The sequence below is a fragment of the Pseudomonas salicis genome, from assembly GCF_057128705.1.
This window is the reverse complement of sequence record NZ_JBSKHU010000003.1, coordinates 445660-503330: the sequence shown is the minus strand read 5'-3', so window position 1 is coordinate 503330 and position 57671 is coordinate 445660. Positions and strand designations below refer to the sequence as shown.

At 61.4% G+C, this 57671-nt stretch carries 44 protein-coding genes, 4 tRNA genes and 1 pseudogene (1 of these 49 running past the window's edge); 18 read left to right on the top strand and 31 right to left on the bottom strand.

Annotation, left to right across the window (positions count from 1 at the left end):
* Positions 1–22: 22 nt before the first annotated feature.
* From dgoD to ACWKWE_RS12970, 3 genes are all read right to left on the bottom strand, one after another.
* The gene (gene dgoD, locus ACWKWE_RS12980; RefSeq protein ID WP_074753428.1) at positions 23–1171 is read right to left on the bottom strand and encodes a galactonate dehydratase; all 1149 of its coding nucleotides are present in this window, start codon (positions 1169–1171) and stop codon (positions 23–25) included.
* A 112-nt stretch (positions 1172–1283) separates the two neighbouring features.
* Positions 1284–1919 (bottom strand): 2-dehydro-3-deoxy-6-phosphogalactonate aldolase, encoded by a 636-nt coding sequence (locus ACWKWE_RS12975; RefSeq protein WP_166598520.1) that lies wholly within the window; start codon positions 1917–1919, stop codon positions 1284–1286.
* A gap of 1 nt (position 1920) precedes the next feature.
* Positions 1921–2937 carry a 2-dehydro-3-deoxygalactonokinase gene (locus ACWKWE_RS12970; RefSeq protein ID WP_483850738.1) on the bottom strand — a complete coding sequence of 339 codons (1017 nt, stop codon included), beginning with the start codon at positions 2935–2937 and terminating at the stop codon, positions 1921–1923.
* 363 nt (positions 2938–3300) lie between these two features.
* On the opposite strand from ACWKWE_RS12970, the gene ACWKWE_RS12965 reads away from it, so the two are divergent.
* On the top strand, positions 3301–4464 hold the full coding sequence (locus tag ACWKWE_RS12965) for an acyltransferase family protein (RefSeq protein WP_483850737.1): 1164 nt from the start codon (positions 3301–3303) through the stop codon (positions 4462–4464).
* 250 nt (positions 4465–4714) lie between these two features.
* Here ACWKWE_RS12965 and asd read toward each other — a convergent pair whose 3' ends face one another.
* The 4 genes from asd to leuC all read right to left on the bottom strand — a co-directional run bounded on the left by asd (position 4715) and on the right by leuC (position 9209).
* Positions 4715–5827 carry an aspartate-semialdehyde dehydrogenase gene (gene asd / locus ACWKWE_RS12960; RefSeq protein ID WP_341958796.1) on the bottom strand — a complete coding sequence of 371 codons (1113 nt, stop codon included), beginning with the start codon at positions 5825–5827 and terminating at the stop codon, positions 4715–4717.
* An 84-nt stretch (positions 5828–5911) separates the two neighbouring features.
* On the bottom strand, positions 5912–6994 hold the full coding sequence (gene leuB, locus ACWKWE_RS12955) for a 3-isopropylmalate dehydrogenase (protein ID WP_483850736.1): 1083 nt from the start codon (positions 6992–6994) through the stop codon (positions 5912–5914).
* A gap of 141 nt (positions 6995–7135) precedes the next feature.
* On the bottom strand, positions 7136–7774 hold the full coding sequence (gene leuD / locus ACWKWE_RS12950; protein ID WP_483850735.1) for a 3-isopropylmalate dehydratase small subunit: 639 nt from the start codon (positions 7772–7774) through the stop codon (positions 7136–7138).
* A 10-nt stretch (positions 7775–7784) separates the two neighbouring features.
* The gene (leuC, locus tag ACWKWE_RS12945) at positions 7785–9209 is read right to left on the bottom strand and encodes a 3-isopropylmalate dehydratase large subunit (RefSeq protein ID WP_166598514.1); all 1425 of its coding nucleotides are present in this window, start codon (positions 9207–9209) and stop codon (positions 7785–7787) included.
* 157 nt (positions 9210–9366) lie between these two features.
* On the opposite strand from leuC, the gene ACWKWE_RS12940 reads away from it, so the two are divergent.
* Together ACWKWE_RS12940 and ACWKWE_RS12935 are read left to right on the top strand one after the other, a co-directional pair.
* Positions 9367–10251, top strand: coding sequence for a LysR family transcriptional regulator (locus tag ACWKWE_RS12940; protein WP_166598513.1), 885 nt, complete (start codon positions 9367–9369; stop codon positions 10249–10251).
* 97 nt (positions 10252–10348) lie between these two features.
* Positions 10349–12457, top strand: a pseudogene (locus tag ACWKWE_RS12935) (putative bifunctional diguanylate cyclase/phosphodiesterase); the annotation flags it as partial.
* A gap of 71 nt (positions 12458–12528) precedes the next feature.
* Here the strand turns inward: ACWKWE_RS12935 and ACWKWE_RS12930 are convergent.
* The 9 genes from ACWKWE_RS12930 to gltX all read right to left on the bottom strand — a co-directional run bounded on the left by ACWKWE_RS12930 (position 12529) and on the right by gltX (position 17655).
* Positions 12529–12972 carry an Hsp20 family protein gene (locus tag ACWKWE_RS12930; RefSeq protein WP_166598511.1) on the bottom strand — a complete coding sequence of 148 codons (444 nt, stop codon included), beginning with the start codon at positions 12970–12972 and terminating at the stop codon, positions 12529–12531.
* Between the two features lie 114 nt (positions 12973–13086).
* Positions 13087–14046, bottom strand: a complete 960-nt coding sequence (locus tag ACWKWE_RS12925) for a tRNA dihydrouridine synthase (RefSeq protein ID WP_166598510.1) — start codon at positions 14044–14046, stop codon at positions 13087–13089.
* 66 nt (positions 14047–14112) lie between these two features.
* Positions 14113–14553: an acyl-CoA thioesterase gene (locus tag ACWKWE_RS12920; RefSeq protein ID WP_341958801.1), complete on the bottom strand. Its 441-nt coding sequence runs from the start codon at positions 14551–14553 to the stop codon at positions 14113–14115.
* A gap of 83 nt (positions 14554–14636) precedes the next feature.
* Positions 14637–15176: a TetR/AcrR family transcriptional regulator gene (locus ACWKWE_RS12915; protein ID WP_483850734.1), complete on the bottom strand. Its 540-nt coding sequence runs from the start codon at positions 15174–15176 to the stop codon at positions 14637–14639.
* A gap of 282 nt (positions 15177–15458) precedes the next feature.
* Positions 15459–15534 (bottom strand) — tRNA-Glu (locus ACWKWE_RS12910).
* A gap of 52 nt (positions 15535–15586) precedes the next feature.
* Positions 15587–15662, bottom strand: a tRNA-Ala gene (locus ACWKWE_RS12905).
* A gap of 52 nt (positions 15663–15714) precedes the next feature.
* Positions 15715–15790: transfer RNA gene (locus ACWKWE_RS12900), tRNA-Glu, on the bottom strand.
* A gap of 86 nt (positions 15791–15876) precedes the next feature.
* A tRNA-Ala gene (locus tag ACWKWE_RS12895) sits at positions 15877–15952 on the bottom strand.
* A gap of 221 nt (positions 15953–16173) precedes the next feature.
* Entirely contained in the window at positions 16174–17655 is a 1482-nt protein-coding gene (gltX, locus tag ACWKWE_RS12890; RefSeq protein WP_166598337.1) for a glutamate--tRNA ligase, read from the bottom strand.
* Positions 17656–17894: 239 nt separating this feature from the next.
* Between gltX and ACWKWE_RS12885 the strand changes: the two genes are divergently transcribed.
* From ACWKWE_RS12885 to ACWKWE_RS12840, 10 genes are all read left to right on the top strand, one after another.
* Entirely contained in the window at positions 17895–18950 is a 1056-nt protein-coding gene (locus tag ACWKWE_RS12885) for an HlyD family secretion protein (RefSeq protein ID WP_483850733.1), read from the top strand.
* Positions 18940–20490: an MDR family MFS transporter gene (locus ACWKWE_RS12880; protein ID WP_483850732.1), complete on the top strand. Its 1551-nt coding sequence runs from the start codon at positions 18940–18942 to the stop codon at positions 20488–20490. The genes ACWKWE_RS12885 and ACWKWE_RS12880 overlap by 11 nt, the downstream gene beginning before the upstream one ends.
* Positions 20491–20795: 305 nt before the next feature.
* Positions 20796–23279 carry a sensor domain-containing protein gene (locus tag ACWKWE_RS12875; RefSeq protein WP_483850731.1) on the top strand — a complete coding sequence of 828 codons (2484 nt, stop codon included), beginning with the start codon at positions 20796–20798 and terminating at the stop codon, positions 23277–23279.
* Between the two features lie 347 nt (positions 23280–23626).
* On the top strand, positions 23627–24517 hold the full coding sequence (locus ACWKWE_RS12870) for an NAD(P)-dependent oxidoreductase (RefSeq protein ID WP_483850730.1): 891 nt from the start codon (positions 23627–23629) through the stop codon (positions 24515–24517).
* 17 nt (positions 24518–24534) lie between these two features.
* On the top strand, positions 24535–25938 hold the full coding sequence (locus tag ACWKWE_RS12865; protein ID WP_483850729.1) for an MFS transporter: 1404 nt from the start codon (positions 24535–24537) through the stop codon (positions 25936–25938).
* Positions 25939–26065: 127 nt separating this feature from the next.
* Positions 26066–26950: a LysR family transcriptional regulator gene (locus ACWKWE_RS12860; RefSeq protein ID WP_166598331.1), complete on the top strand. Its 885-nt coding sequence runs from the start codon at positions 26066–26068 to the stop codon at positions 26948–26950.
* 163 nt (positions 26951–27113) lie between these two features.
* Positions 27114–27986, top strand: coding sequence for a phosphonopyruvate hydrolase (locus ACWKWE_RS12855; RefSeq protein ID WP_483850728.1), 873 nt, complete (start codon positions 27114–27116; stop codon positions 27984–27986).
* A gap of 234 nt (positions 27987–28220) precedes the next feature.
* Positions 28221–28895 (top strand): DUF1028 domain-containing protein, encoded by a 675-nt coding sequence (locus tag ACWKWE_RS12850; RefSeq protein ID WP_483850727.1) that lies wholly within the window; start codon positions 28221–28223, stop codon positions 28893–28895.
* Between the two features lie 27 nt (positions 28896–28922).
* Positions 28923–30071: an acetylornithine deacetylase gene (gene argE / locus ACWKWE_RS12845; RefSeq protein ID WP_483850726.1), complete on the top strand. Its 1149-nt coding sequence runs from the start codon at positions 28923–28925 to the stop codon at positions 30069–30071.
* 70 nt (positions 30072–30141) lie between these two features.
* Positions 30142–31014 carry an NAD(P)-dependent oxidoreductase gene (locus ACWKWE_RS12840; RefSeq protein WP_483850725.1) on the top strand — a complete coding sequence of 291 codons (873 nt, stop codon included), beginning with the start codon at positions 30142–30144 and terminating at the stop codon, positions 31012–31014.
* A gap of 52 nt (positions 31015–31066) precedes the next feature.
* On the opposite strand, the gene ACWKWE_RS12835 is transcribed toward ACWKWE_RS12840, so the two are convergent.
* The 6 genes from ACWKWE_RS12835 to yghX form a co-directional block, all read right to left on the bottom strand.
* Positions 31067–31912 carry an alpha-amylase family protein gene (locus ACWKWE_RS12835; RefSeq protein WP_483850724.1) on the bottom strand — a complete coding sequence of 282 codons (846 nt, stop codon included), beginning with the start codon at positions 31910–31912 and terminating at the stop codon, positions 31067–31069.
* 19 nt (positions 31913–31931) lie between these two features.
* The gene (locus tag ACWKWE_RS12830) at positions 31932–33899 is read right to left on the bottom strand and encodes an NfrA family protein (RefSeq protein ID WP_166598325.1); all 1968 of its coding nucleotides are present in this window, start codon (positions 33897–33899) and stop codon (positions 31932–31934) included.
* Positions 33896–36016 carry a glycosyl transferase family protein gene (locus ACWKWE_RS12825; RefSeq protein WP_483850723.1) on the bottom strand — a complete coding sequence of 707 codons (2121 nt, stop codon included), beginning with the start codon at positions 36014–36016 and terminating at the stop codon, positions 33896–33898. Before ACWKWE_RS12825 ends, ACWKWE_RS12830 begins: the two co-directional genes overlap by 4 nt.
* A 12-nt stretch (positions 36017–36028) precedes the next feature.
* The gene (locus ACWKWE_RS12820; RefSeq protein ID WP_483850722.1) at positions 36029–38236 is read right to left on the bottom strand and encodes a cellulose biosynthesis cyclic di-GMP-binding regulatory protein BcsB; all 2208 of its coding nucleotides are present in this window, start codon (positions 38234–38236) and stop codon (positions 36029–36031) included.
* A gap of 179 nt (positions 38237–38415) precedes the next feature.
* A complete protein-coding gene (wecB, locus tag ACWKWE_RS12815; protein ID WP_483850721.1) occupies positions 38416–39648 on the bottom strand; it encodes a non-hydrolyzing UDP-N-acetylglucosamine 2-epimerase in 1233 nt (410 codons plus the stop codon).
* Between the two features lie 1319 nt (positions 39649–40967).
* Complete coding sequence (yghX, locus tag ACWKWE_RS12810; protein ID WP_483850720.1) at positions 40968–41855, bottom strand: YghX family hydrolase; 888 nt, start codon at positions 41853–41855, stop codon at positions 40968–40970.
* A gap of 378 nt (positions 41856–42233) precedes the next feature.
* Here yghX and ACWKWE_RS12805 point away from each other — a divergent pair, with 378 nt between their 5' ends.
* On the top strand, positions 42234–42545 hold the full coding sequence (locus ACWKWE_RS12805) for a hypothetical protein (protein WP_166598320.1): 312 nt from the start codon (positions 42234–42236) through the stop codon (positions 42543–42545).
* A 93-nt stretch (positions 42546–42638) separates the two neighbouring features.
* Here the strand turns inward: ACWKWE_RS12805 and ACWKWE_RS12800 are convergent, their stop codons facing one another.
* Positions 42639–43523 (bottom strand): LysR family transcriptional regulator, encoded by an 885-nt coding sequence (locus tag ACWKWE_RS12800; RefSeq protein ID WP_483850719.1) that lies wholly within the window; start codon positions 43521–43523, stop codon positions 42639–42641.
* Positions 43524–43636: 113 nt separating this feature from the next.
* Here ACWKWE_RS12800 and argC point away from each other — a divergent pair, with 113 nt between their 5' ends.
* On the top strand, positions 43637–44560 hold the full coding sequence (gene argC, locus ACWKWE_RS12795; protein WP_483850718.1) for an N-acetyl-gamma-glutamyl-phosphate reductase: 924 nt from the start codon (positions 43637–43639) through the stop codon (positions 44558–44560).
* Between the two features lie 6 nt (positions 44561–44566).
* Here the strand turns inward: argC and ACWKWE_RS12790 are convergent, their stop codons facing one another.
* Positions 44567–45469, bottom strand: coding sequence for a LysR substrate-binding domain-containing protein (locus tag ACWKWE_RS12790; protein ID WP_483850717.1), 903 nt, complete (start codon positions 45467–45469; stop codon positions 44567–44569).
* A 385-nt stretch (positions 45470–45854) separates the two neighbouring features.
* On the opposite strand from ACWKWE_RS12790, the gene ACWKWE_RS12785 reads away from it, so the two are divergent.
* On the top strand, positions 45855–46826 hold the full coding sequence (locus ACWKWE_RS12785; RefSeq protein WP_483850716.1) for a DMT family transporter: 972 nt from the start codon (positions 45855–45857) through the stop codon (positions 46824–46826).
* Positions 46827–46859: 33 nt separating this feature from the next.
* Complete coding sequence (locus ACWKWE_RS12780; protein WP_483850715.1) at positions 46860–48014, top strand: gamma-butyrobetaine dioxygenase; 1155 nt, start codon at positions 46860–46862, stop codon at positions 48012–48014.
* 301 nt (positions 48015–48315) lie between these two features.
* On the opposite strand, the gene eutC is transcribed toward ACWKWE_RS12780, so the two are convergent.
* The 3 genes from eutC to eat are packed head-to-tail and all read right to left on the bottom strand — an operon-like array spanning position 48316 to position 51924.
* Entirely contained in the window at positions 48316–49137 is an 822-nt protein-coding gene (eutC, locus tag ACWKWE_RS12775; protein WP_483850714.1) for an ethanolamine ammonia-lyase subunit EutC, read from the bottom strand.
* A 12-nt stretch (positions 49138–49149) separates the two neighbouring features.
* Entirely contained in the window at positions 49150–50541 is a 1392-nt protein-coding gene (eutB, locus tag ACWKWE_RS12770; protein WP_483850713.1) for an ethanolamine ammonia-lyase subunit EutB, read from the bottom strand.
* Positions 50542–50571: 30 nt separating this feature from the next.
* Positions 50572–51924 (bottom strand): ethanolamine permease, encoded by a 1353-nt coding sequence (gene eat / locus ACWKWE_RS12765; RefSeq protein ID WP_483850712.1) that lies wholly within the window; start codon positions 51922–51924, stop codon positions 50572–50574.
* A 472-nt stretch (positions 51925–52396) separates the two neighbouring features.
* Between eat and qhpR the strand changes: the two genes are divergently transcribed.
* Positions 52397–53455 carry an AraC-like transcriptional regulator QhpR gene (gene qhpR, locus ACWKWE_RS12760; RefSeq protein WP_483850711.1) on the top strand — a complete coding sequence of 353 codons (1059 nt, stop codon included), beginning with the start codon at positions 52397–52399 and terminating at the stop codon, positions 53453–53455.
* Positions 53456–53542: 87 nt separating this feature from the next.
* Here the strand turns inward: qhpR and ACWKWE_RS12755 are convergent, their stop codons facing one another.
* The 4 genes from ACWKWE_RS12755 to ACWKWE_RS12740 all read right to left on the bottom strand — a co-directional run.
* Entirely contained in the window at positions 53543–54811 is a 1269-nt protein-coding gene (locus ACWKWE_RS12755) for an MFS transporter (RefSeq protein WP_483850966.1), read from the bottom strand.
* Between the two features lie 183 nt (positions 54812–54994).
* Positions 54995–56155 carry an L-talarate/galactarate dehydratase gene (locus tag ACWKWE_RS12750; RefSeq protein ID WP_483850710.1) on the bottom strand — a complete coding sequence of 387 codons (1161 nt, stop codon included), beginning with the start codon at positions 56153–56155 and terminating at the stop codon, positions 54995–54997.
* Positions 56156–56334: 179 nt separating this feature from the next.
* On the bottom strand, positions 56335–57387 hold the full coding sequence (locus ACWKWE_RS12745) for a LacI family DNA-binding transcriptional regulator (protein WP_483850709.1): 1053 nt from the start codon (positions 57385–57387) through the stop codon (positions 56335–56337).
* Positions 57388–57634: 247 nt separating this feature from the next.
* Positions 57635–57671, bottom strand: partial view of a Gfo/Idh/MocA family protein gene (locus ACWKWE_RS12740; RefSeq protein WP_483850708.1) — the 3' portion only. It continues 887 nt past the right edge of the window; only the last 37 of its 924 coding nucleotides appear in the window; the start codon falls outside the window, past its right edge; its stop codon occupies positions 57635–57637.

Sequence of the window (57671 nt, the reverse complement as noted above, 5' to 3'; positions counted from 1 at the left end):
ACGATCAGCGATCAGGCCCGAATCACCACTCGGCAAAACTGCCATCGGCGTGGCGCCAGATCGGGTTGCGCCAGCGGTGGCCGATGGCGGCGCGTTCCTTGACGTATTCCTCGTTGATCTCGATTCCCAGGCCCGGACCGTTCGGGATTTTCACCATGCCCTTGTCGTAATCGAAGACCTCAGGGTTCTTGATGTAGTCGAGCAGGTCATTGCTCTCGTTGTAGTGAATGCCCAGGCTCTGCTCCTGAATGAACGCGTTGTAGCAGGCCGCGTCCAGTTGCAGGCACGCCGCCAGCGCAATCGGCCCCAGCGGGCAATGCAGGGCCAGCGCCACGTCGTAGGCTTCCGCCATGTTGGCGATCTTGCGGGTTTCGGTGATGCCACCGGCGTGGGAAGCGTCCGGCTGGATGATGTCGACGTAGCCTTCGCTCAACACGCGCTTGAAGTCCCAGCGGGAGAACAGCCGCTCCCCCAGCGCAATCGGCGTGCTGGTCAGCGGCGCCAGCTCCTTCAGGGCTTCGTAGTTCTCGCTGAGCACCGGCTCTTCGATAAACATCAGCTTGTACGGGTCCAGTTCCTTCATCAGCACCTTCGCCATGGGCTTGTGCACCCGGCCATGGAAATCCACGCCAATGCCGACGTTCGGGCCGACGGCATCACGCACGGCGGCGACGTTGGCCAGGGCCAGATCAACCTTCTCGAAGGTGTCGAGGAATTGCAGCTCTTCAGTGCCGTTCATTTTCACGGCGGTGAAGCCACGGGAAACGGCTTCTTTTGCCGCGCGTGCGGTGTCAGCAGGCCGGTCGCCGCCGATCCACGAATAGACGCGGATCTTGTCTCGCACCTGACCGCCCAGCAGGTCGCTGACCGAGACGCCCAGCGCCTTGCCCTTGATGTCCCACAGTGCCTGGTCGATACCGGCCAATGCGCTCATGTGAATGGCGCCGCCGCGATAGAAGCCGCCGCGATACAGCACGGTCCAGATGTCCTCAATGTTGCGCGGGTCTTTTCCGATCAGGTAGTCGGACAATTCCTCAACCGCTGCGGCCACCGTGTGAGCACGGCCTTCGACCACGGGCTCGCCCCAACCGGTGACGCCCTGATCGGTTTCCACTTTCAGGAAGCACCAGCGCGGCGGAACGATGAAGGTCGTGAGTTTGGTGATTTTCATCTCGGTTCTCTCTTATTCGAAGATGCTTATTCGAAGATGCTTATTCGAAGACGCGTGGTCGAAGGCGTCTTGTTCTAAAGGCACGTCCGGGACGGCCGCATAAATCTCAGGGTTATTGATCTGTCGACGGACACGCCTGATTCCAGGCCGCCACATACGCCTTGGCTCGCTCCGCGACGTCGTCGGCGCTCATGCCCGGTTTGAACAGGCCCGAACCCAGGCCAAAGCCTCGCACACCGGCGTCCAGAAACACCTTCATGTTGTCCGGCGTGATGCCGCCCACCGGCAGCAGAATCGTTCCCGCAGGCAGCACCGCCAGCCAGGCCTTTACCACGGCGGGGCCCATTTGTTCAGCAGGAAACAGCTTCAGCACGTCAGCGCCATTGGCCAGCGCGGCGAACGCCTCGGTCGGCGTCGCCACACCCGGCGACAACAGCAGGCCTTCGGCCTTGGCGGCGCGCAGCACGTCAGGATCACTGTGAGGCATGACGATGACCTGGCCGCCCGCCTCTTTCACCTGACGCACGTGCTCGGCGGTCAATACCGTGCCCGCGCCGATCAGGCAGTCGGCAGGAAGACGCTGACGCAGCAGACGGATGCTGTCGTACGGCTGTGGGGAATTGAGCGGCACTTCAATGACGCGGAATCCGGCGGCATACAGGACGTCGCCGATGGCCGGAGCTTCTTCAGGGCGCAGGCCGCGAAGGATCGCCACCAGGCCGTTTTGTGCGAGGGCTTGCTTGAGCATGTCAGTTCTCGACGTGGAGGGGCCGGGGAGCGGCCGTAGAAAGAGAAGTCGTCAGACCGGCTTGCACCGCAACCTGCCACAGACCACGTTCGGTGGCCTGTTCAGCGAAGGTCACGTGGGGGAAGCCGTTGGCGTCCAGCGCACGTTGATAGCGTTCGAGCAACGCGCCGCTGCCGATCAGAATCACCGAGGGCAACGGGGTTTCGGTGTGTTTCAGCAGGTGCGTCAAGGCAACAATTTCGTGGCCGATGAGCAGGCCGGAGAGGTAATCGGGTTGTGAAGCGCCACCGAGTGCACCGGTCAGACCCAGGGTCCGCGTGCTGAAGATGGTGGACAGTGGCCCCGCAGCGCCTTCGGGCGAGAGCGATACGGCCACCCCGCGATCAAAGGCAGCGACATCGAACGCCTCGCTGCGCTGCATCGTGCGACCCAGGATGGTGTGAGCAGACAGCGCGGCATAGACCTCGCCGGTCATGAACGTGTCGAAATGCACAATGCAGCCGTCCACCGCCCTCACCCACTTCGAGTGGCTGCCAGGCAGGCCGATCAACAACGATTGGCGGGCGTCGGCGGCAGGGAGGGAGTCGAGAATGCCAAGGACCTGGGTTTCTTCGCCACGCATGACGTTGGGCAGGGCCGAGCGCTGCAAAACCCCCGGCACGATGTGGACGTCGACCCCGCGCGCACTGCGAACGGTCACCAACGCATCGCTCAAGGCCCCGACGCTGGCGGGCGTTTCCTGATACACCGCCTCGCGCCAACCCTGAGCGCTGCCGACCATGCCGCACGCGATCACGGGCAAATGGGGTTCAGCGTCGAGCCAGTCGCCACAGGCTTCGTCGAAGGCCAGTTCGAAGCCGTCACTGCTCAGTTGCCCTGCGATCGGCCGAGGCTCGGACGGCAATTGCATGATGCCCGCGCTGAGCGAGCGATGTTCCAGGACCCGGCCGTGTTCGCCGAGTCGATACGCACGAAGGGACGTCGTTCCCCAATCGAGCGCGATCAATTGCGCCTGCATGGCTTCACCTGATTGTTATTAATGAGTGAATGCGAAGCGAACTATAAACCTCAAAACGGGATTATCTCAATATGTAAATTACAGTCCCATATTGTGGGATTAAAAAACCTCAGTACGTTTGGCGACGAATGTTGATCCTGCCGAGCCGAGCGGTCTGGTGCGGTCCCCAACGACTGGGGCATACTGCCGACTTCGCGGGATTGACTCCCGTATTCGTCGCCCCGCTCATCGGCCGTTCGCGCCGAGGTGGTAACTTCCCCGTTTGTTTTTTGCCTCCCCCGTTTCCGGGGTCCGGACGCGCTACGCCTGCGCTGCCCGCATTGCCGTCTACCTTCTACACTCATCTACAAAAGGACCCGTCAGATGAAGCGTTTCCTCGTGCTCGACAGCTTTCGCGGCCTCTGCGCATTGGCTTTTATCGTCCATCACTCGCACATCGAACGCAGCATCACCGAGCTGACGTTCTTCCGAAATGTCAGCCAGTTCGTGGGATTTTTCTTCGCTCTCAGCGGGTTTCTGATCTACCGGCGCTACAGCGACCACCTGCACACGCCCCGCCATGTAGGCGAATTCATGGTGACCCGCGCCTGTCGGGTGGTGCCGATGCATGTCGCGGTGCTGTTGTTTTTCATCGGCTTCGAATGCTTGAAATGGGTGCTTGAACGACGCGGGTTGTCGTTGAACTACCCGGCCTTCAGCGGTGACCGTGCGCCAGGGGAAATCCTGCCAAACCTGCTGTTGATTCAGGCATGGTGGCCGGGGTTTAACGCACTGTCGTTCAACTACCCGTCGTGGTTCATCAGCGTCGAGTTCTACGTCTGGATGATCTTCGCGCTGATTCTGTTCGCACTCCCCCGCCTCGCACGCAAGCTGATCACGTTGCTGTGCGTGTTGGCGTTTATCGCGCTGTACAAGGACTTCGGTCCGATTCCGCACAATGTGTTGTGGGGCATTTCCTGTTTCTTTGCCGGGGCGATCACGTACCGCATTTACGCACGGGTGCGGGATTGGATGCCGGGCCCGGTGATTGCGACGCTGCTGGAAGTGGCGGTATTAGGCGCTATTTACTGGGTGATGACCGAGGGCGAGCTGCCGCTGACCATTGAACTGGGGCTGCTGTTCTGCCTGGCGATCCTGATCTTCGCGTTTGAAGCGGGCCTCATCTCACGAGCACTCTCGTTCAGGCCATTTCCGGCGCTGGGGAAATTGTGGCTGTCGATTTACCTGACCCACGCGGCAGTGATTTTCGTGCTGGCGACTGTGCTGACCGTCGTGGCGAAATTCAGCGGGTATGGGTTACTGGTGGACAAGCCAAGTGAAGCGACAGGGACGATAGTGCGGTATTTGAGTACCGGCAGTGCGCTGAACGATAACTTGCTGATGCTCTTTGTGGTGGTGGCGGTGGTCGTGGTCTCGATGCTCACACACTGCTACATCGAAGCGCCGGGAATCCGGTTTGGCAAGCATTGGAAGCACCGGACGCTGATGCGTCGGCGCAAGGATGATCCGCCGGTTGAGGGAGTTTGAAGGCGCATACACCGGAGACACCCTGTGGGAGCGAATTCATTCGCGAACGATAGTCCAGGCGATAGGGATGCATCGTCTGCCCCATCGATTCGCGAATGAATTCGCTCCCACAGGGGGTATTCAATCGGCCATGACTCTTATGCACGATTCGTCCCATAACGGGTATGCCCCTCACATTCGAACCTCTGCAAGAACCCATAAAAAAACCGCCCCAATAGGCGGTTTTTTCATGTCTGGCAAAAACGCCGGATCAACGCTCCAGCAGAATCCGGAGCATGCGACGCAGCGGCTCGGCCGCGCCCCACAGCAGTTGGTCGCCCACGGTAAACGCACCCAGGTACTGCGAACCCATGTTCAGCTTGCGCAGACGGCCCACCGGAATGTTCAGAGTTCCGGTCACCGACGTCGGGCTCAGCTCCTGAATGCTTGCCTCACGGGTGTTCGGCACCAGCTTCACCCACGGGTTGTGCTGGCTGATCATGCCTTCGATGTCGGCAATCGGCACGTCCTTGTTCAGCTTGATGGTCAGCGCCTGGCTGTGGCAACGCATCGCACCGATGCGCACGCAGATGCCATCGACCGGGATTGGACGGTTGAAGCGACCCAGAATCTTGTTGGTCTCTGCCTGCCCTTTCCACTCTTCACGGCTCTGGCCGTTCGGCAGTTCCTTGTCGATCCACGGGATCAAGCTACCCGCCAGTGGCACGCCGAAGTTCTCGGTCGGGAACGCGTCGCTGCGCATGGCCTCGGCCACTTTGCGGTCGATGTCCAGAATCGCGCTGGCAGGGTTCGCCAAATCGTCGGCGACCGCTGCGTTGATGGTGCCCATCTGCTTGATCAGCTCACGCATGTTCTGCGCGCCGGCGCCCGAGGCCGCCTGATAGGTCATCACGTTCATCCACTCGACCAGACCGGCCTCGAACAGACCGCCCAGCCCCATCAGCATCAGGCTGACGGTGCAGTTGCCACCAATGTAGTTCTTGGTGCCCGCGTCCAGCTGCTGGTCGATGACCTTGCGGTTGACCGGGTCGAGGATGATCACCGCGTCGTCCTGCATGCGCAGGGACGAAGCCGCGTCGATCCAGTAACCCTGCCAGCCCGCTTCGCGCAGCTTCGGGAACACCTCGTTGGTGTAGTCGCCGCCCTGGCAGGTCAGCACCACGTCAAGGGTCTTGAGCTCGTCGATGCTGTACGCATCCTTCAACGGCGCGATGTCCTTGCCCACCGACGGACCCTGTCCGCCGACGTTGGAGGTGGTGAAAAAAACCGGCTCAATGAGATCGAAATCCTGCTCTTCCAGCATTCGCTGCATGAGCACGGAACCCACCATGCCGCGCCAACCGACCAGACCTACACGTTTCATCGCAACTACACCTTCATTAAAAGTGGGGCCCTGCTCTGTTCGAGAGTCTCTTCGACTCGATCTTGCAGAAGCGGGCCCGAGATATTACAGATTGCGCAGCGCGGCGACTACGGCGTCACCCATTTCCTGCGTACCGACTTTGGCATTGCCTTCGGACCAGATGTCACCGGTGCGCAGGCCTTGGTCGAGGACCAGACTCACGGCCTTCTCGATAGCGTCCGCCGCCGTGTGTTCGTTGAAGCTGTAACGCAGCATCATCGACACCGAAAGGATGGTCGCCAGCGGGTTGGCAACGTCCTTGCCCGCAATATCCGGTGCCGAACCGTGGCAAGGCTCGTACATACCCTTGTTATTCGAATCCAGCGAGGCCGACGGCAGCATGCCGATAGAGCCGGTGAGCATCGACGCTTCGTCGGACAGGATGTCGCCGAACATGTTGTCGGTGACCATCACGTCGAACTGCTTCGGTGCGCGGACCAGTTGCATCGCGGCGTTGTCCACGTACATGTGGCTCAGCTCGACGTCCGGGTAATCCTTGGCCACTTGCTCGACCACTTCGCGCCACAGCTGGCTGGAGGCCAGAACGTTGGCCTTGTCCACTGAACACAGCTTCTTGCCACGCACGCGGGCCATGTCGAAACCGACACGGGCGATACGGCGGATCTCGCTCTCGCTGTACGGCAGCGTATCGTAAGACTGGCGCTCGCCGTTTTCCAGCTCGCGGGTGCCCCGTGGCGCGCCGAAGTAGATACCACCGGTCAGCTCGCGAACGATGAGAATGTCCAGGCCTGCGACGATTTCCGGCTTGAGGCTGGAAGCGTCGGCCAGTTGCGGGTAGAGGATCGCAGGACGCAGGTTGGCAAACAGACCCAGTTGCGAACGGATTTTCAGCAGGCCGCGCTCCGGGCGAATGTCACGCTCGATGGCGTCCCATTTTGGGCCGCCCACAGCGCCCAGCAGCACAGCGTCGGCCGCACGTGCACGATCCAGCGTTTCGTCGGCCAGTGGCACGCCGTGCTTGTCGATGGCAGCGCCACCGATGACGTCGTGGCTCAGTTCGAAACCCAGCTGATACTTCTCGTTGGCGAGCTCCAGCACCTTGACCGCTTCGGTCATGATTTCAGGACCAATGCCGTCACCGGGGAGAATCAGAATCTGCTTGCTCATAGAACCCTCGTTTCAAAATGGCGGTCGGCCCCTGCTGCGGGGCCGACTCAGGAGCGACAAGTTTCGAGCTGCAAGCTGCAAGAAAAAGCAGTCGCGCCACGTCCAGCTTGTCGCTTGAAGCTTACAGCTCGCAGCTGCTTCTTAACGGAACAGCCAAGGCTGCGAGGCGCGGTGCTTGCCTTCGAACGCAGCAATCGCATCGCCGTCCACCAGCGTCAGGCCGATGTCGTCCAGGCCGTTCAGCAGGCAGTGCTTGCGAAAGGCGTCGATCTCGAAGTTGTACACCTTGCCACTTTCCGCCGTAACGGTCTGCGCGGCGAGGTCCACTTTCAACTGGTAGCCCGGCTTGGCTTCCACGGCCTTGAACAGTTCATCGACTTCGCTTTCGCTCAGGATGATTGGCAACAGGCCGTTCTTGAAGCTGTTGTTGAAGAAGATGTCGGCGTAGCTCGGCGCGATGATGCTGCGAAAACCGTACTCTTCCAGGGCCCATGGCGCGTGCTCGCGGCTCGAACCGCAGCCGAAGTTCTCACGGGCCAGCAACACGCTGGCGCCTTGGTAACGGTCGTGGTTGAGGACGAAATCCTTGTTCAGCGGACGCTTGGAGTTGTCCTGGTACGGCTGACCCACGTCCAGATAACGCCACTCGTCGAACAGGTTCGGACCGAAGCCGGTGCGACGGATCGACTTCAAGAACTGCTTGGGGATGATCTGGTCAGTGTCGACGTTGGCGCGGTCCAGCGGAGCGACCAACCCGGTGTGTTGAGTAAAAGGCTTCATGCGGGGCTCCTTAGTGCTGGCTCAGGGTGCGAACGTCGACGAAACGGCCATTGACCGCTGCAGCAGCTGCCATCGCCGGGCTCACCAGGTGGGTACGACCACCCGCACCCTGACGGCCTTCGAAGTTACGGTTGGAGGTGGACGCGCAATGCTCGCCGCTCTCCAGGCGGTCCGGGTTCATCGCCAGACACATGGAGCACCCAGGCTCACGCCATTCGAAGCCGGCCTCGATGAAGACCTTGTCCAGCCCTTCCTTCTCAGCCTGGGCTTTCACCAGACCCGAGCCTGGCACCACGATCGCCTGCTTGATGGTGGACGCCACTTTGCGGCCTTTGGCGATGTCGGCTGCGGCGCGCAAATCTTCGATCCGCGAGTTGGTGCAGGAACCGATGAACACACGATCCAGCTGAATGTCGGTGATCGCCTGATTGGCCTTCAGGCCCATGTATTTCAGCGCGCGCTCGATGGAACCGCGCTTGACCAGATCGGTTTCCTGCGCCGGATCAGGCACATTCTGATCGACCGCGAGGACCATTTCCGGCGAGGTGCCCCAGCTGACTTGCGGCTTGATCTGCGCAGCGTCCAGCTCGACCACGGTGTCGAACACCGCGTCGTCGTCCGATACCAGGTCTTTCCACGCCTCGACGGCAGCATCCCATTGCTCGGCAGTCGGTGCGAACGGGCGACCTTTGACATAGGCAATGGTCTTTTCGTCTGTGGCCACCAGACCGACGCGGGCGCCTGCCTCGATGGACATGTTGCAGATGGTCATGCGGCCTTCGACGGACAGGTCGCGAATGGCGCTGCCCGCGAATTCGATGGCGTGGCCGTTACCGCCGGCGGTGCCGATCTTGCCGATGACCGCAAGGACGATGTCCTTCGCGGTGACGCCGAACGGCAGTTTGCCTTCGACCTTCACCTGCATGTTTTTCATTTTCTTGGCGACCAGGCACTGGGTGGCGAGCACGTGCTCGACCTCGGAGGTGCCGATGCCGTGAGCCAGTGCGCCGAACGCGCCGTGGGTCGAAGTGTGGGAGTCGCCACAGACCACGGTCATGCCAGGCAAGGTGGCGCCCTGCTCCGGGCCGATCACGTGAACGATGCCCTGACGCACGTCGTTCATTTTGAATTCGGTGATGCCGTATTCGTCGCAGTTGTCATCCAGGGTCTTGACCTGAAGACGCGACACCTGATCGACGATGGCGTCAACGCCGTCCTTGCGGTCCGGGGTGGTCGGCACGTTGTGGTCAACGGTCGCGACGTTGGCGTCGATGCGCCATGGTTTGCGACCCGCCAGGCGCAAGCCCTCGAATGCCTGTGGCGACGTCACTTCGTGAATGATGTGACGATCGATATACAGCAGCGCCGAACCATCGTCGCGCTGCTTGACCAAATGCGAATCCCAGAGCTTGTCGTAGAGCGTTTTGCCGGCCATCAGACGGTTTCCTCATCAGCTTGTTTCTATGCCGCGGGCCATTGCGTCACGGCGACGCATCAAAGACCCCTTGGCTTGTGGGGTAGATGCTATGGAATATGCTTAAATAACTCAAATTCATATTTTTCATGCTTTGGATAACCAACAGGAATTCGAGATGGACCTGGCAAACCTCAATGCATTTATTGCCATTGCCGAAACAGGGAGCTTCTCCGCCGCCGGGGAGCGTTTGCACCTGACGCAACCGGCGGTCAGCAAGCGCATCGCCGGTCTGGAACAGCAGCTCAATGTCCGCCTGTTCGACCGGTTGGGCCGGGAAGTCAGCCTGACGGAAGCCGGTCGCGCCCTGCTGCCTCGGGCTTATCAGATCCTGAACGTGCTGGACGACACACGTCGCGCCCTGACCAACCTGACCGGAGAAGTCAGCGGCCGGTTGAGTCTGGCGACCAGCCACCACATCGGCCTGCACCGCCTGCCTTCCTTATTAAGGACCTTCACCCGCACCTATCCCGAGGTGGCGCTGGACATCGAATTTCTCGACTCCGAGGTCGCCTACGATGAGATTCTTCACGGCCGTGCCGAACTGGCCGTCATCACCCTCGCCCCGGAACCCCATTCGCTGGTCAAGGCCGTGCAAGTCTGGAACGATCCGCTGGACTTCGTCGCCGCTCCGGAACACCCGCTGGCCAACATGCCCACTGTGACACTGGCCGACATCGCGGCGTATCCCGCAGTCTTTCCCGGCGGCAATACCTTCACCCATCACATCGTCAGCGGGTTGTGCGAGGCGGAAGGCCTCAAGCCGAACATCGCCATGAGCACCAATTATATGGAGACGATCAAGATGATGGTGTCCATCGGGCTGGCATGGAGTGTGCTCCCCCGAACCATGCTCGACGAACAAGTTGCGCGTATTCCGCTGCCGGGCATACAGCTGCACCGCCAGCTAGGCTACATTGTCCACACGGAACGCACGCTGTCGAACGCCGCCCGGGCGTTCATGGCGCTGCTGGATGCTCAGGCGGACGCTCCTGGGCAGTGATGCTCATTGATCGACATACCAGCTTTATTCCTACAAGGCTCGTGATCACATGCCCACAACCGCCGACAGCGCACCGTTTCACACGACCGGCCTGGCCCTGACGGCGAAGGAGTCGGAAACGCATTTCGCAACGCTGTTCAACCTGAGCCCCAATGTGGTGCTGTTGACGCGGTTCGAAGACGGCCTGATCTGCAACGCCAATCGCCATTTCGAGTCAGCGTTTGGCTGGCCGATGGCGGATTGCATGGGCCGCTCGACCCTCGACATCGGTCTCTGGGCCGAGCCGCAGCACCGTCAGACAGCACTCGACAAAACCTTTGCCTCCAGCGAACCGGTGACCCTGGAAACCCAATGGCACGCTCGGGACGGTCGTATCCTCGACGGCACGCTGCACACGCAAAAGATCGAGCTGACCGACGGCCGCTACCTGCTCAGCACCTTCATCGACAACACCGAGCACCGTCGTGCCCAACTGGCGCTGAAAGCCAGCGAGGAAAAGTTCGCCAAGGCGTTTCACTCCAGCCCCGACGCCATCATCATCACCGAGAAGGCCACCGGGCGGTATCTGGAGGTCAACGACGGCTTCTGCCGCCTGACCGGTTACAGCGCCAGCGAAGTACTGGGCCACACGGTGTTCGAGTTCGTCATCATGGCCGACATCAGCCAGCGCATGCGCCTGATCCAAGACGTGGAAGAACACGGCAAGGTGCACAACCGCGAGTTGCTCGGCCGCAACAAGAACGGCGACATCATCACGGTTGACGTGTCGATCGATCCGCTGACGCTCGACGGCATGCAATGCCTACTGATCACCGCCCGGGACATTGGTTTGCTCAAGAGCACTCAGGCGCAGGTTCAGCACCTGGCCTACCATGACTCGCTGACCAACCTGCCCAACCGCGCGCTGTTGATGGACCGCCTGAGCCAGCAGATTTCTTTGCTCAAGCGCCATGACCTGCGCGGCGCCCTGCTCTTTCTGGACCTGGACCATTTCAAACACATCAATGACTCCCTCGGCCATCCGGTCGGCGACAGCGTGCTGAAGATCGTCACCGCACGGCTCGAAGCCAGTGTGCGGTTGGAAGACACGGTTGCGCGCCTGGGCGGCGATGAGTTCGTGGTGCTGATCAGCGGCCTGGAAGGCTCGCAGGAGCAGGTCATCGATCAAGTGCGCGGGCTGGCGGACACCTTGCGCGAACTGCTGGCCGAGCCAATGTTTCTTGACGGCCATCGGCTGCAAGTCACGCCCAGCATCGGCGTCGCGTTGATTCCCGATCACGGCTCGACCCCGGCCGATCTGCTTAAACGCGCCGACATTGCGCTGTACCGGGCGAAGGATTCCGGGCGCAACGCCACGCAGCTTTTTCACACCACCATGCAGAAAGCCGCCAGTGATCGCTTGCGCCTGGAAAACGATCTGCGCCTGGCCCTGAGCCGAGGCGAGTTCAGCCTCAGCTATCAGCCTCAGGTGGACATTCGTGGCAACCGCATCGTCGGCGCCGAAGCCCTGTTGCGCTGGCAGCACCCGAGTTTGGGAAACCTGCCGCCGCAGCAGTTCATTCAGGTCATGGAAGAAAGCGGGATGATCCTGGAGGTGGGCAACTGGATTCTGGAAGAAGCCTGCAAGACCGGCGGCGAACTGCTGCGCAAGGGGTTGATCGACGGCACCGATTTCAGCCTGTGCGTGAACATCAGCCCCCGGCAGTTTCGTCAGGCGGACTTTGTCGACCGGGTCGAGCGCTGCCTGCGCACCTGCGGCCTGCCCCATCGCATGCTCAAGCTGGAAATCACCGAAGGCATCGTCATTCAGAACCTCGAAGACACCATCGCCAAGATGCTGGAACTCAAGGGCATGGGCATCAGTTTCGCGATGGACGATTTCGGCACCGGGTATTCGTCATTGACGTACCTGAAGCGCCTGCCGGTGGACGCGCTGAAAATCGACCAGTCCTTTGTTCGCGACGCCACTACTGACCCCAATGACGCCGAAATCGTCCGCGCCATCATCGCCATGGCCGCGAGCCTCAATCTGGCGATCATTGCCGAAGGCGTGGAAAAGCAGGAGCAACTGGACTTCCTGGCGCAGTTGAATTGCCAGTTTTACCAAGGGTTTCTGTTCAGCGAGCCGCTGGTTCTGGAGCGGTTCGAGGCGTTGTTACGTGGACGAACCAATGAAACAGCCCCGATTCCCTTGGCTGATGCATGACCTGTGGGAGACAGATGCAGGGCCACCAAAAAAGGCGTCCCGAAGGACGCCTTTTTGCTATCGACTGCGAATCAATGCGCCAGGGTTTTCTGTCCGTTGATCTGGATGCGTTTTGGCTTGGCCTCTTCAGGCACCAGACGCAGCAGGTCGATGTTCAGCAGGCCGTTGGCCAGTGCAGCGTTCTGCACTTCGATGTGATCGGCCAGACGGAACGACAGCTTGAACGCGCGCTGGGCGATGCCCTGGTGCAGGAAGGTCACGCCTTCAGCAGCCTTGTCGCGCTTGCTGCCGGTAACGGTCAGCACACCCTTCTCAACCTGCAACTCCAGGTCTTCTTCCTGAAAACCGGCCGCCGCGATGACGATGCGGTACTGGTCGTCAGCGTGCTTCTCGACGTTATAGGGAGGGTAAGTGCTGGCCGATTCGTTACGGGCCGCCGACTCGAACAGGTCGTTGAAACGGTCAAAGCCCACGGAAGAACGGAACAGTGGAGCCAGAGAAAATGCGGTAGTCATGTGAATCTCCTGAAATATCAGCAAGTGTTTGTCTCCGCGACCCGACTTCGGCATCGCGTAACCCTTAGATAAGGACAGTCACTTCTGTTTCAAGAGTCGCTATGGAAAATTTTGTCAGGCCGCGGCCGATTCGGTCACACCCAGCATTTGGCTGATCCGCTCGCAATCAGTCTCACGCCGCAGCGAATCAAACATCACCGTCGCTTCGGGGTAGCTCTTGGTCAGCAACACCACCCATTGCTTCAGACGGCCCGGCGCCTGAACACGGGTCATCTTGGCCAGCGCTTGCAGCCAGAAGTCGCGAATCAAGGGTTGCAGTTCCTGCCAGGTCATCTCGACGACTTCCCGCCCTGCCTCCGCCGCCGCGATCTGACGGCCAAGGTCCGGACGGGCCACCAGGCCGCGACCGATCATGATGTCGCGGGCGCCACAGATTTCCCGGCAACGGCGCCAGTCGTCCACGGTCCAGATTTCGCCGTTGGCAATGATTGGGATCTTTACCACGTCCTGAATCTTGCCGATCCACTCCCAATGCGCAGGCGGCTTGTAGCCGTCCACCTTGGTCCGTGCGTGAACCACGATGTGCTCGGCGCCGCCTGCCTCCAACGCCCGCGCGCAATCCAGTGCGGGCTCGGTGCTGTCGTAACCCAGGCGCATCTTCGCAGTCACCGGAATGTGCGCAGGCACGGCACGGCGCACGTGTTCGAGGATCGAGTGCAGCAATTCAGGCTCTTTCAGCAGCACCGCGCCACCTCGGGATTTGTTCACCGTCTTGGCGGGGCAACCGAAGTTCAGGTCGATGACCGGCGCGCCCAACTCGGCGGCAAACGCGGCATTCTCGGCCAGGCACACGGGATCAGAGCCGAGCAACTGCACCCGCAACGGCACGCCCGCGCGGGTCTTCGAGCCATTGAGCAACTCGGAGGCGAGTTTGTGAAAGTAATGCTCAGGCAACAGACGCTCGGTCACCCGGATGAATTCGGTCACGCACCAGTCGATACCGCCGACCTGCGTCAGCACATCGCGCAGAATGTCATCGACCAGGCCTTCCATGGGTGCCAGAGCAATTTGCATGGGTCACACTCGAAAAAAAGTCCGGCAGTTTACGCAGAGGCGTGCCGATTGTGAACGGGCCGCGCGTCAGGAAACGTCTGCCGGCAGCGCGGGCGCGTAGCCCTCGATGAACTCGCTCGGCATCCGCTTCGGTTTGCCGGTCGAGAGTTCGATGCAGACGAACGTGGTTTGCGCCCGCAGCAGCGTGATGCCATCACTTGGTCGCTTGAGTTGAAAGCGCCGGGTCATCTTCAGTTTCTGATCCCAATCGACGATCCAGGTCGCCAATTGCAGCTCGTCATCCTGATAAGCGCTGGCCAGGTAGTCGATTTCGTGCCGAACCACGGCCATCGCCCGGTCCAGACGTCGGTACTCGGTCAGGTCCAATCCCAACTGTTGCGAATGGCGCCACGCGCAACGCTCCAGCCAAGTGACGTAGACGGCGTTGTTGGCGTGCCCCAATCCATCGATGTCGTCCTCGTTCACGTGCAGATCGATGACGAACGGCGTTGCCAGATCCCAAACCATGCGCGTTCTTGCCCCTCATGAATGCATTCGTGGGGCAGTGTAACCAAAAGCATCAGAGAGGGTTCGCGTCTGTCAGGAACGCCTCACTGCATGGCCGACTTGGCAGCGCGCAAGACGCGATCAGACAGTTCATTCGGCCCCAAGGCGCGGGCCAGCGCCAGACCGCCGAGCATCAGCGCGATATCGGCCAGGGTCTTGTCGGTTTCTTCCGGACCTGAGGCCAACTGCGCGACCATCAACTCGACGTGTTCCGACAGCGCGCCCCGGAAATCGTCCGAAAGCCGCGCCATCTCACCAATTGCAGTGGGCAGCGGACAGGCGTGCTCTTCGGCGTCACGGTGTTTGCGAGACAGATAAAAAGCGGCAAGCAAGGCGCGTCGCTCGTCGCCTGGCAACTGATCGTCAATTTTCGCGACCATCTCCCGGCGCTCGGCGAGCAATTGGTTGAACGCCTCCAGCATCAAGGCTTCCTTACTGTCGAAATGCGCGTAGAACCCGCCTACCGTCAACCCGGCCGCGCCCATGATCTCATTGACGCTGGGCTCCACAGGGCCGCGAGCAATCAACGCCGAACTGGCCGCGTTGAGAATGCGTTCGCGAGTTTGTGCTTTTTTGTCGTTCATGTCCGCCTCCGGGATGATGGGAGTAATATTATCCGCATCATGGGGGATGGCAAGGGCGCCATGCGCTGAGCCCAAACCTGTAGGAGCGAATTCATTCGCGAGAGGGCTGTACATCCGATGGGAATGCATCTTCTGAAATGCTGATTCGCGGATGAATTCGCTCCCACAGGTTTAGTAGCAGTGTCCGAATCAGGAGATCGAGGAAAGGAAAATGAAACCCTAAAAAAACAAAAGGGCCATTCAATAATCGAATGACCCTTGGTCTCGCAGAGCGAGAAATCGTGGCGTCCCCTAGGGGACTCGAACCCCTGTTACCGCCGTGAAAGGGCGGTGTCCTAGGCCACTAGACGAAGGGGACGCAAAACCTTCAGTCGAATCCGTCATTAAACACTAACGAATCCTGGCAAATTTGGTGGAGCTAAGCGGGATCGAACCGCTGACCTCCTGCATGCCATGCAGGCGCTCTCCCAGCTGAGCTATAGCCCCAGATTTAGCGCCTCGCGGCGGAGATCAACCTTGCGGCATCACTCGGTAAAGCTGGCGTCCCCTAGGGGACTCGAACCCCTGTTACCGCCGTGAAAGGGCGGTGTCCTAGGCCACTAGACGAAGGGGACGTAACCCTTTGTGTACCTGATCGGTGCTGGTTCCGATTTGCGGTACAAACTCCAAGGCAGTGTAGCCGACCTTGAAGCTTCTAAATTGGTGGAGCTAAGCGGGATCGAACCGCTGACCTCCTGCATGCCATGCAGGCGCTCTCCCAGCTGAGCTATAGCCCCACATTACACCGTCACATCACACTGCGTTGCCGCCGTGTTTCTGTGTTGCCGTGTGGACGGGGCGCATATTAAGTGCGACCCGAATACCTGTCAAACTTTTTTTAAACATATTTCAAAAGAATTTTCCGGGATAACAATCACTTACCGCCCTCCCCCGGAAAACCTCGACCTTTCGCTCGCTGCATGCCGCACTCAAGCGGCACGCAACGACAGAGTGCCCCTCAGCCAATGGCGCCGAGCAGCTTTTCCCACTCTTTGTTTTCTTTCTTCGACACGCCGCCCAGCAGGTCCAGCGCCTGACGCAGACGGTAGCGAGTCAGGTCCGGGCCGAGGATTTCCATCGCATCGGTCACCGAGACCGAGTTCGCCTGACCGGTAATGGCCGCAAACATCAGCGGCATGGCATCACGCAGCTTGAGCTCCAAATGTTCGACCACCGCCTGAATGCAGCCGGTGATGGTGTCCTTTTCCCACTGACGCAGCGACTCAAGCTTCCAGAGGATCAGTTGCAGCACCTGACGCACTTGCTCAGGCGACAGCTTCTTGTGCTCGAACAGCTTCGGGTCCGGGTTCACACCACCGGCAAAGAAAAATCCTCCCAGCGGCGCAACCTGGCTGAAGGTTTCGACGCGTCCCTGCACGTGGGGCGCGATCTTCATCATGTAGTCGCTGTTGAACGCCCACTTCTGCACGCGGGCGGCAAATTCTTCGACCGGCAGCTCGCGCAGCCACTGGCCGTTGAGCCAGGACAGTTTCTCGATGTCGAAAATCGGCCCGCCGAGCGAGACGCGGTTCAGGTCGAAGTGCTCGACCATTTCCTGCAGCGAGAACTTCTCGCGCTCATCCGGCATCGACCAGCCCATGCGGCCCAGGTAGTTGAGCATCGCTTCGGGCATGAAGCCCATGCGCTCGTAGAACGTCACCGAGGTCGGGTTCTTGCGCTTGGACAGCTTGCTCTTGTCCGGGTTACGCAGGAGCGGCATGTAACACAGCGCCGGTTTTTCCCAGCCGAAGTATTCATACAGCAGGATCAGTTTTGGCGCCGATGGCAACCATTCTTCGCCGCGCAGCACGTGGGTGATGCCCATCAGGTGGTCATCGACGACGTTGGCGAGGAAGTAAGTCGGCAGCCCGTCGGTCTTCATCAGGACCTGCATGTCCATGCGGTCCCACGGAATTTCGACTTCGCCGCGCAAGATGTCCGGCACCACGCACACGCCTTCGCTCGGCACTTTCATGCGGATGACATGGGGTTCGCCTGCGGCCAGACGGCGCTCGACTTCCTCCTTGGAAAGCAGCAGCGCACGACCGTCGTAACGCGGGGTTTCGCCACGGGCCATCTGCTCGGCACGCATCTGATCCAGCTCTTCGGCGGTGCAGAAGCATGGGAAGGCATGACCGGCATCGACCAGTTGCTGGGTGTATTTCTTATAGATGTCGCCCCGCTCGCTCTGGCGATACGGGCCGTGAGGACCTCCGACGTCCGGGCCTTCGCTCCACTCGATGCCGAGCCAGCGCAGGGCGTCGAAAATCTGTTGTTCGGACTCGCGGGTCGAGCGCAGCTGATCGGTGTCTTCAATGCGCAGGATGAATTCGCCGCCATGTTGCTTGGCAAAGCAATAGTTGAAGAGTGCGATGTAAGCCGTGCCAACGTGGGGGTCGCCGGTGGGCGATGGCGCGATGCGGGTGCGAACGGTGGTCATGGAAAATTCCGGATAGGTCGAACAAGCCGCGAATCTTAACAGGCACGGCCCTCGCGGCTCCAGCGTCGGCGCGCAGGCGAGCGGATTTCGAGGGATGGGCATGCAGCATAGTCAGGCCATGGCGTTACGCCAGGGAATGAATACTCGATTATCAATTCGAGTCATTATTGCAACGATGGCTAGGTGCCAGACTCGGTTAGCTGATAAATTTCCTTACATTCTAAAAATTCAGAACGACCATGCCTGCCCAACTCAAACGCCGCCTGTTCATCTTTTTCGGGGTGGTCGTGCTGATCGCACTCGCCTTCTTCGCCCAGTGGTACTTGAAAGGACGCTTTTACGAAACCACCGACAACGCTTACGTGCAGGGTGAGATCACCCGGGTGTCCAGCCAGCTGGGCGCGCGGGTCAGCGAGGTGTTGGTGCAGGACAACCAGCACGTGGAGAAAGGTCAGTTGCTGGTGAAGCTGGAGCCGGATGATTTTCGTCTGGCCATCGACCGCGCCAAAGCCACTTTGGCCACACGTGAAGCCGAGCGGGTGCAGGCGCAGAGCAAATTGACCCAGCAATCGAGCTTGATCGCCGCCAGTGACGCGCAAGTCCAGGCCAATCAGGCGACCCTGGGCCGCACCCAGCTCGATCTCGCGCGGTTGCAGAAATTGCGCACGCCGGGATTCGTCTCCGAGGCACAGGTCACCACCATGACCGCCGACAGCAACGTGGCCCGTTCGCAGGTCACGAAAGCTCAAGCCGATGCCCAGAGTCAGCGCCAGCAGGTCAACGCCCTGACCGCTGAAATCAAACGGCTGGACGCGCAGATCGCCACCGCCCGCGCCGACCTTTCGCAAGCCGACATCAACCTGCAACGCACGGAAATTCACGCGCCGATCAGCGGCCTGATCGGTCAGCGGGCGGCGCGCAATGGCCAATACGTGCAAGCTGGGGCGTACCTGCTGTCGGTCGTGCCGGACGAAGACATCTGGGTGCAGGCCAACTTCAAGGAAACCCAGATCGAGCACATGGAGATTGGCCAGTCCGCCGAGCTGACGTTCGACAGCTTCCCCGCCACGCCGATTCAGGGCCGGGTCAACAGCCTGTTCGCCGCCTCGGGCGCGCAGTTCAGTCTGCTGCCGCCTGACAACGCCACCGGCAACTTCACCAAGGTCGTGCAGCGCATTCCGGTGAAGCTGACGTTCGTGCCCGACAACCCGTTGCACGGCAAGATTCGTCCGGGCATGTCGGTGACGGTCTCGGTCAATATCAAACCGGCAAACGACCCACACAGTGGCCGGTGACGCGCTGATTCGCCCGGTCGGCGAACCGACCCGGCGCGACTGGATCGCGGTCATGAGCGTGATGCTCGGCGCGTTCATGGCGGTGCTGGACATCCAGATCACCAATTCCTCGCTGAAAGACATCCAGGGCGCGCTGTCTGCCACGCTGGAAGAAGGCTCGTGGATTTCCACGTCCTACCTGGTGGCGGAAATCATCATGATCCCGCTGACCGCGTGGTTGGTGCAGTTGCTCTCGGCACGCAGGCTGGCGGTGTGGGTGTCGCTCGGTTTTTTGATTTCATCGCTGCTGTGCTCAATGGCCTGGAGTCTGGAAAGCATGATCGTGTTCCGCGCGCTGCAAGGCTTCACGGGCGGCGCGCTGATCCCACTGGCATTTACCCTGACCCTGATCAAACTCCCGGAACATCACCGGGCCAAAGGCATGGCGCTGTTCGCCATGACCGCGACCTTCGCCCCTTCCATCGGCCCGACACTGGGCGGTTGGCTGACGGAAAATTTCGGCTGGGAATACATTTTCTACATCAACATCCCACCGGGGCTGGTGATGATCGCCGGGCTGCTGTACGGCCTGGAGAAAAAGGCGCCGCACTGGGAGTTGCTCAAAAGCACCGACTACGCGGGGATCGTCACCCTCGGGGTCGGACTGGGCTGCCTGCAAGTGTTCCTCGAAGAAGGCCACCGCAAGGACTGGCTGGAATCGAACCTGATCGTCACCCTCGGCAGCGTCGCGTTGCTGAGCCTGATCACCTTCGTGATCATCCAGTTCTCCAAACCCAAGCCGCTGATCAACCTGGGCATCCTCGGCAACCGCAACTTCGGCCTGTCGAGCATTTCCAGCGTCGGCATGGGTGTCGGACTGTACGGCTCGATTTACCTGCTGCCGCTGTACCTCGCGCAGATTCAGGGCTACAACGCGCAGCAAATCGGCGAAGTGATCATGTGGATGGGCGTGCCGCAGTTGTTCCTGATCCCTCTCGTTCCTCAACTGATGAAGATCATCCCGCCCAAAGTGCTCTGCACCCTCGGTTTCGGCCTGTTCGGCATCGCCAGTTTTTCTTCAGGGGTGCTCAACCCGGACTTCGCCGGGCCGCAGTTCAACCACATCCAGATCGTCCGCGCGCTGGGGCAGCCGCTGATCATGGTCACCATCTCGCTGATCGCCACCGCGTTCATCCAGCCGCAGGACGCGGGGTCGGCATCGAGCCTGTTCAACATCCTGCGCAACCTCGGCGGCGCCATCGGCATTGCGCTGCTCGCCACCTTGCTGGACGCCCGGACCAAGACCTACTTCGACTACCTGCGTGAGTCGATCTCCCCCGCCAACCCTCAAGTCGCCGAACGCATGGCACAGCTCACCGACCGACTGGGCAATGAAACGGCAGCGCTGGGCAAACTCAGCGAAATCGCCCATCAGCAGGCAGCGATCATGGCCTATAACGACGCGTTCCATTTCGTGGGATTGGCACTGGGCATCAGCATGGTGGCGGTGATGCTGACCAAAAAATTGCCGGGTGGGGTCAAGGGTGGGGCCGCGCATTGACCCTCTACTAAGCGGGCGAACAGCTCAGGCCACTCACGACACACTTCTGTTTCGGGCGCTCAGCCCGGCACCTGACCCTGACTTCCGAAACGCAGGAAAAGGATGGGGGGCTTTATGCCTCTCTCTCAAAGCCGCTGCACACCTGAACCGGAATATGAATAGCGGGTTTTTGTTACATCTTTCTCCGCTCTCGCGCCCTCAACACCGCTGTGCCCCAGCCGATACCTGTACAGCAACCTGATTTTGCATCACTTTCACGCCATACTCCGCCACCTCACGCTTTTCCACCCTTTCAGGTGCTTTGAATGCCGTTACTCCAGGATTCCGACGCGATGTACCGACTGCTGATTCAGAGCGTCGTGGACTATGCGATTTACATGCTGACGCCGGAAGGCATCGTGGCTAACTGGAACCCTGGGGCGCAGCGGGCGAAGGGGTACACGGCGGTGGAGATCGTGGGTCAGCATTTTTCGTTGTTTTACAGCGAAGACGAACGACGCGCTGATTTGCCGGGCCAGAACCTGCGGATCGCCCGCACTGAGGGGAGGTTCGAGGCTCAGGGTTGGCGGTTGAAGAAGGACGGCAGCGCGTTCTGGGCCCACGTGATCATCGACGCCGTTCGCAATGACGTGGGCGAGCTGCTGGGTTTCGCCAAGATTACCCGCGATTGCACCCAACAGCATCAGGCGCTGCAGGTGCAGCGCGAGCAGGAGCGGCGCTTCCGTTTGCTGGTCCAGGGCGTCAGTGACTACGCAATCTACATGCTGGACCTGGACGGCAACGTGGTGAATTGGAACGCCGGTGCCCAGCGGGCCAAGGGGTATCTGGAGCATGAGATCGTCGGCCAGCATTTTTCGGTGTTTTACACGCCGGAGGATCGCGCCCTCGGTCTGCCGTCCAAAGGTCTGGAGACCGCGCGCCGGGAGGGCCGGTTCGAAGCGGAAGGCATTCGTCAGCGCAAGGACGGTTCGCACTTCTGGACCCACGTCGTGATCGACGCCATCCACGATGACGACGGCGAGATGATCGGTTTCGCCAAGATCACCCGGGACATCACCGAGCGCCGCAAGACCGAGCTGCAATTGCTGGAAGCCAAGGAGTTGGCGGAGAAGCGCAGCGCCGAGATGGCCACGCTGTCGCGCTTCCTCGACTCGGTGATCGCCAACATTCCGGCCAGCGTGATCGTGCAGGACGTACGCTCGCACAAGATTCTGCTGGTGAATCAGCAGGCGGAACGGTTGTTCGCCGCCACCAAAATGGTCGGTCGTTTTGCCAGTGAATGCCTGCGGCCGGAGGTGGCGGATTACATCAATCAGCAGATGAGCCAGACCCTGGCGATGGGCGAGGTCCGGACCTCCGAGATGCAGGTCCACACGGCACAAGGGCTGCGCACATTGCGCAGCCGCACGGTGCTCAATCAGGACACCGAAAGCCATTCTGATTACGTGCTGTTCGTGGCCGAAGACGTGACCGATGAGCTGGCGGCCAACGCCAAGATTCACCACATGGCCCACCACGACGCGCTGACCGGGTTGCCCAATCGCACGCTGTTTCAGCAGCGTTTGAAGGAAGCACTGGCCCGCTCCAACGGGCCGACCGGTTCAGGAAAAATTACCGGCACGCTGTGCCTGGACCTTGACGATTTCAAGGACGTCAACGACGCGCTGGGCCACGCGTTCGGGGACAAACTGCTGCGCGCCCTCAGCGAACGCCTGCGGTCCGAGTTGCGCGACCGCGACACCCTCGCGCGCCTGGGCGGCGATGAATTCGCCGTGATTCTGCCGGAGCTCGACACCCAAGAGGCGGCCGAACTGGCGGCGCAACGGATGATTCAGGCCATCCGGCCACCGTTCCTGATCGACGGCCACAGCTGCTCGGTCGGCGTCAGCGTGGGCATCGCGCTGTCGCCCGAAGACCACGTCAAACCCGAGCAACTGATGGGTTACGCCGACATGGCGCTGTACGAAGCCAAACGCAATGGTCGCAACCGTTTCGAGCGTTTCCGTCAGGAACTGGACGAGATCGCCCGCCAGCGCCGGACCCTCGAAGCCGACTTGCGAACCGCGCTGCATTTCGGCCAGTTGAAGATGCATTACCAGCCCATCGTCAGCCGGGACGGTCAGGACATTTCCGGCTACGAAGCGCTGATCCGCTGGATTCACCCTATCAAGGGCATCATTCCACCGATGGACTTCATCCCGATGGCCGAGGAAACCGGGCTGATCCACGAAGTCGGCACCCGCGCCTTGAACCTCGCCTGCCAGGAAGCCGCTGGCTGGGGCACACTGCAAACGGTGTCGGTGAACCTGTCACCGATCCAGTTCAAGAACCCGGGGCTGATCGCCATCGTCGAACTCGCGCTGGCGGACTCGGGCCTGGCGCCCGAACGCCTCGAACTGGAGATCACCGAATCGGTGCTGCTGGGTGACAGCGACGAGAACGTCTCGACCCTGCGCGCCCTCAAGGCCTTGGGCGTGGCGATTTCGCTGGATGATTTCGGCACCGGGTATTCGTCCCTCGGTTACCTGCGTTCCTTCCCGTTCGACCGCATCAAGATCGACCGTTCGTTCGTCAAGGACATGGCCGAGAACAAAGAGGCGCTGGCGATCATTCGGGCGATCACCGGCATGGGCAACAGCCTGATGATCGAGACTACGGCGGAGGGTGTGGAAACCCACGAACAGATGCTTCAGCTGCAAGCGGAAGGCTGCTCGCACTTTCAGGGCTTCTTCTTTGGCCGGCCGGTGCCGGCGGATGAGCGGTTGATCACGTTGAAAGATGAGCTCTAGAAGGGCGTACGTTCCCATGCAGGCCAGGCACTGACGCACCCGGCCTGCGTTCAATCGACCTCTTTCGGACACTGGCCCACTCAGCCGTCCACACCATGGTCAGAAGTTGCGATAGAAATCCGCCCAGCGCGAGCGGACCTCGCAAAAAATCGGTGATTAATACCCCAATCAATTCACTTTACCCCCTCCTCCCCTCACATTAGCCTTGATCCCGCGTCCACATCGTTCATGTATTTTGCCAGTCACTTAGCGATAGATAATCGAACTAAGTCGCTAAAACTCGCGCGAACGAAATGCCCTGCAATTAGGGAAGGACGCACCGTCTTACTTTGAATAAGAGAACACGTATGAAACTTAATGTGGGCTTTATCGGCTACGGTGAAGTGGCTTCTCATTTTGCTCGACGCCTGGCGGAAAACGGATGCAGCGTTGTTGTGCATGATGTACTGGCCGAAAAGGAAGGCGGGTTGGAGACACTAAAAGATCGAATAGGCTCAACGCCGGTGACGGTCATGGGGTTTGAGGCGTTGTTTAAACACTGTGACATTGTCTTATCGACCGTGGTGACGCAGGCCGCGCTGAACGTTGCGCAAAGAAGTGCACAGCAGTTGAGGCCAGGGCAGTACTACGTCGACTTGAATTCCACTTCGCCTTCGATCAAACAGGCCATCTTCAACATCATCCAGCCGTCCGCAGCCCTCTTTGTGGAGGGCGCGATATTAGGTGCACTGGGAGCAACGGGCGCAGACACCAAGATTCTACTGGGGGGCGCGCAGGCCAGCGAACTCAGTGAACGCCTCAACGGTGCCGGTTTGAACACCCGGTTCTTCAGCCCGACACTGGGCCAGGCGTCCACCTTTAAAATGTTGCGCAGTGTTTTTTCCAAGGGCATCGAGGCCATCCTCATCGAGACGATGCTGGCCGCGACCGAGTCCGGGGTTGATGAGGCGCTCTGGGCCGATATTGTCCACACCGTCACGCATACGCCGTTTGAAAAGACAGCGAGCAACTGGATCGTCAGTCATTTGAATGCATGCGAACGCCGCTACTTCGAGGTGCAACAGGTGGTGGAAACGCTGGAGGAGTTGCATGTCACGCCCTGTGTCACCCAGGGAACGCTGGCGTTCTTCAAGCGCTCCACCGATTTGCAACTCAGTCATCAGACCCGGGCGCAGCCGGTGGATGGCGTATCGCAGGCCATCAATGTAATGCGTACAGCGCTCAACAGTCATCGATAACACGTCGGGGCATTTACATGATCTCTCTATTACAAGAAAAACAACGCAGCGAACATGCTCAACACCGAGCGGGCGGAAGAACGTTTCTGAAATATGGCATCAGTGCGGTGGCCTCGTGCTTTCTCGCTTATATGTCCTATTACATCGTCCGCAACAACTTTGCTCTGTCGACGCCTTATCTGAAACAGCATCTAAGTTTGACGTCCACACAAATCGGCTTGCTCAGCAGCGTCCTGCTGATTTCCTACGGACTCAGCAAGGGTTTCATGAGTGCGTTGGCCGATAAGGCCAGTCCCAGGAAATACCTTGCCGTGGGCCTTGCTTGCTGTGCATTGGTCAACCTCGCGTTCGTGTTTACCACAGGCCTGTGGGAGTTCGTCATCCTTCTGGCCTTACTTGGCCTGTTTCAGGGGACCGGGGCAGCACCGGCCTACATCACCATGGCGAACTGGTTTCCCAAAAGGCTGCGCGGACGCGTCGGGGCGCTCTGGAATATCTCGCACAACATCGGCGGAGGCATCGTGGCGCCGGTGATCACCGCCGGCATCGTTTTCTTCGGGGTCGGCGGCTGGCAGTACGCAGTCTATGTGTTGCCTGCCATGCTTGCCCTGGCGGTTGTCCCTCTGGTTCTGGTGCTTGGGAAGGACTCCCCACGCGCCGAAGGATTCACCCCTCTTGAAGAGGACCCTTCCGTTCACACGGCACGTAAGCCCTTGCCGGGGGATGAAGCGCATCCCGGCCGTGAATTGTCCACGTGGCAGATCTTCCGTCGGTACGTGCTGCCGAACAAATCCGCCTGGTACACCGCGATGGTGGATGCCTGCGTGTATGTCATTCGTTTCGGCATGGTGTCCTGGATGCCGCTTTATCTGACGGAATACAAACACTTCTCCATGGCCGAAATGTCAGTCGCGTTCTTGCTGTTCGAATGGGCCGCCATTCCGTCCACGCTGCTGGCGGGCTGGATTTCCGACACGTTTTTCAAAGGCCAGCGCATGCCACTGGCGATCATCTCGACGCTGATGATCATCGTCTGCATCGTCGGCTACTGGAAAGCCACGAGCGTCGTATCGGTGGTCATTTTTACCGCGATGATCGGTTGCCTGATTTACATCCCACAGTTTCTGGCCAGCGTCCAAGGCATGGAAATCGTCCCTTCCTTCGCCGTGGGTTCAATGACCGGGCTTCGCGGCTTCATGAGCTACATCGTCGGCGCAACCGCCGGTACGACGCTGATTGGCATCGCCGTCGACCGCATGGGCTGGGATGGGGGAATAATGGTGCTGTTCGGCGGGTCGCTGCTCTGCGTGCTGTTTTGCATTCTCGCGCACATTCAGGTGCTGAAGATGAATCGGCGCCATGTGACGCCCGCGCCGACCGTCACCGACACGCCAACCCCCGTTTCGCGCACGACAGTATGACCTGCACATCCTTCGGGTCCGGAGGACGTTTGCTATGCTGCGGCGACCTGCAATGCGCCCTGTCATGACGTCGCAAGGATGCGTTATCGGCGCCCATCATTGCTTTAATCCAGCGTGCGGAGGTGGCATGTATTACTTGGGCGTGAGTGCATTTCTTGCCATCGTCAAAGAGCAAAGTCTGAGGGCGGCGGCGGACAGTATTCATGTTTCGCCGTCGGCCATCAGTTATCGCTTGAAAGAACTTGAACAGAAGCTGGGCGTGACGTTGATCGAACGCCATAAGGGCGTCGACAGTATCAGGGTCACGGCATCGGGAAAGGCGTTTTTGCCGCTGGCCGAACGCTTCCAGGACGTGCTGAACGATATCGACCGGTTTGGCGTCACGAACTTCAATCTTCATTTGAATATCAGTGCGCCAAACAGCATGAACATGTATTTGCTACCGCCCCTGTACTCAATGCTTTATCAGTGTGCGCCTCGCATGACCCTTCGCATTCACACGGAACATACCGAAGAGTCCGTGGAGTCGGTGTCCACGAAAGTCATGGATATTGCCTTTCTCGCACGCGAAGTTTCGGTGCCGTCCAATGTGCTGATGTCACCGTTTACGGAAGAAGGGTTTTGCCTGCTACGCCGTTCAGGACCCTCCCGTGAGGAACCAACGGAAGTCAATGTCGCTCAGCTTGATCCTGAAAAGGAAATCTTCTGGCGCTGGAGCAAGGACTTTCAGTTATGGCATGAGCGGACGTTGGGCAGCCTGCAGGTCAGGCGGGTACAGCTGGACATGGCCAGTCTGATTCCTGACTTGCTGGTGGATGAGCAGCAATGGTCGATTGTCGTGAATTCGGTAGGCGAATGGGTCAGGAAAATCCGGCCCGATGAGTTCGTCGTCGAGCCGATCAAAGACGCGCCGCCCGCCCGCAAGTATTTCAAGATCACGCACAAACAACCTTCAGCAGAAGTCTGCGAAGGGCTGAGTATGGTCGAGAGATGCCTGACAACACTGTTCTGAAAACGCATGTTTGAAGCCGTCCTCTGAAACAGGACTGCCCGTTTTACTCACGCTGACCGATCGTTCCGCCGCCTCAGTCCCGAGCGCGGTGAGTGATGTCGCGTCAACACTGACTCTGTCCTCGTTATAAAGGGCAAGTTCCAACGCCACTTCAGGAGTTTATATGAGCAAGCATCAACGCCTTCGCGCAGCCCTCGACAGCCGCGAGTTGTTCACGGCAATGGCGGCACACAATCCTCTGTCAGCGGTCCTGGCTGAAGAAGCGGGCTTTCACGGTATTTGGGGCAGTGGCTTCGAACTGTCTGCCAGTTACGCGGTGCCTGACGCGAATATTCTATCCAGCGGTACGCACCTCGACATGATGCGCGCCATTGCCTCGGTTACGTCCATCCCGCTCATTGCAGACATCGACACAGGCTTCGGAAATGCCGTCAACGTCAGTTACGTCGTCCCCCTTTATGAGGCGGCGGGTGCCTCGGCGGTGGTCATGGAAGACAAGACATTTCCGAAAGACACCAGCCTGCGCGCCGATGGGCGGCAGGAACTGGTTCGTCTCGAAGAGTTTCAAGGCAAGATCGCCGCTGCGGTGCAGGCGAAATCCGATAAGGACTTCGTCGTCATTGCACGCACTGAAAGCTTGATCGCAGGGCTGGGACAAGAGGAAGCGATTACCCGAGCCTTGGCATACGAAGCGGCGGGCGCCGATGCCATCCTCATTCACTCCAAGCAGCCGACGCCCGATGAAATCCTTCAATTCGTGAAGGCATGGTCGGGTACCGTGCCGCTGGTGCTCGTGCCCACCGCGTATCCTCAACTGACCGAGAAAGACATCGAAGCCTTGGGCAAGGTCGGGATCGTGATTTACGGCAATCACGCGATCAGAGCGGCCGTGGGCGCGATGCGCACAACGTTCGCGCAAATCATCAAAGACCGCGGTATCCAACACGTGGACCCGCATCTTCCCTCCGTGAAAGAGATCATCATGTTGCAAGGTGATGAACGCATGCGTGACATCGAGCGACGCTACTTGCGTTGACGGGCGAAGCCGACGATTCGGACTGGCGACATTGCGTGTGGTGGACGGAGCGCACCGAAGAGCCTCGTCTGCCTGCATCACGTTCAGGCTGATACGGTTTTCCCTAACCAGCACTCACGAAAATCCTCGTTTCGTCCACGACGGCACCGTTCCAGAATGCCGTGATGGGCCATCCACTCCGCCACGCTGCGGAGCGGTGAATGGCAGGTCAGGACGAAACAGGATGAACACACCATGACGTTTTCCATCGTTGGCCGTTGCGCCGACACCGGCCAATTGGGCATCGCCATCAGCTCGTCGAGCATTGCCGTGGGCGCCCGTTGTCCGTGGCTGCGACCCGGCGTTGGCGCCGTGTCGACCCAGAACATCACCCTCCCGGCCCTTGGCGCGCTCACACTCGATCAGATGGAAAATGGCCTGTCCTCTGAGCAGGCCGTGGCGCAGGCGCTGAGCCTTGATGAGTACCGCCAGTTTCGTCAGCTCACGGCCATCGACCACCTCGGTCGAACCGCGCATTTCAGCGGCAGCGAAACCCTCGGCACGCACCATGCGTTGTCGGGGGAACAGTGCGTCGGCGCGGGCAATATGCTCGCGGACCGAGCGGTGATCGAAGCGCTGGTTCACGCTTTCGAAACCCATGACGGCCTGCTCGCCGACCGGCTGATCGCCGCAATGCAAGCGGCCGTTGCAGCCGGGGGTGAAGCCGGTCCGGTGCATTCGGCGGCGCTGGTGGTGGTCGGTGATCACAGCTGGCCCATCGTCGATCTGCGCGTCGATTGGGCAGAGGAAGACCCCATCGGCACACTGGCAAACCTGTGGCGCGATTACCGCCCGCAGATGCAGGATTACCTGACCCGCGCCCTCGACCCGACCAAGGCCCCCCGTTATGGTGTGCCGGGCGATGAATGATGCGTCAATGAACCGAGGGTGCACAGCATGAACAGCCGGGACCTGTTGGCCGCGCTGGTGGGGTTCGACACCACCAGCCGCGAATCGAACCTGCACTTGATCGAGTTCGTGCGGGACTATCTGGCCGGGTTCGACGTGCCGTGCGAGCTGATTTACAACGCGTCGCGCAGCAAGGCCAATCTGTTCGCGACGATTGGCCCTGCGGACCTGCCCGGCATTGTGCTGTCGGGCCACACCGACGTGGTGCCGGTGGACGGCCAGCCTTGGACCGTGGCGCCGTTCGAACTCAGCGAGCATGACGGCAAGCTGTTCGGACGCGGCACGGCGGACATGAAAGGCTACATCGCTTGCGTGCTGGCGGCCGTGCCCGGTTTGCTGGCCGCGCCGCTGAAAATGCCGGTGCACATCGCGCTGTCCTATGACGAAGAAGTCGGCTGTCTCGGCGTGCGTTCGTTGCTGGAGGAACTGGAGCAACGCCCAGTCAAGCCGCTGCTGTGCATCATCGGCGAACCCACCGAACTCAAGCCGGTGTTGGGCCACAAAGGCAAACTGGCCATGCGCTGCGACGTGCACGGCGCGGCCTGTCACTCGGCTTACGCACCTCAGGGCGTGAACGCCATCGAATACGCCGCCGAACTGATCGGCGAATTGGGCCGCATCGGCTCGACGTTGCGCGCTCCAGAACTGCACGACGGACGCTTCGATCCGCCGTTCACCACGGTGCAGACCGGCGTGATCAGCGGCGGCAAGGCGTTGAACATCGTGCCCGCCGATTGCCGCTTCGATTTCGAAGTGCGCGCCCTGCCCGCCCATGACCCGCTCGACGTCGCGCAGCAGTTGCAGGATTACGCCAAGGATCAGGTGCTGCCGCGCATGCAGGCGGTGCATCCGGACAGCGACATTCGGTTCACCGAGCTGTCGGCGTACCCCGGTCTGGCGACAGAAGCGAAGGGTCAGGCCGCGCAGTTGATCGCGCAATTCTGTGGCTCCGACGCGTTCACCACGGTGGCGTTCGGCACCGAAGGCGGGCTGTTCGACGCCATCGGCATCCCCACCGTCGTGTGCGGGCCGGGCAGCATGGATCAGGGGCATAAGCCGGACGAGTTCGTCAGCGTGGCGCAACTGGCGGCGTGCGACGCCATGCTGCGGCGGATCACCGAGACGTTGCAGGGCTGATCGCGTGCGTTGACCGGTCGAGGTGCTAGAGTGCGTGGCCTGCGGGCATCACTTTCTGGAGGCACTTCGGATGAAAATCGGTTTCTTGGGACTGGGCAACATGGGTCAGGCCATCGCGGCCAATCTGTTGAAGGGCGGCCACGAATTGGTGGTCTGGAACCGCTCGCCGAAGGCCACTGAGCCATTGGTCGAACTGGGCGCCAAGGCGGTAACAGACCCGGCTCAGGCGTTCGCCGTCGACGTGGCGTTCAGCATCTTCGCCGACGACAAGGCGTTGCGGTCGGTGTTGCTGGATTCAGGGCTGCTGCAACAGCTCAAAGGGCCGCTGATCCACGTCAACATGGCGACCATTTCGGTGGAATTCGCCGATGAGCTGGCTGCACTGCACAAGGCTCAGGGTGTGGATTACATTGCGGCGCCGGTGTTGGGTCGGCCAAACGTGGCAGCGGCGGCGCAACTCAATATCCTGGCCGCAGGGCCTGAACAGGCGATTGCCAAGGTTCAGCCGCTGTTCGATTTGATCGGTCGTAAAACCTGGCCGCTTGGGGAGAAAGCCTCGGCGGCGAACGCGATGAAACTGGCGGCCAACTTCATGATTGTTTCGGCAGTGCAGGCGGTCAGCGAAGCGGCGGTGCTGGTGACACGGCATGGTCTGGCGTCGAAGGACTTCGTCGACCTGATTTCCAACACCATCTTCCCCGGCCCGGTGTATGCGGGGTATGGCGGGTTGATCGGTGAGCGTCGATATGAGCCGGCAGCGTTCAAGGCGGTGTTGGGGCTGAAGGATGTCGATCTGGTGTTGGCGGCGGCTCAGCAGGTGTCGGTTGAGATGCCGACCGCCGAGCGGGTCCGCGCCAATTTGCAGGACGCGGTGGATCACGGTCAGGGTGAAATGGACCTGGCGGTGTTGGCTGAGGTGGAAGAGCGGCGTAATCCGCGGTGACGGGATTGCGTTCTGCCTGACGGAACCGAGGGCGTCTGAAGAAACGCAGGCGCTACCTCGCCAACCCCTTCACCACGTCCGGAGGGACGTAGTGCGGGCCGTCGAACAGGTAGAGCGGGTAGCCCCGGTACGCAGCGAGTTGCGGCCTGAGTTCATCGACGGTCGCCGGTCGGAACCCTCCGCCCACTTGCGGGCGGAAGGCTTCGACGATGATTTTCACCCGCTGTTTCCCGAGTTTTTGGCGCAAGGCGTCGGCATAGGTTCGGGCCACGGGCGCAGTGCGGGCGTAAACGCCGACGCCATCTTGAAAGAAGACACCAATGTCGTCCGGCAGCCAGGTCTTGAGCCAGTCAGCCGTCGCCTTGGGTCCGATGTTGGCGCCGTCGTAGACGCTGATCCACAACGGCCTCGGCAAGCGGGCCAGCAGCGCGGGCAGTTCCTTGGCGCGGCTCCAGCTGGGGTCGACTTCCGCCGGAAAATACCAGCCCGTCACGTTCAGCGGCGTCTTCACCTTGGCCAGCCGTTCGGACAATGTCGCCAGCTCCTCAATGTTGTCCCGCGAACGGTTTTCGCTGAAGAACCCGGCCAGCCCGACAATCGCGTCCTGCGCCCACGGCTCTTTGGCGATGCGCGCCCAGTCCGGCAACACCGGCACTTCAGGCAGGCCGGAACCGGGCACGAACGCCTGCCCGTCCACTGCCGTCCACTGCACCAGTAATTCGCGCACGCCGAGTTTTTGCCAGTCACCCTGAATCCCTACCGTGGCGTTGTCCGGCTGCCAGACGATGCCCACGATGTTGGGGCGCATGTCTTGCCCCAATTCGTAGAGCGCATCGATGGCCACGCCCAGCACGCCGATCAACAGCGCGGCGAGGGAAGTCTTCAGCAGGCGTGACATGGCAGATCCTTACAAAACGTCACCACGAATAGGTCATGCGGGCAAAGACGCCTTGCGCGCTGTCATCCCCGAAAATCTTCTCCCGGTACTGCACGGAGAAGTCGATGTAAGACTGCGGCGCCTTGTGTTTGGTTTCGCGGAACCAGTAGCGCACCCCGATACCGACACCCGCGCCCCCCGCGTTGTCGGAAGACGTTTTGTTGCGGCCGAGGGCATCAACCGAACTGTGCATTTTCGAGTCGTAATCCGCCGCAAGGACGACGTGCGGGAAGATCACCAGACGCGGGCTGACCCGGTCCAAGCGAATGCTGCGCCCCAGTTGCCACTCACTGTTGAAGTAATTGCGCTTGTCCCGCAGGTAGCGTCCGCCTTCGGCGTAGAACTGCGAGGTCCACCAGCTCGGCACATCGACCCGCAGGTCCGTGCCGATGCTCGAACCGTAGCCCAGACGCACCAGCCAGTCGCCGCTGACATTGCTGCCCGCCAACGGGAAGGTGCGCTCGAATGCGGCCATCACGTTGTATTCGGTGAACGGTTTGACGCGAATCCCGACCGCGCCTTGCAACGCATCGAGGCCTTTGTCGTTGCCGCTTTCCTTGTTCCACAGCGTGTCGGTCACGCGACCGTACAGCTCGACGAAACGCGCATCGCGGTAGCCTTCGGGGCGCCAGAAAATTTCGGTGCTGTTCTGCACACTGTCGTTGCTGCTGCTCGGTGCGCCGCTCAAACCATTGGAGGTGCTGGCGCCGCGATAGGTCGTGGTGTTGGTCACGCCCCAGACGCGAGACAGGTCGGACACCGCGCGCCGGGTGTCGAACACCTGTTGATCCGGCATCTGCAGATCGCCGGTCTCCTGATAATCCAGCACACGCTTGAAATAGGCGATGGCTTGCACGTCGTCCGGTGCACGCATGGCGCTGTAAGCGGCGTCCTGGGTTTCCTTGGGGCTCAGGCCCTTGGTGCGGTCCACGCGTTTGAATTCCGCCAGCGCGCCGCGATCATCCCCCGCCTGACTCAGAAAGTAGGCAATCTGCACTTCGTCGCCACGCTTCAGCTCGCCCTTGGCCCGCGCCTGTTGCATGCGCGCCAAGGCCTCTTTCGGTTGACCCAGCGCCGCATACAGCGACGCCTGATCACGCAACGGCAAGGTGCCGACGGCCAGCGCCTGGCTGAAATCCTGCTGCGCGCCGCGCTTGTCCCCCAAACGCATGCGCATCTGCCCGCGCTGGGCCAGCAGCGGCGCGTCGTTGCCTTTGAGGGCCAGTGCTTCGGTGGCGGCTGAACGGGCTGCCGCGTATTGCTCCTGAGCGATCAACGCGCTGACCAGCAGGCGTCGGTAGGCGATTTCCTGCGGGTACTGGCGCACCACGTCGCGGGCGTAGCTGACGGCGGCATCGTTGTCGCCACGGGCCAGCGAGGCGTACCCCGCTGCGGCGATGTTGACTGCCCGTTGTTCGTGCAGCGCCTCTCGACGACGGGTCAGTTGCGGCGAGTCCCCCAGCACGGCCACGGCGTCGTTGATGGCGGCTTCGGCCCCGTCCAGGTTTTGCTGACGTTGCAGGGCTTCGATCAGCATCATCCGGTAGTCCGGGTTCTTCGGCGACTCGGCGATGGCTTTTCGGGCGAAATCTGCTGCCCGGTTGTAATCGCCGTTGGCGTAGGCCCGCAACGAGCGGTCGCCGTTCTGAAAGCCCTTCTTGTTGCCGGGGTAACGCTCGGGGTGATCGCGACGATCCTTGTCCCGCTCCGCCAGCAGAATCAGTTTGCGCAAGCGGTCAACATCGGCGCGCTGACGCAAGGCTTCCTGGGCCTTGGCGATGGCCAGGTCGTAATCCTTGTCGTTGTAGGCGGCGTAGGCCTGATTGGCGATCTCGAATGCCGGGCCGGTCAGGGCCAGCGGCAGGATCTGCGGTTGCGTGGTCGAGTTGAACTCGGCGTGGCACAGCGCAGGCAGGACGCTCAGGCCCAGAAAAAGTCGAAGTCTCATGAGGGCTGCTCCGTTGAGGCGTCCGGTGAGGAATGGCGGTGTTGCCGGGCCACGGCCTGCTCGATGGTTTCCCGCGACAGCACGCCGGTGTCGACGAGGTAATCGCCGATGCGGCCATGCACGTGAGGGCGGTACTGCAACATGGCGCGGTTGAAGGTCTGCCGGTCCAGCAGGCCTTGCTCGATCAGCAGGTCGCCCAGCAGCGGCGTGGCCGATGGCAACGGCTGACCCGCCACCACGTCGAGACGGCGCAATTGCTCGACGATCTCGCTTTCCCGGGCAATCAGCTGCACGGGTTCAGCGCCCATCTGTTCGGTGATCTGCTGCACGCCTTCGTCCGACAGCGGGCTGGCCACGGCGACTTCAGGGCGGCCGTCAATGTCCAGCGCCAAAGGCACAACGCGCCAGCGCAGGCAGAACTCATCCGCCAGCGCCGACTGCGGTTGCACTTTGGCCGCGAGGTCAAACACCCGTGGCAGGTCGTTCTGGAAAGCGATGGCTTCGGCGAGGGTTTCGTCGTCGAGCCAGCCGTGGCTGAGCAGAATGCGGCCCAGCGGCATTTGCCGGGTCTGTTGTTCGTCCAGCGCGCTTTGCAGGTTTTCGTCGTTGATCGCCTGCCACGACAGCAACACGCTGCCGAGTTTGCGCGGCGCACGGGCGACCAGATCGGTGGAGGGGAAATCGTGCATGGTCTTGTCCCAGACCAGTTTACGATTGAGCACCTTGCCCACCAAAAACAGACGCCAGGCCCGGGCGGCGGCCATGAAGTTGACGAAGTTGCCCACCACCATGCGCGGCATCGACAGCAGGCCGTGCTGCCAGCCGTAAATGATGGTGGTGAAGTAACAGCGGTGCGCCATGCGCCACAGCAGCGCAATGCCGTTGGCTGCCAGCAGGAAACCGACGAAACCGTTGGTCTCGAACGGCGTCGGGAAGCTGGTGTTCCACAGCCCGCTGGCGCGCAGCACGATCAGCGCCAGCAATTGCGCGAGGATCAGGTAAGCGATGATGCTGACGAACGACGTGACGATGCCTTTGCGGTCGCGAAACAGCAGATAGCGGTTGGCCAACGAGCCGCTCCAGCCCATCTGTTCCCAGCCTTGCAGGCCGATCCCCAATGTCCAGCGGGCTTTCTGCCGGAACGCGGTGCGGAAGGTGTCGGGGAAGAACTCCCGCACGCAGAGCGGCATTTCCAGCGTCGATTCGTACGGTTCACGGAACCACGATTTGCGCAGCACCCGGTACTGCACCGGGAAGCGCACGAAGATTGCGCTCATGCCGTAACGGGCCAGTCGCGCCCCCACGTCGTAGTCTTCGGTGAGGCTGTCGGTGTTGAACGGCTGGTTGGTGTTTTCGTCCGCCAGCACTTGCAGGGCGCGGCGCGAGAAACAGGTGCCGACGCCCGCCGAGGGCACGCTGTCGGTCATACTTTCGCGCACCACGAGGTCCTTGCCGTGCCACTCGGCGAACTCGTCCATGTAGGTGCCCGCGACCCACTCGTACCAGTTGCGCTCCAGCGACACCACCGGCAATTGGATCATGTCCTTGCGCGGCAACAGGTAATTGAACAGGCGCATTTCCAGCGGGTGCAGCACGTCTTCGCTGTCGTGCAACACCACCCCGGCAAAGTTCACGCCGTGGGTCTTTTCGTAAAGAAAGATCGCCTGAATCACCCAGTTCAGACAGTCCGCCTTGCAGGTCGGACCCGCGTGGGGCACTTCCACCCGGTGCAGCTGTTTGTAGCGACGGCGCATGCGCTCGACTTCGTCGATGGTGCGCTGATCGTTGACGTAGGTGCCGACGAAGACCACGTAGTTCTGGTAGTCCAGCGTCGAGACCATGTTCTCGATCATCGGCGCGATGACGTCGTATTCCAGCCACGCGGGGACCATGATAGCCAGCGGCTGCTCGTCGCGGGCGATCAACTGCTCAGGGGTCAGCGGACGATAACGCCGCTCGGCCGTAAACTTGCGGTAGAGGCGTCGCGCCCAGTACCACAGGTCGATGAACAGATCGTCCAGACTGGAAATCAGGATGATCGCCGCGACCACGATGGTCGCGACTTCCAGCGCGCTGTAGTAATGGGCCAGCCAGTAGGGCCAATAAAGCGAGGTCATCGCGGCTCCCGTTTACTGGCGATTGCGACGGGCGCGGTGGCCGGCCAGCAACAACAGAAGGAAGGCGATCACGGCCGCAGGAATCAGCCACAAGGCCGACGGTTTACGCCAGGCGTCGAAGCCTTTCGGTTCTTCGTCGTCGATCATCTGGCTGCCGGTCGGGTCCTTCGCGTCGAAGGTGGTCAGCGGGCCGTTGTCACCCAGCACCGTGACGTTGCCGCGCTCCAGCAGGACCGGGCGAGCGAAGTTCGGCGCCTGTCCACCGAGGGTGCGGTAGATCATGCCGTGCTGACTGCCGGAATCGACCACTTGCAGGGCGGCCAGGTGATTGAGGGTTTTCAGGTCCAGCAGGGTTTGTTCCTTCTGGTTGATCAGCAGGTGGCCTTCGCCGTTGACCTGCACCGACTCGGTGCTGTCTTTGACCGGCACCTCGAAAGCAAGGAACGATTTGTCCGGCGACAGCGCGGCCTTGGCGTCGCTGCTGACCGTGAAGTCAGCGCGCAACGGCGACACACCGCTGGCGCTGGCGATGCGGATCACCTGCGGCAGGCTGGCCGCCGGGCGGTCGAGGTAGCTTTGCGGGACCACGACTTGAGCACCCGCCGCGAAGCGCGCGGCCATGCCGGAGAAGTCGCTGTCCAGCGGCGCCTTGTCCAGGGTGATGTGGCTGCTCGGCAGGACCGCAACCGGGAACGCTTGCGGCGTTTCACGGCACAGGTCGCTCACCGGCTGGCGCTGGAACGACACGCGCAGAATGTTCTGCGAACCCAAGGCATAACGCGGAATGCGTGCTTCGATGCGTTCTTTCTGGCCATCCGCATCGAGCTGTTTGGCGCCGATCAAATAGTCGTTGAGGAACAGGCTGGCAATCGGTGGCGTGCCGGAAGCGCCGGGGGCAGCGGACACGTCCACCGCCGCACTGACCGGCACGCGCCCGTCGTAGGCCACGCTGCCCAGCGGAAAGCTCGCGCTCCAGTCGGTCTTGGCCACCACATCGACGCTGCCGGGCTTGCCGCCCAGTCGGCTCAGCGCCACGCGGCCGTCTTCGCTCAGGGGCATGTTCGCCTCTTCGCCGACGGTCAATTGGCGAGTGCGGGCGAGTTTGTTCCAGGCGGCGCTGAACAGGCCGATGGCTTTTCCAGCGGCGTCCTGATTGATCAGCAGCAGCGGGTGCGCGCCGAGCATGGCCAGACGCACGTTGTCGGTGCCCGAGGCCAGCGCGCCGTTGACGTGACGGTCGCGCCATTGCGTAAAGGCGCTGCCCGCCGAAGCGTCGAGGCGTTGAATCTGCGCCTGCAAGGCGTCCAGCGATTCGGTCACCGCCTTGAGCAACTGAGGGTCGTTGATGGCCAGGTCGGCATTGAGCGCCGGGGTCTGGCCCAACACCAACAGCGCGCCGATCTGCGCCGGGTCGTCGAGGGTGTGCAGGCCCTTGCCGTCGAGGCTGGCGAAGGCCGGGATCTGTTTGAGTTCGGTGGGAATGTTCAGGTCGCCCAGGTCGATGCTGTCCTTGACCGAAGGGAACGACACGATGCGCGCCTGCTTGCCGATGCGCTCCAGCGCCACGCCGAGACGCCAGGCGGCGTCGTAGCTGGCACTGGACAACGCACCCGGCGCAACCAGAATCCCCGGTTTGCCCGGCAGCGCATTCCACGCAGCGCCGACGTCTTGCAACTGGCTGGCGTCGAAGCTGTAGCTCAAACGGCTGTGGGGATCGATGCGCAGCACGTTGCCGATGGCGCGCTCGTCTTCGCATTGCACGCGGGAAATGATCGACGACCACGCCACGCCCAGACGCACCGAGCCGCTGTCCCGGGGTGACTTGTCGACCCCGATCGTGGCGCTGGCGTCGCCCTCCCCTTCGTTCAGCCCGAGGGCCCGCACCGGGTAACCGTCCAGGGACAGCAGCAGCGTGTTGCGCCCGGATTCGCCGTTCAGGTAGCTCGCGTCGAAATGCAGCGTGGCGTCGGTCAGCGGCACGTCGGCGGGCACGGGGAGGTACAGCTCCCGACGAGCGTCCGTGGCGTTGAGGATGATCGGGCGGTCGATGCCCAAGTCCTTCAGGTCAATGACCCGCTGCTGACGGGTATCAGCCGCCAGACGGCTGATGGCCTGGCTCAACGGGCTCTCGGCGGCGAAGGCAGGCGCGACGGCCAGCAGGCTCATGCTGCAGGCAAGGGCACTGAGCGCCCCCGAGTGAACGGTAACGGAAGACTTCATTCAGGCAGATCTCGGTCAAAAATCGGACGAAACACGGGAGACCGGCGAACGGAAGCCGCGGCTGACAGTGTCAGCCGTGACAGGGTCGCGGGGCTCGCGGCACGGTTTTTTCTTTTGGGGCGTTCTACGCCGGAAACCGAACGCCAAGGCGGGCGTTCAGCAGGCGACTGACGCTGTCGCTAATGCAGACTGGACACCGAACGCAGATGAGGCTGCGGGCGCTGCGCCTCGACGGATTCGGATCGCCGGGCGGGCGTCTCCACCACGAATTCGTCCACCGGCCGGCCCATCAGCGCATCGACGATGCGCGAGCACGCCTTGCCATCGCCATAGGGGTTGGCCGATTGCGACGCCATGCGCCACAGGTGCTCATCGTCATACAGCGCGCAGACACCGCGCACGATGGTGTCGGGGTCAGTGCCCACCAGCCGCACTGTACCGGCGGCCACGGCTTCCGGGCGTTCGGTCACGTCGCGCATCACCAACACGGGCTTGCCTAGGGACGGCGCTTCTTCCTGCACGCCGCCAGAGTCGGTCAGCACCACATGGGCCAGCTGCATCAGGCGCACAAAGGACAGGTAGTCCAGCGGTTTGATCAGGTGCACATTGGGCAGATCGCCCAGATGCTCGGTCACCGGCCCTAGCACATTCGGGTTCAGATGCACCGGGTAAACGATCTGAATATCGTTGCGGCTGGCCAACGTGCGCAGCGCCTTGCAGATATCAAGGAAGCCGTCACCGAAGTTCTCGCGACGATGCCCGGTCACCAACAGCAACTTGCGACTGGCGTCGAGAAAGCTGAATTGACGGTCGAGGGCGACGCGCAACTGGCGGTTGCTGTCGATGCGTTCAGCGGTCATTTTCAGCGCGTCGATCACGGTGTTGCCCGTGACGAACGACGTGCCCTGCAACCGCTCGCCCAACACGTTACGGCGAGACTGGGCCGTGGGGGTAAACAGGTGATCGGAAATCAGATCGATGCTGCGGCGGTTCATCTCTTCCGGCCACGGCTGATGAATATCACCGGTGCGCAGACCCGCTTCAATGTGCGCCACCGGAATCCGCCGGTGAAACGCCGACATCGCCGCAACCATCGCCGAGGTGGTATCACCATGCACCAGCACCTTGTCAGGCCGGGCGGCGTCGAGGACCGGGTCAATGGCCGCGTATAGCGCGGCGGTCAGGGTGTTCAGCGTCTGCCCAGGCGTCATCACGTCGAGGGTGTAATCGGCCTTGAGCTCGAACATGTCCAACACCTGCTGCAGCATACTCTGATGCTGGCCGGTGATGCAGATCTGCGAATCGATGCCAGGTTCGGCAGCCAGCGCCTTGACCAGCGGGGCCATCTTGATGGCCTCCGGGCGTGTGCCAAAAATCGACAGCACTTTGAGTTTGGGGTGAGCTCGAGCCATTCGTATTCCTCCCGCGCATTTGCATGCGCCGCACGGCAGCGTACTTGCAGCGAAAGTGCTCAAGTCGCTCGAAAGTTTTAGTAATGGTCGGACGGCGGTAATCGGAAATTCAATTCGATGTTCACTTCACTGTGAAACTGGAGCAGTCCTTAGTGCCCGAAACAGGACAGATTATTAGCAGATAAAAAACACATTGCAAAAGGTTTTATAACGCTTTTAACAACTTACGCAACGATTAAACTTTTATCGAAAAGGAGGGTCAATGAAAGGTTTGGCATCGCGCCATCACCCGTACAACGGGGGGCTTCAGGACAGAGAAGAGTGTGCGCCAGTCCACACTTGAATGTAAAGCGTTGAACTTATTGGACATTAACAGTGTCGCGGGCGACGCGTCCCGTACTGCCTGTTAGTTACAGCTCAATGTAGCAGTGATTACCGAACAGGGATCCAAAGACAGACGACCGGCTCCGGCAAGTTTCAAATTGTTGACGCCACGGAAGTGACAGAGAAATTGTATACATCGTTTCTAGAGCACTTGGCGACAAGTTGTGCAGGATACACGGAACAGCCGTGGAAGTGTTGTTTTGTGATGAGCGGAAGTTTGAAGAACATATCAGTCAGAACCCCCTCGGTCGCAGGCCACACAGCAGCCCTCATTGTGGGCGGCATTCCGAAGAAAAATGGATCTGGCGGCGAAGATGTGGCGGCTGTACCGGCCATTCGCGAATGAATTCGCTCCCACAGGAAAATCGAGGTGTGTCGGAAAAATCTGCGCACCTGCGCCTTCGCGGTGTGAGGCAGGGTGCAAAACTTTATTCCGTGCACGGTTCCGACTGTGGGAGCGAATTCATTCGCGAAAAAAGGGAGCAGCCGATGGAGATGTGTTGGCTGCACCGCCGTCTCGTCGGAATCCCGCCCAGAATGAATTCGCTCCCACAGGGGAATCGAGGTGCGCCAGAAAAATCGCCGAACCTGCGAAGAGCGTTAGCTCCAGCCAGATGCCGTTGCTCTTCGTACGCGATGGTCCAGACGCCGCAGAACGCGACTTGGGTGCAGGCCGAACGCAGGCGGCGCGGAGTGGGCCGAGCGGCAGGGATGCCGCGAGAGCGCCGCAAGGACATGGATGTCCGTTCGGCGCGGGCCCACGGAGCGTCGCCGGAGTGAGGGAACCCTGACGAAGTCAGGGCCAAACCAGGAGCAAGCGTTTTTGGTTACTTTTGTCGCTCTTACAAAAGTGACCCGCCGTAAGGGCGGAACCGATATCAGCAACACCACCGCGAATGGATATTCACCCAATCCCAATCCCAATCCCGCCCCCGTTACACCAAATACGTGTTAAACCACGCCACCGTCCGATCCCACGCCAGCTTCGCCGCCGCCTCGTCATACCGAGGCGTCGAATCATTGTGAAAGCCATGATTCGCACCCTTGTAAATGTGCGCCTCATACGTCTTCCCCGCCGCCTTCAACGCCTCCTCATACGCCGGCCAGCCATCCGTAATCGGCTTATCCAACTCCGCGTAATGCAACAACAGCGGCGCCTTGATCCGACTCACCTCCTCCGCCTTCGGCTGCCGCCCGTAAAACGGCACCGCTGCCGACAACTCCGGATACGCCACCGCCGCCGCGTTCGCCACCCCACCGCCGTAACAGAACCCGGTGATCCCCACCTTGCCCGTCGTCGCGTGATGCCCCATCAACCACTCGATCCCCGCGAAGAAATCATTCATCAGCTTTTCCGGATCGACCTTCAATTGCAGGTCGCGGCCCGTGTCATCGTTGCCGGGATAGCCACCCACCGACGACAACCCGTCCGGTGCCAGCGCCACGAAACCCGCCTTCGCGACCCGCCGCGCCACATCCTCGATATACGGGTTCAAGCCTCGGTTTTCATGCACCACCAACACCGCTGGCACCTTGGCCGACGCCTTCGCCGGTCGTACCAGATAGGCCCGCACCTGGCCATTGCCCTTGGGCGACGGATAGGTGATGTACTCGGCCACGATGTCGGGGTCGGTGAACGCCACCTGCTCGGCGAGCGCGTAATTGGGGGTCAACGAAGCAAGGATGGACGTGGCGGTCAGGCCGCCCAGCGTGAAGACCGCCGCGCGGTCGAGAAACTCACGGCGATTGATTTTGCCGTGGACGTAGAAGTCATACAGCTCCAGCAACTCGGGGGCGAAATCCTTGGCAGTGAGACGGGTCATCTGTGCACTTCCTCAGCAATGGTCGAATAGCCACCGAACCTGAACCCACCGGCGCGACGGCGCTGCAATGAGCGCTCATTAAAGCAGCGTTTCAGACGCTTTGCTGCTCCACGAATCGGCCTGTCAGCAGAGGTTCAGCAGCGCCGATCCGAACGATCACAATTACTGGCAACGTGCTAGTAGCCGTTTCAGAAATGAGAACAGCGTCACGCTATTGGATCCCTTCAATGTTGCGAAGCCCTCTCAATGCCCCTATCGTCTCTGCCTCGACAGCTGCCGGAGCGCTGAACCCTGTCGGTTTTCAACAAAATCAAGAACAACACGGTAGATATTTCAGGTGCGCCCGTGCCTGAACTTTATTTGGGATGGAGAGTGAAAATGACTACATGGAAATTGCGCGCCGTGATGATCGCGGGGATGAGTGTGCTGTTGTCGGCGTGCGGTTCTGCGCAGGTCAACATGACCGAAGTGCAAACGGCCACGGCCAAGACCCTGGGTCTGGCGTCCTCGGATGAAATCACCGTCACCAACATTCAGTACGCCAAGCAGAACGCCCTCGGCGGACAAAAACTGACTTACGACGCCACCACCGCGCGCGGCCGCAAGTTCGCCTGCAGCGCGTTCGTGATTCCGGGGCTGACCCCTCTGGACAAGGCCGCGTGGAACGACGGCGAATGCCACCCCCGCTAACACCCGCTGACGCGCGTCTCTATGCGTAACAGCACCCGGCGGTGGCGATGACCTGTTCAGGCATCGTCGCCGACATACCCTCCCGCAGCACCGCTACCACGCCTGCAACCCCCACAACACCTCCAGCACATGCCCGGTCGAACGCTCGACCTCCCCGGCCCGGTGCGCGATCCCTAATTCCCGCGACAACGGCGGTTGCAACGGGCGCATGACAACCCGACTGTCCGGCAACGGCGTGGACGCTTCATGGGGCAGCAACGTCGCGCCGTAACCTGCCGCCACCAGGCTCTTGATCGCGTCGTTGTAATTGAGCTGGATGCGCGGCGTCGGCTGCGGTCCTTCGTTGGCGAACCACTCCCCCACCTGACGCGAAAGCCGGGTCGAGGGGTCGTTGAGAATCAGCGCCTGCACGGCCAGCCACGACGGCGTGATCACCTCGGGACTGTCCCATCGCGCGGGCAAAAACGCCATCACCGGGTCCCGCCGCCACGGCGTGATGCGCAGGCCTTTGACGGGCGGTTGCGGTAAGGCGATCACGCCGATGTCGAGGCTGCCATCGACCAGTTTTTGCAGGGTCTGCTGCGACGTCAGCACGGCGACTTGCACATCGATACCGCCATGGCGCTGGCCGAGTGTTTCCAGCGCCTGAGGGATCAACTGCGCGATCACCCCGGTGGACGCCCCCAGTCGTACGCGGCCCGCCAGCCCCAATACCTGACGTTCCACGTCTTCAAGCGCCTGTTCGGCATCGGCCAGCAGACGCCGGGAGCGCTCGATCAGGGTTTCACCGATGGCAGACGGCTGCACCTTGCCTCGGGTGCGCGAGAGCAACGCGCCGCCTACCCGCGCTTCCAGATCGGCGATGTGCAGGCTGACCGTCGGCGGCGCCAGGTTCAGCACCCGCGCCGCTTCGGCAAACGAGCCGTGATCGGCAATCGCTACCAAGGTGCGCAAACGGTCGAGGCTGATTTCGCGCATCGCGTAGGTATCCTTCAGAAAAGCTGATGATCAGCGTCATAAAATTCAACTTTTATTATCCTACGCCCTGTCGAAAGATGATTGCCATCAACGGCATTCAGCGAGACACCGACATGACCCTTCCTGTGGTTTTCATCGACGGCGACCAAGGCACCACCGGCTTGCAGATTCACCAGCGGCTACAGGGGCGCACCGACCTGACTCTGGTCACTTTGCCTGCCGAGCAGCGCAAGCATCCGCAAAGCCGCCTGGCCGCGATCAACGCCTGTGACATCGCCATTCTGTGCCTGCCGGACGACGCCGCTCGCGCTGCCGCTGCCAGCATCGAGAACCCGAACGTCCGAGTGATCGACGCCAGCTCCGCGCACCGCACCGACCCGGAGTGGGTGTATGGCTTTGCACAGATCAGCGCGGAGCAACAGGCCGCCATCGCCACGGCCAAGCGGGTGAGCAATCCGGGTTGCTACCCCACCGGCGCGGTAGGCCTGTTACGGCCGCTGCTGGACGCGGGTCTGGTGCCACGCGACTACCCGATCACGATCAACGCGGTGTCGGGGTATTCTGGCAAAGGCCGCGCCGGGGTCGATGAGTTCGAAGGGCCCGACGCGGTCCAAGCCACGCCCTTCCAGATTTATGGACTGGGCCTGGCGCACAAACACGTGCCGGAGATTCAGCAGTACAGCGGATTGTCCGAGCGGCCCGTGTTCATTCCAGCCTATGGCTCGTTTCGCCAGGGCATCGTGCTGACCATCGCCCTGCAAGTGCGTTTGTTGCCGCCGGGCGTGGATGGCGCGGCGCTGCACGCGTGCCTCGCGCAGCATTACGCAGGCAGCGGGTTTGTCGAGGTGATGGGCATGGACGAGGCGAAAGCGCTGTCGGGGCTGGACCCTCGTGTGCTGAACGACACCGACTCATTGCGCCTGATGGTCTTCGAAAACGCCGGGCACGTGATGCTGGCGGCGGTCTTCGACAATTTGGGCAAAGGGGCGGCCGGGGCGGCGGTGCAGAACCTCGACCTGATGCTCACCGGGGCCTGACCTTCCCTACCCCAATTCGGCCTTCAGCCACGCCACCAACAGGCTCGCCTCCTCACGGCGCGCCTGACCGTGACGGCGGTAGACCGACAGCGCGTTGTCCAGGTGCACGCTCTGGGTGAACGGCGCGATCAGGGCGCCGCTGTCGAGCATGCGCTGTGACGTGCGTCGCCAACCCATCGCCAGGCCATGCCCTTCGACCGCCGCATGCAGCATCAGCGAGTAGCTGTCGAACGCCAGCCCCCTCGCCTGTCGCGGCACGTCAACGCCGAACGTCGCCAGCCAGGTGTCCCATTCCAGTTGATAGACCGGCTGCGCATCGTGGTGCAGCAGCGTGTGGCCGTGCAGATCGTCGAGGGCGATGGGCAGCGTTCGCCCGTTCGCATAGGCGGGGCTGCACACGGGAAAGACTTCATCAGCGGCCGTGAACAGCAACGGGTGCAGGCCGTGGTCGCGGTTGCTGCTCTGCATCGCCACATCGAAATAGCCCTGAAAGTCGGTCAGTGGATTGGCCCAGGTGACCATCTTCAGTTCGATTTCCGGGTACTGCTGATGGAAATTCGACAGCCTCGGCATCAGCCAGTGAAACGCCTCGCAGGGCTGACACAGCAACACCACTTCATTCTTCCCCGCCACCCCGCGCAGTCGGTCCGAGGTGCTGGCGACGTCGCGCAATGCATTACCCAACGTGAGGTTGAGCTCGCGTCCCGCATCGGTCAGAAACACGGCCCGGTTGCGGCGCTGAAACAGGGCGATGCCGAGGTCATCTTCCAACGCCCGAATCTGCCGACTGACCGCCGCCTGCGTGAGGTTAAGCTCCTCGGCAGCACGGGAAAAACTCAACAGCCGAGCGGCCGCCTCGAAGGGCAACAGACTGGCCAGCGGCGGGAGGGATTTGCCGAGCTTATTCATAATTTCAGGTAATACATCGCGACGAAGACATCATTTGTAGCACAGCGGGGTGGATCGGCAAGATGGCATCACACAACACACAGGCCAGCCGTACACCTTTTCTCCTGGGGAAGCGAATTCATTCTGGGCGGTGTTCCGACGAAGAGGGTTCGGGCGATGGAGATCTGTCGACTGTACGGCCATTCGCGAATGAATTCGCTCCCACAGGTTAAGTCCGTGGCGGGCCGACACTTTGAAGGGCATACGAATTCTGTGGGAGCGAATTCATTCTGGGCGGCATTCCGACGAAAAGGGTTCGAGCGACGGAGATCTGTCGACGGTACGGTCCATTCGCTCCCGCAGGTCCATCGGCGTCTTTTTGAATCGTGTCCGCACAGGAGTCAGCATGTCGCAATCACGCTCCACCCTCCTCCAAGGCGTCGCCTTCGCCGTGCTGGCGACGCTGTGCTGGGCGAGCAATTTCATCTCGCCGTACGTGTTGCAGGGCTACAGCATTCAGGACTTCATGCTCGTGCGTTTCATGATGGCCGGGCTGATCGGCGTTTGTGTGCTGCCGTTCTACCGCGCCCAGCTGCGGGGCCTGCGCCCTCGGCAGTGGCTGACCGGCATGAGCCTCGGTGTGGTGGGGTATTTGGGCTACAGCAGTTGCATCGCGGGTGGGGTGATCTACGGCGGGCCGTTGCTGATCGCCGCGTTCATCGGTGCCGTGCCGGTGTTGCAGGCCTTGCTTGGCAATGCGACACAGCGTTCGCTGCGCTGGGGCCAGTTGGCCGTGCCGGTGACGGTGCTGTGCCTCGGGTTGGTAGCGATCAATCTGAATGTGTTGAACGAATCCGTCCGCGGCCCGACGCAGCTGTGGCTCGGTCTGGCGTTCTCCCTCGGTGCCGTGCTGTTGTGGCTATCGTTCAGCATGGTGAATCAGGCGGCGATGGAACATCTGCACACTCAGGCGACGGCAGCGTGGACCTGCCTGATGACCATTGGCGCAGGGCTTGCCGCCGTCGCGCTGACCCCGCTGGCGTGGGGTGCAAATCTGTTGCGCCTTCCGTCGTTGGGCGCTACCACCCCCGACGCCCTGCACCTGTACGGCTGGGCCGCGTTGATTGCGCTGCTGTCGTCGGTGATCGGCGCCGGGGCCTGGAACGTCGCCTCGCGACGCCTGCCGATGGTGCTCTCCGGGCAATTGATCGCACTGGAATCGCTGTTCGCCAGCCTGCTGGGCCTGGCGTTCCACGGTCGCTTGCCGAGCATGGCCGAAATGCTCGGGCTGGTGCTGATTCTGATCGGCACTGTGTACGCCGTCCGGGTCATCCTCGCGCCCACCCGCCTCGCCTCGGAACAATCCGCCACGCCCTGAACCTCGCCCCATCATGTCCAAGGAGCCTCGTCCATGAACGCCATCGCCGACTACCGCACCTACCCGCTGATCAGCCCGCTGCTCAGCGTCACCGCCACGCCCGAGCTGATTGAAGTGCTGTGGGCTGACCAGCGTCGCAGCCCCTTTCACCTGCTGTGGCTGCGGGATAACTGTCCCTGCGAGGCGTGCGTGTACAGCGTTACCCGCGAACAGGTGTTCGAGATCGCCGACGTGCCGCTCGACCTTGAGGTGCGCGCTGCCGACATCGATAAGCTCGGCGCCCTGCAGGTGCGGTGGCAGGACGGCCATGAAAGCCGCTTCGACCCCGGCTGGCTGCGTGCCCATGCCTACGACGCCGACTCCCGCGCGGAACGGGAAGCGAAACGCCCGCGCAAGCAGCGCTGGGTCGCAGGGCTTGAGCTGCCAGTGTTCGACTACGCGGCGGTGATGGAAGACGACAACGCCCTGCTCGACTGGCTGCTGGCGGTACGGGATGTCGGGCTGACCCAGGTGCGCGGCGTGCCCACCGAACCTGACTCACTGAGCCCGTTGGCGCGACGGATTTCGTTCATTCGCGAAAGCAACTTTGGGGTGTTGTTCAACGTGCAATCCAAAGCCAATGCGGACAGCAACGCCTACACCGCCTTCAACCTGCCGCTGCACACGGATTTGCCGACGCGAGAATTGCAGCCGGGTTTGCAGTTTCTGCATTGCCTGGTGAACAACGCCCAAGGGGGCGACAGCCGGTTTGTCGATGGCTTCGCGGTGGCCGAGGCCTTGCGGATGGAAGACCCGGAGGCGTATCGCTTGCTGTGTGAGGTGCCAGTGGAGTTTCGCAACAAGGACCGTCGCAGCGATTACCGCTGTCTGGCGCAGGTCATCGCGCTGGACGCTCGGGGGGAGGTTTCGGAGGTGCGCATGGCGAACTTTCTGCGCGGGCCGTTCGACACCGAGCCTGCGCTGATGCAGCCGTATTACCGGGCCTACCGGCGCTTCATCGAGATGACCCGCGAGGCCCGGTTTCAGTTTCGCCAGCGGCTGGAAGCAGGACAGCTGTGGTGCTTCGACAACCGCCGCACCCTCCACGCCCGCGACGCGTTCGACCCGGCCAGCGGGGCGCGGCATTTTCAGGGGTGCTATGTGGACCGGGATGAGTTGTTATCGCGGATATGGGTGTTGCAGCGGTGATCGTGAGTGCTCCAACCCATCTGTAGGTGCGAATTCATTCTGGGCGGCATACCGAAGAGTGGGTTCAGGCGATAGAGAGGTGTCGACTGTACGGCCCATTCGCGAATGAATTCGCTCCCACAGAGGAACTGCGTTTCAGTAGAGGAACCAGCGTCGAACGCCGATCCCCCTGTGGGAGCGAATTCATTCTGGGCGGCATTTCGACAAAAAAGGTACTGGCGATAGAGAGGTGTCGATTGGACCGGCCTATTCGCGAATGAATTCGCACCTACGAGGTTAATGTTGGCGCAGAGGTCATGCATCACCCACCAATCAAAAAATTCCCAGGCCGTCCGGCGTCACTGCCCTCCAACACCGGCACTTGCGCGTCGTCCTTCAACGTCACCCCGGACAATTGCCGGCGCCAGGCCTCGCGCATGAGGTACAGCAACTTGTGCGCGGCCATCGCGTAGCTCATGCCTTCCAGCCGCACATTGGAGATGCAGTTGCGTGCGGCGTCGTTCAAACCGACCCGGGGCGCGTAGGTGAAATACAGGCCCAGGCTGTCGGGCGAGCTGAGGCCGGGGCGTTCGCCGATGAGGATTACCACCATCTGCGCCTTGAGCAGTTCGGCGACCTCGTCAGCCACGGCGACTCGCCCCTGTTCCACCAGCACCACAGGCGCGAGACTCCATCCCTCAGCCGCCGCCAGCTCATCAATGCGCTCCAGCATGGCCGGGCTGTGACGTTGCACGGCCAGCGACGACAGCCCATCGGCCACCACCACCGCCAGATCGAACCCCTCCGGGTGCGCCTCGGCATACCCACGCAACTGCTCCACCGAATCCGCCGACAAGCGCCGCCCCAGGTCCGGCCGTTGCAGGTAGATGTTCCGGTCCGGCGCCGAGCTATGGACGGTCAGGGTTTCCCGTTGACGGCCCTTCAATTGCTCGCTCAACGCCGCGTGATCGAAAGGCAAATGCACGGCATCGCGGGCCTGGGCGTGGGCGAACTGGAAGTCCAGTTGCGCCGCCGTCGGCAGGCTGGTTCCGGCATGACCCAAGGCAATCCGCGCCGAGGTCAGCGAGCGTAACTGCTGCCAGGCGTCGGCCTGGGCCGGGGTCTTGTTGTGGTCGTCACTCATGGCCAAACGTCCTCACTGCAACTGCGCCAGCGCCTTGCGAAACAGCGGTGGCACGCCCTGCCCCAAGCGCACGCTGTTGTCGTCCTGACGCAGGATGTCCATGCGCGTCAGCCATGCCTCGAACTCCGGCGCCGGGCGCAAGCCAATGGTCTTGCGTGCGTACAGCGCGTCGTGGAACGAGGTGGTCTGGTAATTGAGCATCACGTCGTCGGAGCCGGGAATGCCCATGATGAAGTTGATCCCGGCGACCCCGAGCAGCGTCAGCAGCACGTCCATGTCGTCCTGATCGGCTTCGGCGTGGTTGGTGTAGCAAATGTCGCAGCCCATCGGCACGCCCAGCAGCTTGCCGCAGAAGTGATCTTCGAGCCCCGCGCGGATGATTTGCTTGCCGTTGTACAGGTATTCCGGGCCGATGAAGCCGACCACGGTGTTGACCAGGAACGGGTTGAAATGCCGGGCCACGGCGTAGGCGCGGGTCTCGCAGGTCTGCTGATCGACGCCATGGTGCGCGTTGGCCGACAGCGCGCTGCCTTGCCCGGTCTCGAAATACATCAGGTTATTGCCCAGCGTCCCGCGCTTCAGACTCAGGCCCGCTTCGTAACCTTCGCGCAGGATTTCCAGGCTGATGCCGAAGCCGCTGTTGGCCGCTTCGGTGCCCGCGATGGACTGAAACACCAGGTCCAGCGGCACGCCTTTTTCGATGGCGGCCACGGAGGACGTGACGTGGGTCAGCACGCAGGACTGGGTGGGAATCTCGTAGTGACGGATCACGCCGTCGAGCATTTTCAGCAATTCGGTGATGGCGCTGATGCTGTCGGTGGCCGGGTTGATGCCGATCATGGCGTCGCCGTTGCCGTACAGCAGGCCGTCGAGGACGCTGGCGGCGATGCCGGCTGGGTCGTCCGTCGGATGGTTGGGCTGCAAGCGGGTGGACATCCGCCCGCGCAGGCCCACGGTGTTGCGGAAACGGGTGACGACGCGGATCTTCTGCGACACCAGCACGAGGTCCTGCACGCGCATTATCTTCGACACCGCCGCGACCATTTCCGGTGTCAGCCCCGGCGCCAGCGCCTTGAGGCTGGCCTCTGTGGCGTCGTCCCCCAACAGCCAGTCACGAAAGCCGCCGACGGTCAGGTGACTGACCGGCGAGAAGGCCGCCAGATCGTGGGTGTCGACAATCAAACGCGTCACTTCGTCCTGTTCGTAAGGGATCAACGCCTCGTTGAGGAAGCGCTTGAGCGGCACGTCGGCCAAGGCCATTTGGGCCGCCGCGCGCTCGGCATCGCTACTGGCCGCGACTTCGGCGAGAAAGTCGCCAGAGCGTGCGGGGCTGGCCTTGGCCATGAGCTCGCGCAGGCTGTCGAAACGCCAGACCATGCCACCGATGCTGTGGGAAAAACTCATCGCCCGCTTCCTCTCTCGATACCGAACGTCTTAACCCGCGACCGCCACAACGGCACCACGGCCACGCACCACTTTGCAGAACAGCGCACCCACCGCCATCAGGCAAATGAAGATGCCGCAGATGACCAGATTGAACCACACCATTGCGATCAGACAGACCACTGCCAGCACCAGCGCGATGCCCGGCACGATGGGGTAGCCCGGCGCCCGGAAACTGCGTTCGAGGTTCGGCTCGCTGCGACGCAGTTTGAACAGGCTAAGCATGCTGACGATGTACATCACAATAGCGCCAAACACCGACATGGTGATCATCGCGGCGGTCAGGGTCATGCTTTGCAGATTGACCAGGCCGTCACTGAGGATCGCCAGAATCCCGATCACGCCGCCGGCCAGAATGGCACGATGCGGCGTCTGGAAACGTGACAATTTGGCCAGGCTCGCGGGCAGGAAACCTGCGCGGGCCAGGGCGAAGAACTGACGGGAGTAGCCCAGAATGATGCCGTGGAAGCTCGCCACCAGACCGAACAGGCCGATCCACACCAACATGTGCATCCAGTTGGAATTGTTGCCGACCACGGCTTTCATCGCCTGGGGCAGCGGGTCGTTAATGTTCGACAGCGTGCGCCAGTCGCCCACACCACCGGCGAAGATCATCACGCCAATCGCCAGCACCACCAGCGTCAGAATGCCCGCCACATAAGCGCGAGGGATGGTGCGCTTCGGGTCCTTGGCTTCTTCGGCCGCCATGGCGGCGCCTTCGATGGCGAGGAAGAACCAGATCGCGAACGGGATCGCCGCGAAGATGCCGCTGATCGCGGGCAGGCTGAAGGTGTCGGAGCCGGCCCAGCCGCCCAGCACGAAATTGCTGAAGCTGAAGCCCGGCGCGACGACGCCCATGAACACCAGCAACTCGGCGACGGCCAGCACGGTCACCACCAGTTCGAAGGTGGCGGCGATGCTGACGCCGAGGATGTTCAGGGTCATGAACACGATGTACGCACCAATGGCCGCAACCCTCGGGTCCAGCGACGGGTATTGCACGTTGAGGTAGGCACCGATGGCCATGGCGATGGCCGGGGGCGCGAAAACGAATTCGATCAGGGTCGCGAGGCCCGCGATCATCCCGCCGGTTACGCCAAACGCCCGCAGGCTATAGGCGAACGGGCCGCCCGCATTCGGGATTGCGGTGGTCAGTTCGGTGAAGCTGAAAATGAAACAGGTGTACATCACCGCCACCATCAGCGTGGTGACCAGAAAGCCCAGGGTGCCTGCGGTGCCCCAGCCGTAGCTCCAGCCGAAATACTCGCCGGAAATCACCAGGCCCACGGCCAATCCCCACAGGTGCAGGGTTCCCAATGTCGGTTTGAGTTGTGTAACAGTCATGTGCGTGCACCCCGGTAGCCAATCGACGGAATTTGCCTGACGTCGAGCATAGCCACAGGTTTGCGGCCAAGGCTTGACCCTGCAGCGCGCGGTTTGTCGTGTGCGGTCAACTTTTCCGGGTATTTGCGCGGGGTGCGCCATGCTGGCGCGCCGTGAGCCTGCTTTGCTTTATCTCGGGTCATGTTTGACGGGGGTTGGGTGGCACCTCAGTACCCAGTGGGGTGGGTCGATGGGTAGCAGCTACTGAGCAGCGCATCGATTCTCAACCCGCTACACCTGAGTAGGAGTGAGCTTGCTCGCGATGACGTCGGTACATCCAATGCACCTTTAGCGTTCGTCCGATAGCTATCGCGAGCGAGCTCACTCCTACAGGTTCGTCAGCGGATTGCTAAAGGTATTGGCACTCATCCGTAACAAGGTATGACATTTGCTTGAAAGAAATTCATACAGACCCTGAAGGCCGCTCACGTCCATGCTTCAGACCCTCATTCCGCAGGCCACGCCGAACACCTCCCCCGCCAGCAATCGCGGGGTGTTGTCGGCTGCCGCCAACGGTCTGGACGGGTTCATCGTGCAGCATGGCGGCGATCTGGATCAGGTGTTCGGCCGCTCCGGCATCGACCCCGAACAACTCCTGCACCCGACCCTCAGCCTGCCCCTCACCAACTATTGCAAGGTGCTGGAAGAAGCGGCTCGGCAAACGGGTTGCGACAATTTCGGCTTGCGCTATGGCCAGCAGTTCCAGCCGCAGGCGTTGGGTTTGCTGGGCTACATCGGGCTGTGTTCGCCGACGCTGGAAGCCGCGCTGATCAACTTTTCCGAGGCCTTTCCCTTTCATCAGCACAGCACGCTGATCGAACTGGTGGACCAAGGTGAGTGTTACCGCTTCGATTATCAGGTACGGCACGGTGCGATTCACGAACGTCGGCAGGACGCCGAGCTGACCATGGGCATGGCGCTGAACCTGGTGCGCCATGTGTTGGGGCCGGACTGGGCGCCTCGGCAAGTGGCCTTTGAACACGCAAGGCCCCAGGACTGGCACGAACACCGCGACGTGTTTCACGCCGATGTGCAGTTCGCCCAAGGGTGCAATTCCTTGTTGATTCCCAAATCCGAGTTGATCGGCAAAGCGATGCCCGGCAGCGATCCAATTCTGCTGATGTTGATCAAGGACGCGATTCGCCAACTGGGAGACAACGGCAGCGAAACCACGCTGCTGGAACGCGCCCGCCAGACCATTCTCGCCACCCTGCACTTGGGTGAACCTGCCCTCGACGAGATCGCCCACAACCTCGGCCTGTCGGAATGGGCGCTGCAACGTAAACTGCGCGACCACGGTTTGAGCTTCACTCAACTGGTGGACCAAATCCGCCAGGAAACCGCCCTCGCCCACCTCAAACAGCAAAACCTCAGCGTCACCCAACTCGCCTCGCTGCTGGGCTACTCCGAAACCAGCGCCTTCTCGCGAGCGTTCAAGCGTTGGTTTGGGGTGAGTCCCAAGCAGTGGCGCAGCGCGACCACCACGCAGTAATCACACCGTCCTCTTTAGCGGCACGGCTTGCCGACGGCAGCGACCTCAACATTGCCACCGCCGGCAAGCCGGACTGCTACAGATGCATCAGGCCGTGCGTTGCAACACCAACCGCTGCAAACGCCCCATGCTCAAGAATGCCAGCGCACCCACCAACGCATGTGCCGCCACCACGTACATCGCCCCGGAGAACGACCCGGTGGACTGCACGATGTAGCCGATCACGATCGGGGTGAAGATGCCCGAGAGGTTGCCGAACATGTTGAACAAGCCACCCGCCATCCCGGTGATTTCCTTGGGCGAGGTGTCGGACACCAGCGTCCAGTCCACCGCGACCACGCCTTTGCCGAAGATCGCCAGCGACATCAGGATCGTCACGACCCACATCGATTCGGTGAAGTTGCAGAACACCAGCGTCGCGCCCATCGTCATGCCGCACACCAGCGGAATCTTGCGCGCCACCGACAGCGAGAAGCCCTTGCGGATCAGGTAATCGCACACCGCCCCGCCGCACAACGCGCCGAGCAGGCCGCAGATGCCCGGGATCGCGGCAATGGCGCCCGCTTCCATGATGTTCAGCCCGCGCCCTTTCACCAAGTACACCGGAAACCACGTCAGGAAGAAATACTGCAGCGAGGTGTCGCAGTATTTGCCGAGGTAGATCGACCACATCATCGGGCTTTTCAGCAGGACCTTCAGGTCTGAAAAGCGCGGCACGAACGCGCCTTTTTCCTTCGGTTTGTCCATGTCTACCTGAGCGCCGCCTTCACGCAGATGCTCCAGTTCGGCGCGGTTGACCGACGGGTGCTCGGTCGGGGTTTTCACGAACTTGAACCAGATCAGGCTGACCACGATCCCCAGCCCGCCCATGAACCAGTACACGTGTTCCCAGCCGTAGCGGTGAGCGATGAACCCCATGGCCGGCGCCAGCAGCACCACCGACATGTACATCGACGAATTGAAGATAACCGTTGCCAATCCGCGTTCCTGCAACGGAAACCACGCCGCAACAATGCGGCTGTTGGCGGGATAGACCGGCGCCTCGATCAGCCCCAGCAAAAAACGCAACACGAACAGCGTGCCAATCGCGACCGGCACCGAGAAGAAGCCGATCATGCCTTGCGCGACGGTGATGGTGGACCAGAGAAACAACGACAGCCCGTAGACCCGCACCGAGCCGAACTTGTCGAGCAGCCAGCCGCCCGGCAACTGCCCGAGCACATAGGCCCAGGCGAACGCCGAGAACATGTAGCCCAGGGTAATGGAGTTGATGCCCAGCACTTCGGTCAGTGCGGAGCCAGTGATCGACAGCGTGGCGCGGTCGCCGACGTTGATCGCGGTGACGATGAACAGCATCGCGAGGATGCCGAAACGCACTTTACTGCGTACGGCGGTGGTAGCACCTGCAGCCGAAGCGGCCGCGCTGGCGGTGTTGGAATGTTCCACATGAAAGCCCTCATTTTGTTGTTATAGATCGGCCACAAGAGCGCCCCGTGGGGAGGCACTCCCGGTCATGCACACACGGTGTTCGATGATGAATCAGGGGCGGGAACCGACCTCGGCGGTTTGCGCGGTCCAGGCCTTGACCTGTTCGCTCAACGACAGCCCGAGGCCCGGACGGGTCGGCACCAGCATCCGCCCGTTGCGGGTTTCCAGACGCTCGTTGAACAGCGGTTCCATCCATTCGAAATGCTCGACCCACGGCTCGGTCGGGTAGGCCGCCGCGAGGTGCACGTGCAGCTCCATCGCGAAGTGCGGGGCCAGCATCAGCCCCGCCTGTTCGGCCATGGCCGCCACCTTGAGGTACGGCGTGATGCCGCCGACGCGAGGCGCGTCCGGCATCAGGAAATCGGCGCCACGTTTGTTGATGAACTCGGCGTGCTCGGCGACGCTGGTGAGCATTTCCCCGGTGGCGATCGGGGTATCGAATTGCTGGGCCAAGGCGGCGTGGCCTTCGGCGTCGTAGCAGTCCAGCGGCTCCTCGATCCAGATCAGGTTGAACTCTTCGAGGCGACGGCACATGCGCTGGGCGGTCGGGCGATCCCATTGCTGGTTGGCATCAACCATCAGCGGGAAGTCATCGCCAAGGTGCTTGCGAACCGTGGCCACGCGGTGCAGGTCGATGGCGCAATCCGGCTGGCCGACCTTGAGCTTGATCCCGCCGATGCCCTTCTCCCGCGACATGTCGGTGTTGTGCAGCAGTTGTTCCAGCGGCGTGTGCAGGAAACCGCCCGACGTGTTGTAGCAACGCACCGAATCCCGATGCGCACCCAGCAGACGGGCCAGCGACAGGTTGGCGCGCTTGGCTTTCAGGTCCCACAGCGCCACGTCGAAGGCACCGATGGCCTGGGTCGACAAACCGCTACGCCCCACCGACGCCCCGGCCCAGCAGAGTTTGGTCCACAGCTTGGCAATGTCGCTGGGGTTCTCGCCGATCAGCGCCGGGGCGATTTCCTTGGCGTGGGCAAACTGGCCGGGGCCGCCTGCGCGCTTCGAGTAACTGAACCCCATACCGCGATGGCCGTCGGTGGTCTCGATCTCGGCCACCAAAATGGCGATTTCGGTCATCGGCTTCTGCCGTCCGGTCAGCACCTTGGCGTCGCTGATGGGGTTGGCCAGCGGCAGGAATACCGAAGACACCTTGACCCAGGCGATCTGGTCGTTATCGGAAGACGTGACGTTTTGTTGTTGTGTGAGCATTGGCAAGCGCCCCTGATCTGTCTGAAAAATCCGGTGATAGTGACTGCCATGATTGCGCAATCATTTCAGCCGATAAAAAAAGCGATCCGCCTGAAACAGGCGATCACCATGAGCCGGATCTTACACTGATTGCGCAATCATTCAACAGCACGTTTGTCGGACAATCGAAAAAATGAGGTTCAGGTACTGGCGCGGTCGACCAGGGTGAATCCGGTGTCGACGCGGACGGGGGTGGCGCTGGAGTTGTGCTCCTGAAAGCGGTCGAGCAAGGCCTGGGCGACTTGCAGTCCGATGCGATTGCCATCGACGCGCACGGTGGACAACGCGGGATAGACCTGCGCCGCGCTGCTCAAATCGCCAAAGCCCATGACCGCCAGATCTTCCGGCACCCGCAGGCCGCGACTGGCCGCTTCGGCCAAGACGCCTTGGGCGACGGTGTCGGAGCTGCATACGACAATGTCCGTGGAGACGCCGCGATCCAGCAGGTTCGCTAGGCCCTCCCGCCCGACTTGAAGGGTGGCGGGCGGCGCGAGGACTTCCATCGGTACGTTGTTGATGCCGTGCTGTTCGAGTGCCGCGATCAGGCTGTGGCAACGGCGCAACCCGCGAGGGTCGCCGATGGCCACGACGGAGAAGCGCTTGTAGCCTTTTTGCAGCAGGTGCCGGGCGGTGTCCTCCCCCACTTTTTCGTGGGAGAAACCGACCAGCATGTCGATGGGGTCTTCACTCAAGTCCCACGCCTCGACCACCGGGATCCCCGCCTGAGCAAGGCGCGTGCGGCTGGATTCGGTGTGCAGCGTCCCGGTCAGCACGATGCCGTCGGGGCGCCTGCCGAGTACCGCTTCCAGCAGTTTTTCTTCCTGCTCGGCGTCGTAGCCAGTCAGGCCCAGCAGCGTCTGATAACCGGCCTGGGTCAGCCGGTCCATCAACGCCTGCACCGTGTCGGCGAAGATCGAGTTGGCAATCGTCGGCAGGAAAATCGCCACCAGCCGGCTCTTGTTGCTGGCCAGACCACCGGCCAGCATGTTCGGCACATACCCGGTCTTGCGCACCGCTTCGCGCACCTTCTCGCGGGTGTCCTCGCTCACCAGGTCAGGCCGATGCAATGCCCGCGACACCGTCATGGGCGACACACCCGCGACCTTGGCCACATCGATCAACGTAAGGCTGGAGGCTTTCTTCGGCTCGGACGACGACACAAGGTCCGCCGACCTGCCTGATTTCTTCGGCATGAACGATTCCGGATTCAACGCTGGGGGAGGCACCGCCCGGACTAGACGTGCGCCGAAAGGGAATTTAACAAAGGTGGGACGGACACGCACTGGAATAACGCGAGCGATCTGCCGTGAGACCTCAGTAAACCCTGTAGGAGCGAATTTATTCGCGAAACGTTCGTACAGCCGACGCATCGCCATCAGCCACACCCTCTTTCGCGAATGAATTCGCAGAGGTGATCCGTGCCGTCAAGGCGAGCGGGTTTTACTCATAAAACGCCGCCACCGTCTCCTTGCTGCCC

Bases quoted from the DNA above. Each gene is read 5' to 3' on its own strand.
- dgoD (WP_074753428.1), bottom strand. From the start codon at position 1,171: ATGAAAATCACCAAACTCACGACCTTCATCGTTCCGCCGCGCTGGTGC.
- ACWKWE_RS12975 (WP_166598520.1), bottom strand. From the start codon at position 1,919: ATGCTCAAGCAAGCCCTCGCACAAAACGGCCTGGTGGCGATCCTTCGC.
- ACWKWE_RS12970 (WP_483850738.1), bottom strand. From the start codon at position 2,937: ATGCAGGCGCAATTGATCGCGCTCGATTGGGGAACGACGTCCCTTCGT.
- ACWKWE_RS12965 (WP_483850737.1), top strand. From the start codon at position 3,301: ATGAAGCGTTTCCTCGTGCTCGACAGCTTTCGCGGCCTCTGCGCATTG.
- asd (WP_341958796.1), bottom strand. From the start codon at position 5,827: ATGAAACGTGTAGGTCTGGTCGGTTGGCGCGGCATGGTGGGTTCCGTG.
- leuB (WP_483850736.1), bottom strand. From the start codon at position 6,994: ATGAGCAAGCAGATTCTGATTCTCCCCGGTGACGGCATTGGTCCTGAA.
- leuD (WP_483850735.1), bottom strand. From the start codon at position 7,774: ATGAAGCCTTTTACTCAACACACCGGGTTGGTCGCTCCGCTGGACCGC.
- leuC (WP_166598514.1), bottom strand. From the start codon at position 9,209: ATGGCCGGCAAAACGCTCTACGACAAGCTCTGGGATTCGCATTTGGTC.
- ACWKWE_RS12940 (WP_166598513.1), top strand. From the start codon at position 9,367: ATGGACCTGGCAAACCTCAATGCATTTATTGCCATTGCCGAAACAGGG.
- ACWKWE_RS12930 (WP_166598511.1), bottom strand. From the start codon at position 12,972: ATGACTACCGCATTTTCTCTGGCTCCACTGTTCCGTTCTTCCGTGGGC.
- ACWKWE_RS12925 (WP_166598510.1), bottom strand. From the start codon at position 14,046: ATGCAAATTGCTCTGGCACCCATGGAAGGCCTGGTCGATGACATTCTG.
- ACWKWE_RS12920 (WP_341958801.1), bottom strand. From the start codon at position 14,553: ATGGTTTGGGATCTGGCAACGCCGTTCGTCATCGATCTGCACGTGAAC.
- ACWKWE_RS12915 (WP_483850734.1), bottom strand. From the start codon at position 15,176: ATGAACGACAAAAAAGCACAAACTCGCGAACGCATTCTCAACGCGGCC.
- gltX (WP_166598337.1), bottom strand. From the start codon at position 17,655: ATGACCACCGTTCGCACCCGCATCGCGCCATCGCCCACCGGCGACCCC.
- ACWKWE_RS12885 (WP_483850733.1), top strand. From the start codon at position 17,895: ATGCCTGCCCAACTCAAACGCCGCCTGTTCATCTTTTTCGGGGTGGTC.
- ACWKWE_RS12875 (WP_483850731.1), top strand. From the start codon at position 20,796: ATGCCGTTACTCCAGGATTCCGACGCGATGTACCGACTGCTGATTCAG.
- ACWKWE_RS12870 (WP_483850730.1), top strand. From the start codon at position 23,627: ATGAAACTTAATGTGGGCTTTATCGGCTACGGTGAAGTGGCTTCTCAT.
- ACWKWE_RS12865 (WP_483850729.1), top strand. From the start codon at position 24,535: ATGATCTCTCTATTACAAGAAAAACAACGCAGCGAACATGCTCAACAC.
- ACWKWE_RS12860 (WP_166598331.1), top strand. From the start codon at position 26,066: ATGTATTACTTGGGCGTGAGTGCATTTCTTGCCATCGTCAAAGAGCAA.
- ACWKWE_RS12855 (WP_483850728.1), top strand. From the start codon at position 27,114: ATGAGCAAGCATCAACGCCTTCGCGCAGCCCTCGACAGCCGCGAGTTG.
- ACWKWE_RS12850 (WP_483850727.1), top strand. From the start codon at position 28,221: ATGACGTTTTCCATCGTTGGCCGTTGCGCCGACACCGGCCAATTGGGC.
- argE (WP_483850726.1), top strand. From the start codon at position 28,923: ATGAACAGCCGGGACCTGTTGGCCGCGCTGGTGGGGTTCGACACCACC.
- ACWKWE_RS12840 (WP_483850725.1), top strand. From the start codon at position 30,142: ATGAAAATCGGTTTCTTGGGACTGGGCAACATGGGTCAGGCCATCGCG.
- ACWKWE_RS12835 (WP_483850724.1), bottom strand. From the start codon at position 31,912: ATGTCACGCCTGCTGAAGACTTCCCTCGCCGCGCTGTTGATCGGCGTG.
- ACWKWE_RS12830 (WP_166598325.1), bottom strand. From the start codon at position 33,899: ATGAGACTTCGACTTTTTCTGGGCCTGAGCGTCCTGCCTGCGCTGTGC.
- ACWKWE_RS12825 (WP_483850723.1), bottom strand. From the start codon at position 36,016: ATGACCTCGCTTTATTGGCCCTACTGGCTGGCCCATTACTACAGCGCG.
- ACWKWE_RS12820 (WP_483850722.1), bottom strand. From the start codon at position 38,236: ATGAAGTCTTCCGTTACCGTTCACTCGGGGGCGCTCAGTGCCCTTGCC.
- wecB (WP_483850721.1), bottom strand. From the start codon at position 39,648: ATGGCTCGAGCTCACCCCAAACTCAAAGTGCTGTCGATTTTTGGCACA.
- yghX (WP_483850720.1), bottom strand. From the start codon at position 41,855: ATGACCCGTCTCACTGCCAAGGATTTCGCCCCCGAGTTGCTGGAGCTG.
- ACWKWE_RS12805 (WP_166598320.1), top strand. From the start codon at position 42,234: ATGACTACATGGAAATTGCGCGCCGTGATGATCGCGGGGATGAGTGTG.
- ACWKWE_RS12800 (WP_483850719.1), bottom strand. From the start codon at position 43,523: ATGCGCGAAATCAGCCTCGACCGTTTGCGCACCTTGGTAGCGATTGCC.
- argC (WP_483850718.1), top strand. From the start codon at position 43,637: ATGACCCTTCCTGTGGTTTTCATCGACGGCGACCAAGGCACCACCGGC.
- ACWKWE_RS12790 (WP_483850717.1), bottom strand. From the start codon at position 45,469: ATGAATAAGCTCGGCAAATCCCTCCCGCCGCTGGCCAGTCTGTTGCCC.
- ACWKWE_RS12785 (WP_483850716.1), top strand. From the start codon at position 45,855: ATGTCGCAATCACGCTCCACCCTCCTCCAAGGCGTCGCCTTCGCCGTG.
- ACWKWE_RS12780 (WP_483850715.1), top strand. From the start codon at position 46,860: ATGAACGCCATCGCCGACTACCGCACCTACCCGCTGATCAGCCCGCTG.
- eutC (WP_483850714.1), bottom strand. From the start codon at position 49,137: ATGAGTGACGACCACAACAAGACCCCGGCCCAGGCCGACGCCTGGCAG.
- eutB (WP_483850713.1), bottom strand. From the start codon at position 50,541: ATGAGTTTTTCCCACAGCATCGGTGGCATGGTCTGGCGTTTCGACAGC.
- eat (WP_483850712.1), bottom strand. From the start codon at position 51,924: ATGACTGTTACACAACTCAAACCGACATTGGGAACCCTGCACCTGTGG.
- qhpR (WP_483850711.1), top strand. From the start codon at position 52,397: ATGCTTCAGACCCTCATTCCGCAGGCCACGCCGAACACCTCCCCCGCC.
- ACWKWE_RS12755 (WP_483850966.1), bottom strand. From the start codon at position 54,811: ATGCTGTTCATCGTCACCGCGATCAACGTCGGCGACCGCGCCACGCTG.
- ACWKWE_RS12750 (WP_483850710.1), bottom strand. From the start codon at position 56,155: ATGCTCACACAACAACAAAACGTCACGTCTTCCGATAACGACCAGATC.
- ACWKWE_RS12745 (WP_483850709.1), bottom strand. From the start codon at position 57,387: ATGCCGAAGAAATCAGGCAGGTCGGCGGACCTTGTGTCGTCGTCCGAG.